Below are 55149 nucleotides of genomic sequence, written 5' to 3' on the forward strand. Positions count from 1 at the left end.
CTGGTGGGCGAGGAGCCAGCGGTGAATCGCGAGAGCGTCTTTCATCTCGTGTGCTCCTTGCGTCGTCCAGCGCCCCCGAACCGTCCGTGGCCTGGTGATCGCTAAGTGTGTCTCCCCTGGGTGACACCCGAACACCTGGGCCGTCGGGGGAGAGTTTCTGTTCCGTGACCGAAGGACCTACCCAGCCTTGTCCGTTTCAAATCTGAGCGACAGCCAGCAGCGCGCCGTGAACGAACTGTTCCGCCGGATCGCCCCGGTCGCCGACGAGCTCGGTGAGCTGTTCTCGGCCCGGGGGCACGAGCTGGCCCTGGTCGGCGGCTCCGTCCGCGACGTCCTCCTCGGCCGCGCGAGCAAGGACCTCGACCTGACCACGGACGCCCGTCCCGAGCGGGTGCTGGAGATCGTCAAGGACTGGGCGGACGCCGTCTGGACGATCGGGATCGACTTCGGCACCGTCGGCGTGCGCAAGGGCGGCTGGCTGCTGGAGATCACCACCTACCGCAGCGAGTCGTACGACCCCGCCTCGCGCAAGCCCGAGGTGATGTACGGCGACTCGCTCGACGGCGACCTCGCCCGGCGCGACTTCGCGGTCAACGCCATGGCCGTCCGCCTGCCCAGTCACGAGTTCGTCGACCCGTACGGCGGGCTGCCGGACCTCGCCGCCAGGACGCTGCGGACGCCGGGCAGGCCCGAGCAGTCGTTCGACGACGACCCGCTGCGAATGCTGCGGGCGGCCAGGTTCGCCGGCCAGCTCGGGTTCACCGTGGCCCCCGAGGTCGTCGAGGCCATGACCGCGATGTCCGGCCGCATCGAGATCGTCTCGGCCGAGCGCATCCGCGACGAGCTCGACAAGCTGATCCTCGGCGCGCACCCGAGAGCCGGGCTGGCGCTGCTGGTCGAGACCGGGCTCTCCGCCCACGTCCTGCCCGAGCTGCCCAAGCTGCGGCTGGAGATCGACGAGCACCACCGGCACAAGGACGTCTACGAGCACACGCTGATCGTGCTCGAGCAGGCGATCGGGCTGGAGACGGCCGGCCCCGACCGGGTGCTGCGGTGGGCGGCCCTGCTGCACGACATCGGCAAGCCGAAGACCCGGCGCAACGAGCCCGGCGGCCGGGTGTCGTTCCACCACCACGAGGTGGTCGGCGCGCAGATGACCAAGAAGCGGCTCACCGAGCTCAAGTTCCCCAAGGACGTGGTGTCCGACGTGTCCAAGCTCGTGGAGCTGCACCTGCGCTTCCACGGCTACGGGACGGGGGAGTGGACCGACAGCGCCGTGCGCCGCTACGTCCGCGACGGGGGACACCTCCTCGAACGCCTGCACAAGCTGACCAGGGCCGACTGCACCACCCGCAACAAGCGCAAGGCGCAGGCACTGTCGCGCACCTACGACCAGCTGGAGGAGCGCATCGCGCGGCTGGCCGAGGAGGAGGAGCTGGCCAAGATCCGGCCCGAGCTGGACGGCAACGAGATCCAGGAGATCCTCGGCGTGGCGCCCGGCCCGGTCGTCGGCAGGGCCTACAAGCACATGCTGGAGATCCGGATGGACCACGGCATGATCGGCAAGGAGGCCGCGCGGCAGGCCCTGCTCGCCTGGGCTCACGACAACGGGATCCTGTCCTAGGTGGACGCCGGGGAGGTCCTCCGGCTGGACCGGGAGCACGTCTGGCACCCGTACACGGCCGTGCCGTCGGGGGTGCCCGTGCACGTCGTCCGCCGGGCCGGCGGCGTGCGGATCACGCTCGGCGACGGCCGTGAGCTGATCGACGGCATGGCCTCCTGGTGGGCGGCCATCCACGGCCACAACCACCCGCGGCTCAACCAGGCCGCGCGCGACCAGATGGACGACATGGCGCACGTCATGTTCGGCGGTCTGACCCACGAGCCCGCCGTACGGCTCGCGCACCGGCTGGCCGGGATGACCGGGCTCGACCGCGTCTTCCTCGCCGACTCGGGCTCGGTGGCGGTCGAGGTCGCGATCAAGATGGCGGTCCAGTACAGCGGGCGCTCGGCCCTGCTGACCGTGCGGGGCGGCTACCACGGCGACACGTTCGCCGCGATGTCGGTCTGCGACCCGGTCAACGGCATGCACCACCTGTTCACCGGGATGCTCCCGCGGCACGTCTTCGCACCGGTGCCGCCGGACGACTACGGCCGCCGCCCGGTCCCGGTCTCAGTCCCGGTCCCGGAGGCCGGTCCCGACGAGGCGTATCTGGCGGAGCTGACCGCGGCCGTCGAGGCCCACGCGGACCGGCTCGCCGCGATCATCGTGGAACCGGTCGTGCAGGGCGCCGGGGGTATGCGGTTCTACCACCCGGCCTACCTGCGGCGGCTGCGCGACCTGGCCGACGAGCACGGCATCCTGCTGATCGCCGACGAGATCGCCACCGGCTTCGGCCGTACGGGGGAGATGTTCGGCTGCGACCACGCCGGGATCAGGCCGGACATCATGTGCGTGGGCAAGGCGCTCACCGGCGGATACATGACGCTCGCCGCCACGTTGTGCACCGCGCGGGTGGCCGACCGCATCGGCGTGCTGATGCACGGCCCGACCTACATGGGCAACCCGCTCGCCTGCGCCGTGGCCGGCGCCTCGCTCGACCTGCTCGCCGAGCGGCCCTGGCGTGAGGAGGTCGCGCGCATCGAGGCCGCCCTGCTCGACGGCCTCGCCCCCGCCGCGTACGCCCCCGGCGTACGGGACGTACGGGTGCTGGGCGCGATCGGAGTGATCGAGACCGACCAGCCCGTCGATGTCGCAAGAATTCAGGACATCGTGATGGAGCACGGCGTCTGGCTGCGCCCCTTCGGCCGCCTGATCTACACGATGCCGCCGTACGCCTGCACGCCGGAGGACGTCGCCCGCATCGCCGGCGCCATGGTCGCCGCGACGGCGGCGCTCTGACCCGGTCGCCGGGGCCGCCGGTCAGACAGGGCAGGGGTCGTCCGGCCGCCTGCCGTCCCTGGCCTCCCGCAGGGCCTCGGCGAAGCGGCCGACGTCGATGTCCCGCGGCTCGATCTCGCCGGTCATCGCTTTCCTCGCGCAGGACCTGAACGTGTCGCTGAAGGCGGCGTAGTGGGGCCAGACCGGGCGCGACCCGGCTCCGTCCAGCGCGTCGTGGATCGCCCGCGCGAAGGTCCTGAGCTCGGGGGCCGTCATCTCCGATCCGGGTTCCGGGGACGGATTCGACTCGCCCTGGAGTTCGCCGCACGTCCGGGGGCCCGACGTCTCCGACGTGTAGAAGGTGTAGACGTCCTTGAGGACCGGCGGGTAGCCGCCGCACGCGAACAGCTTCTTCTGCGCGTCGGACGACGTGAGGAAGCGGATGAGCCGCACCGCGTCCTGACGTTCCTCCTCGGGCATGGTCGCGCTGATCGCGAGGGCGTAGCCGCCCGTGATCCTCGCGCCGGGCAGGGGGGTCACCTCGAACAGCGGCGATCCGTCCCTGGCCCGCATCGACGGGTCGAGCGCCAGGCGGGGGAACGCGAACGGCCAGTTCCGCATGTAGCCCACGTCCCCGTCACGGAACGCCAGGAGGCTGCTCTCCTCCCGATAGCGGAACAGGCATCCGCGGCCCAGGCGGTCCTGGCACCGGACCTCGGCCCCGGCGGACGGAGGCCGGCTCCCGTCGCCCGCCAGCCCGGCGAGTAGCCTCCGCAGGTCGCCGAGCGCCTGCTTGGTCTTCCCGGCGTACCGGTCGAGCACGACCTCGTCACCATCGGTGATCTCGGCGCCGCCGGAGAGCACCGCCTCCATGAGGTTGACGGTCCCTCCCTCGTAGTCGTCGAACTGCCCGACGTAGCCGTACCGACCGGCGTCTCCGACGAGATCCGGCCAGGTGGCGGGGAGCGGGAGGCCGGGCTTGCGGAACAGCAGCGGCGCGTCGGTGGCCAACGGCTCGGCGTACTGTTCGCCGTCCACCCGAGCCGCCCGCAGCACCTCCTCGGTGAAGTGCGGCCAGTCCTCGCCGAAATCCTCCGGGGTGAGCTCGGCCAGGTAACCGTTCCTCGCGAACTCGGGGATGTAGACGACGTCGAGGAGGAAGACGTCATAGGTGCAGCGGTGCGACTGGGCCGCGGCGGCCATCTCGGCCCTGGCCTCGTCGGTGGAGTCGGAGATCTCGACGAGCTTGTCGTCGCGCTTCGACTTCTCGTTCCACTGCCGGACGAGGTCCCTGCGGAAGCCCCCGGCGCTGACGTCGCTGTTCGCCGCGATCGTGATTCGCCCGTCGGTGTGGCACGCCGTGTCCTGCCGGGCGTGGACGAGCTGGAGGCCCCCGAGGAGGACGCCCACCGCGAACCCCGCGGCGGCGAGCCGCCTCCGGAAGGCCGGCAGCCGCGACCACCAGAGCGCCGGCCGCCGGGCCATCAGGACCACCCCCGCAGCGTGAAGATCGCGTTGTTCAGCGCGCTCGCCACGGCTTGCGTGCCCGTCTTGGGCGACTGCCCTCCCTCGATCTCGGCGCAGACCACGTGCTGGGGCGACCCCGGCGGCCGCTCCGGCTGAGGGAACCTGCCGCCGCACCCGCCGTGCCCGAAGACGAGGATGTAGAGGTTCGTGATCGAGGAGCTGTGCTTCAGCGCCATCACGACGTCCTGCTCCGCCCGCCCGGGATCCTCCTCGGCCCTGAAGGGTCCTCCGTCCGTGACGACCACGACAGAACGACCCGGGAGGCCGAACCTCGTTCCCAGCTCGTCGATCGCCTTCGACAGCGGTGCGTCCCGTCCCCGGCTCCGCTCCAGCCGGAAGCGCCCGATGAACCTGCCGAGCTGGCGCAGCCCCTCCTTGTCCGTGGGATCGCTGACCCTGATGCCGCCGTCCTTCTCCTGCCAGAACGTGCTGAGCGACAGGCGGTCGGTCTCGATGAGCGTCTGCCTGATCTCCGGGAGCGCCTCACTAGTGGGAAGCAGCGACCGGGACATCGACCCGGAGACGTCGAGCAGGAACTGCAGGTCGACGCGGTGCAGCCGACGGGCGATCTCCTCCTTCGCGTCGCCCAGCTCGTCGGCGCCGCTCCGCGGGGGAGGCTGCACCGGGCGGCCGAAGAGAGGGTGCTTCTGGACCAGCCAGCCGGCGAAGCGGCCGAGGGCGAGACGGCGTTCGGCGGCCTCGTCCCGGGAGGCCGGGGCGTCCTCGTCCGGCCACGTGATGTCGACGAACGGGTAGTCCAGGACGGGCAGACCGGGCGGCCGCTCCTCCGCGAGCCTGGGCTCCTTCGGATCCATGCCCCGGCAGCCCTCGTCCGTGATCTCCCCCGCGTTGTACTCCTGCACGCTGTGGGCCGGGACGAGCAGGGCGTATCCCTGTTTCTCGGCCTTCGTCATCCGTTTGTAGCGGCACAGGAGCGCGTCGACGCTGTCGTCGGAGGCCACGCTCCGCACGGTGTCCTCGGGATGTTCCAGGCCGACCAGGCGCGCGGCCGCGATGAGGCCAGCCGAGGAGAGGCCGGGCTGGGGGTACACCAGGCGCATGCCCAGCCGGGCGCGGATCGCCCCCACGATGTCCGCCAGGGTCTTGTCCCCCCTCTGCTCCGGGGGCAGGTTGTCCAGATCGTCGGCGCGCTCGGCGAGCATCGCGACGACCAACTGCTCGCCGGTCACGCTCCGGCCAGGCGACAGCGTCGCCGTCCCGCCGGCCGTCCCGTCGCACGGCTGTCCCGAGGAGCTGAGGGTGCTCTGGATCTGGCGGACGTGCGCCACCTCGGCGGTGCTGGTCGCGATCCAGGCGTCGGGACGTCTCCCGAAGAGCCGCGGGAACGACTCGTCGTCGCGACACCAGCCGAGCGTGAAGCCGTCGGCCATCTCGGCCGCGGACGGCGCGGCGCCGACCGAGATCCGGTACGGCGTGCAGCCGTCCGCCTCGTCGGCATAGGCCGCGGCGGCATCACGCAGCGCGTCGACGTTCTCCGGCGCCGTGATCACCGACAGCTCCCGCGGATCGGCGCAGGAAGGCGACGCCACCCACCGCGCCAGCGCCGACGCACCCTGGGCGGCGCCCCAGGCGCCGAGGATGACGACCACACCGGACGCCACGGACAGATAGGCGATCGCGAGCGTGGGCAGGACGCGGCGAAGCGCTCCCAGCGCCTTCGCCATCCGCGGACGCTGGGAGAGGGGGGCCAGGAACCAGTCCCGCATCTTCGACGTGAGCGGGCCGAGCCATCCGGCCGGCCGCGCGAGCACGCCGGCCGGCCCCCGGCCCCGCAGGAGGAGGCCGCCGAGCACGCCGGTCGCCAGCACCCCGACGAATGTCGGAACCGGCAGGTGTTCGAGAAAGGTGTGGAAGTCCGTCCAGAAGCCGTTCGCGGCGGCCGCGGCGAGCGTGGTGACCACCGTCTGCCGTGCCGCCGCCACCTCCGGGGACCGGTCCGCCGGTGTCGCCTTCCCCGCAGGCTTGTCGGAGGCGTCTTCTGCCGTCGAGGGGGTCGGGGAGGACATCACAACGACCTGTTCGCTGAAGGAAGGACCCGGGGATACTAACTCTTCAGGGGCCGGTAAATCCGGCGGCGCGTTTTAGTCAAGTCCGGATTCGACGAACGTCCCGTCCCTATTTTCCTGCGGAAACGGTCAGTCGGCGGCGGGAACCGGCTGCCTGCGCACGGCGGCGGGCAGGATCAGCCGGTAAACCACCGCGCCGAGCAGGTAGCCGACGCCGATCACGGCGAGCGCGAGATAGGACCTGCCGTCGGGCGGCAGCAGCGCCGCCGCCAGCACCGCGCCGAGGACCGTCATGCCGTTGAAGAGCATGTCGTACACGGAGAAGGCGCGGCCGAGGTAGGCATCCTCGACGTCGCGCTGCACGACGGTGTCCGCGCAGATCTTCACGCTCTGTCCCGCGACGCCGATCACCAGCCCGGTGGCGAGGAACCCTCACTCCTCGAACGTCGCGCACAGCGCGAACTCCAGGACTCCGCAGGTCACGAGCATCATCGGGACCCAGGCCTCGATGCGGACCCGCTCGGTGGCCCACGGGGTGACCAGCACCGCGGCGAAGCTTCCCACGCCGACGGCGCCCAGCACGAGCGCGATGCCCTTCAGCGCGTCGTCGGCGTCGGTGGTGAAGTGGTAGCGGTAGAGCATCACCACCGCCGCCGTCGAGATGCCGAACATCAGGCGGTGCGTAGCGATGCCGCCGAGGGCCGCCGCGGCGGAACGCCGGTGCGCGATGTGCCGCGCACCGTCCACCAGGCCGGCGAGCACGTGCCGTACGGCCTCGCGGGCCTGCGGGCGGTCCGGGTCGTACGCGGGGCCGAGCAGGGAGCGCTCCATCGTCCGCGCGATCAGCGAGCTCAGGCCGAAGACGAGGCCCGAGCAGACCAGCAGCACCGCCACGCCCTTGTCGTCCGATCCGGCGACCATGCGGAGTGCGACCCCGGCGCCCGCCCCGACGAACGTCACCACCGTGCCCGAGGTGGGCGTGACCGCGTTGGCCATCATCAGGTGCTCGGACGGCACGACGTGCGGCAGCGCCGCGCTGAGGGCCGACAGGAAGAAGCGGTTGACCGCGAGGACGCCGAGCGCCGCCGCGTAGAAGACGGCGTCGGAGGCCCCCGCCGCGACGAGGCCGGCGGCCAGCAACAGCAGCGCCCCCCGCACGATCGGCGCGATGACGAGGATCTGCCGCCTCGACCAGCGGTCGATGAACACCCCGACGAAGGGCCCCAGGACGCTGTACGGCAGGAGCAGCACCGCGAGGCCCGCCGCGATGGCGGTCGCGCTCGCCTGCCGTTCCGGGCTGAAGAACGCGTAGCCGCCGACGGCGAGCTGGAAGATCCCGTCCGAGAACTGCGAGACGAGCCGCGTGGCGAAAAGCCGCCGGAAGTTTCGGCCCCGCAGGACCACTCGCAGATCAGAGACGTAGGACACGGCGACAGCCTACGCGGGAGATCACGCCCGGGCATCAGGATCAACCCTGATAAAGCCCCCTACGTCTCACTCGCATCAAGGTGATCACGTACTCTCGCAGAGTGACCTCACAGGAACATGTCGTGCTGGTTGATGGCGAGGGCAACCCGATCGGCACCGCTCCCAAGTCCACCGTCCACGGCGCCGACACGCCGCTGCATCTCGCGTTCTCCAGTTACGTCTTCGACCAACGTGGCCGCGTACTGCTGTCGCGGCGGGCGGGCTCGAAGCTGACCTGGCCCGATGCGTGGACCAACAGCTGCTGCGGGCACCCGCTGCCGGGCGAGCCGCTGTCGTCGGCGGTGATCCGCCGCCTCGGGTTCGAGCTGGGCCTGGCCGTCGAGTCCGTCGACCTGGTCCTGCCGGGCTTCTCCTACCGGGCCGTGATGGACAACGGCACGGTGGAGAACGAGCTGTGCCCGGTCTATCGGGCCGTGGTGACCGAGGAGGCCGCGCCCAACGCCGAGGAGGTGGGCGAGGTCCGGTGGGAGCCCTGGACGCGCTTCGCCGCCGAGGTGATGAGCGGGGAGCTGGACATCTCGCCCTGGGCCCGGGAGCAGGTGCCCCAGCTCGTCGCGCTCGGGCCCGACCCGCTGGCCTGGCCGGTGGCCGACGCCGCGGCCCTGCCGCCGGCCGCGCGCCCGCTCACCAGCCGCTGAGGCATGGAACCGCCCCGGTCCGATCGAGCGGAGCCGGGGCGGGACACGCGGTGGACGACGGACGTCAGCTCTCGACCTCGCCGCGGATGAACTTCTCGACGGCCTCGCGGGCGTCGTCGTCGGAGTACTGCTCCGGCGGCGACTTCATGAAGTAGGACGAGGGCGACAGCAGCGGGCCGCCGATGCCCCGGTCGAGGGCGATCTTGGCCGCGCGGACCGCGTCGATGATGATGCCGGCCGAGTTGGGCGAGTCCCAGACCTCGAGCTTGTACTCCAGGTTGAGCGGGGTGTCGCCGAACGACCTGCCCTCGAGGCGGACGTAGGCCCACTTGCGGTCGTCCAGCCACGGCACGTGGTCGGACGGGCCGATGTGGACGTCGGCCTTGGCCATCTCGTGCGGGATCTGCGACGTGACCGACTGGGTCTTGGAGATCTTCTTGGACTGGAGGCGGGTGCGCTCCAGCATGTTCATGAAGTCCATGTTGCCGCCGAAGTTGAGCTGGTAGGTGCGCAGCAGCTCGACCCCGCGGTCCTCGAACAGCTTGGCCAGCACGCGGTGTGTGATCGTGGCGCCGACCTGCGACTTGATGTCGTCGCCCACGATCGGGACGCCGGCCTCGGTGAACTTCGCGGCCCACTCGGGGTCGGAGGCGATGAAGACCGGCAGCGCGTTGACGAAGGCCACCTTGGCGTCGATCGCGCACTGCGCGTAGAAGCGGTCGGCCTCCTCGGAGCCCACCGGGAGGTAGGAGACCAGGACGTCGACCCGGGCGTCCTTCAGCGCCTGGACGACGTCGACCGGCTGCTCGTCCGACTCCTCGATGATCTCGCGGTAGTACGTGCCCAGCCCGTCGAAGGTCGGGCCGCGCTGCACGGTGACGCCGAGCGGCGGCACGTCGCAGATCTTGATCGTGTTGTTCTCGGAGGCCACGATGGCCTCCGACAGGTCGCGGCCGACCTTCTTGGCGTCCACGTCGAAGGCCGCGACGAACTCGACGTCGCCGACGTGGTAGTCACCGAACCGCACGTGCATGAGGCCCGGCACACGGCTGCCCGGATCCGCGTCCTTGTAGTAGTGGACGCCCTGCACCAGCGATGAGGCGCAGTTGCCCACACCGACGATGGCTACGCGCACCGAACCCATAGCACTCGCTCCTTTACCTATCTGCCTCGGGCGTGTCCGCCCTCTGGGTCTCTTCCTGTACGGCTTGCGCGGGATCCGGGGGGTGATCCCCCTCGCCGGGAGCCGAACGGCTCCGCCGTTCCGAGTCGATCAGCTCGTTCAGCCAGCGGACCTCGCGCTCGACCGACTCCAGCCCATGGCGCTGGAGCTCAAGCGTGTAGCTGTCCAGTCGCTCTCTCGTACGGGCGAGAGCCTCACGGACGCGGTCGAGGCGTTCTTCCAGGCGGCTACGGCGGCCCTCCAGGATACGGAGCCGCACCTCCGCCTCCGTATGGCGGAAGAAGGCGAAGTGGATGCCGAAGCTTTCGTCCTCCCAGGAGGACGGGCCCGACTGGCTGAGCAGCTCCTGCAACCGCTCCTTACCCTCCGCCGTGATCTTGTAGACGATCTTCGACCTGCGGCCGAGAACCGTGTCCTCAGGAGGCTCTTCCTCGGCGATGAGGCCCTCGTTGAGCAGACCCCTGAGGCAGGGATACAGCGAGCCGTAGGAGAACGCACGGAACATGCCGAGCAGCGTGTTGAGCCGTTTGCGCAGCTCGTATCCGTGCAAGGGCGTTTCGTGCAGCGATCCCAGGACGGCGAGCTCCAGCACACCTCCACGAGAGCCCGTCACTGGAACCACCTCCTGTGTCCGGCCGATGTATCGACTCGATACATCCGCAGGATACGTCGGGGTGTCATAGATGGCAACGGGTCAACGGTTGGGCAAGATTCAGCAAAGGGTCGTAATCTGGCCACATGTGGTCACAGCGGTCGGTCGTGGACTACGGCCTCGCGAAGCGGGCGGCCGTACAGTCCGTCCGCGCCGGCCGCATGCGGGCGCGGGACGTGTGCGACGCCCACCCATACCTGCTGCGCGCGGCTCAATACCACGGAGAGCCGACGAGTCGCATGTGCCCCATATGCGAACGAAGGAACGTGACCAACGTCACATACGTATATGGGGATGAACTAGGACGAGTGGCCGGCCAGGCAAAAGGTATGGCCGAGCTCACCGCGATGGCCCGGGAATACCGCGAATTCCGGGTCTACGTGGTGGAGGTCTGCCAAGGTTGTTCCTGGAACCACCTGGCGGTGTCGTTCGTCCTCGGAACAGCCGATCCCCCGGGCCCTTCCCTTTAGGGCGACCTCCACCTCCAGGAGGGCCGCCCGCCGGCCTGTCGGCCGACGTCGATCAATTCCCCGAACCATCTGACGAGGACGCGTGACTTACAGCAGCTATGGACCGGAGCCGACCGGCCGTCCCGAGGACGCCTCGGGCTCCGGTGGATCATCCCGCCCTGGGCGCCGTCGTCGCTCGCCCCGGGAATCCGACGAGTACGGCGAGTACGGCGAGCCCGCTCCGCCGAGACAGCCCGGCAGGGGGCCGGCCCCACAGCCGCCCCGGGCCGCCCGGCAGGGAGGACCGGAGCGCCGCCGGGAGGCGGCGGCCTTCGAGGACACGGCGGCCATGAACGCGGTGCCGCAAGGACCGGCGCAGGGCCCGCCGCAGGGCCCGCCGCAGAGACCGGCACAGAGACCCGCCCAAGGACCGCAGCAGGGACCTCGCGGCCCTGTCGGCGGCGGACGCCCGCCCGCGGGCCGTGACCCGCGCTACGCGGCCGGCCCCGGCGGCCCCGGGGGCCCAGCCGGTCAAGGCGGTCCGGGTGGTCCCGGTGGTCCCGGTGGTCCCGGTGGCCTCGGCCGGCCCGGCGCTCCCGGCGCGGACGAGCGCACCCAGGCGATGGGCATGCAGACCGGCGGCTTCCGCCGCGAGGGGGATGGGCAGAGCACCGAGGCGATCCAGACCGGCGGTCGCCGCCGCAGGCCCCCGGGCCGGGGGGGCCGCGGTCCCGGCGGTCCCGGCGGTCCCGGTGGCCCTGGTGGCCCTGGTGGTCCGGAAGGTCCCGGCGGGCGCGGTCCCCGGGACCCGCGCGACTTCGACGACTTCGACGAGGACGACGAGAAGCCGCGCCGCACGGGCTGGAAGCGCTTCCTCCCGAGCTGGAAGATCCTCGTGGCGGCCTTCACCGTGCTGGTCGCCGGCACCTTCGGCATGATCGCGGTGGCGTACGCCAACACCCCGACGCCGACCGCGACCCAGGCGGAAGCCGTCGCCCAGGGCAGCACCATCTACTACAGCGACGGCAAGACGCTGATCGGCAAGGTCGGAACCCCGCGCGTCATCCTGGACGACATCAACAAGGTGCCGCGGCACGTCCAGGACGCCGTCATCGCGATCGAGAACAACACCTTCCGCGAGGACAGCGGCATCTCGATCCCCGGCATGGTCCGGTCGGTCTGGATGACGGCGACCGGCCAGCAGATGCAGGGCGCCTCGACCATCACCCAGCAGATGGCCCGCAACTACTACGACGGCCTGAGCCAGGAAGTGTCGCTCAAGCGCAAGGTCAAGGAGATCTTCGTCGCGGTCAAGCTCGACAAGGAGATGTCCAAGGACAAGATCCTGCTGCAGTATCTGAACACGGTGCCCTTCGGCCGTGCCTACGGCATCGAGGCCGCCGCGCAGGCGTACTTCAAGAAGCACGTCGAACAGCTCACCCCGGACCAGGGCGCCTATCTCGCCGCGCGCATCCAGACGCCCGCCCTGGACGCCGACTCCCCGCGGTTGCAGTCCCGGTTCAAGGACGTCGTCAACGCCATGGCCAGACTCGACCCGGCTAAATACGGCAATCTGCCGAGCACGGCCAAGTTCCCCAAGACCGTTCCCGCGCGCAACAGCAACGAACTGGGCGGGCTGAAGGGCTACATGATCGTCCAGGTCATGGAGGAGCTGAAGACCCGGATGAACCTGTCGCCCGACCAGGTCAGGAGCGGCGGCTATAAGATCATCTCGACCTTCGACAAGAGGCTCATGCAGGCCGCCAGGAAGGCGGTCACCAGCACCACCTCCAGTCTGCCGAAGGAGATCCACGCCGGTCTGGCCGCGGTGGACCCCAAGACGGGACGGGTGCTCGCCTTCTATGGCGGTGACGACTACGTCAAGGACAACTGGAACGAACCGTTCGACTCCAAGAAGCAGGCCGCCTCGGCGTTCAAACCGTACGTGCTGGCCGCCTGGCTGGACGCGGGCCACAGCCTGAACAGCTACCTGCCCGGCACCCAGACAGTGCCGGACAAGCTGCCGGGCTTCGAGAAAGGCCTCGCCAACAGCCACTCCAACACCCCATCCGCCATCAACGCGATCTACGCCACCGCGCACTCGGTCAACACGGCCTTCGCCTCGATGGCGTACAAGCTGGACGAGGAGAACGGCACGGTCGGGGAGCTCAGCGCGGTGAAGCAGATCGCCGAGGAAGCCGGGCTCGACAAGACCCGGCTGGAGGACGACATCAAGAAGCACCAGTACCAGTTCTCCATCGGCAGCGCCCTGGTCACCCCGGTCGAGCAGGCCGCCGGATACTCGATCTTCGCGAACGAGGGCAAGCACATTGACTACCACGTGGTCAAGGAGGTCCGGAAGGACAAGGATGTCGTCTTCGCCGAGCGGCGGGACGTCAAGCAGGTGATCACGCCCGAGGCGGCGGCCGACTCCGTGGCGGCCATGGAGGAGGTCCTCAAGTCCGGTACGGCGGCGGGCCGGGGCATCGGCCGTCCCGCCGCAGGCAAGACCGGCACGAACAACGACAACAAGGAAGCGTGGTTCGTCGGCTTCACACCGCAGATCTCCACCGCCGTCGGTATGTATCGCGAGCAGTGCGTCACCAAAAAGGGCAAGATCGTCCAGCCCATCAACTCGAACTGTCCGGAGACGCCCAACGGGAAGCCGAGCAAGAAGTACGGCCCGAACAACCGGTACTCCGAACCCCGTGAGATATCGCTCGGCACCGGCATCGAGGGCGCGACCTACCCGACCACGATCTGGCGGAACTTCATGACGGAGGCGCTCGCGGGTAAGCCGGTCGAGCAGTTCCCGCAGAAGGCCGGGCTGGGCAGTCCGGAGAACATCGTGCCGAGCCCGACCCCGTCCCCGTCGCCGGAACCGGACGACGGCGGGTTCCCCACCGACTTCCCGACCGACTTCCCCGACGACGGCGGCTGCTACAACGGCGGCCCGGGGTGTGACAGCGGTGACGGCCTCGGCGACGACCAGGGCGGGGGCGGCCACGACGGCGGCCCGGGGGGCGACGACGTCCCGTTGAACATCAACCAGGGCCCGGCGGCCATGCCGACCGGGTCCGGCAACGGCAGGAGCGGCAGCGGCGCCTGATCCGCGATCCGGCGACCAGAAGGGGCCCGTGGCGACTCCCGCCGCGGGCCCCTTCTGCGCGCGGGGTCGCCAATCCGAGGCGTTGAATGGTGCAATACCGAGCATGACGACCCGGACCACGAACGACTCCGCCCCGCTGCCCGGGGTCGCCGCGCGGGCGGTGCCGTACCTGCCTCTCGGGCTTCTCGCGGGGCTCGGCGCCGTTCTCGCATACCTGTGGAAGTATCCCTGCCGATTCGGCGGAGCCTGGAACGGCGGTGTCGGGCAGTTCACGAACTTCTGCTACACCGACATCTATCCGCTGTTCTGGGCTGAAAAGCTCAACGAGGGCAAGGTCCCGTACGTCGACTACCCGGTCGAATACCCCGTGGGTATCGGCGGGATCATGGAGTTCGCCCGCAGGCTCGCGGGCGGCGACGGCGTCGTGTTCTACGACGTCACCGTGATCCTGATGGGAATCGCGCTGGTCGTGGGCGTGCTGCTGACGGCGGCGCTGGCCGGACCGGCCCGCCGCTGGGACGCCCTCTGGTACGCCGTCGGCCCGGCCGTCATCCTCTGCGCGTACATCAACTGGGACCTGGCCGCCGGGGCCCTCGCGCTCGGCGGCCTGCTGGCCTGGGCCAAGGAGCGGCCGTGGCTCGCGGGCGTGCTGTTGGCCCTCGCCGTGGCCACGAAGTTCTACCCGCTGATGTTCTTCGGCGCGTTGTTCCTGCTCACGGTGCGTACGGCGAAGTGGGTGCCGTTCCTCAAGACCGCCGCGGCGGCCGCGGCCGCGTGGCTGCTGGTGAACGTGCCGATCATGATGGTCAGCTTCGATGGCTGGAAGCGGTTCTACGCGTTCAGCAGCGAGCGCGGCGCCGACTGGGGCGGGCTGTGGTTCTTCTTCCAGAAGACCCAGTGGTTCGGCAGGGAAAGGCCCGGTTTCCTGGCCTTTCTCGGCGACGCCGAGAAGCTGAACACCATGGCCATGGTCGCGCTGGCGGTGCTGCTGCTGGGCGTCGCCGTCCTGGCGCTCGCCGCGCCGCGCCGGCCGCGCCTGATGCAGCTGTGCTTCCTCGCCCTGGCCGCCTTCATGATCACCAACAAGGTCTGGTCGCCGCAGTACGTCCTGTGGCTGGTGCCGTTCGCGGTGCTGGCCCGGCCGAGGTGGGGCGCGCTGGCCGCCTGGCAGGTCGCCGAGTGCTGGTACTTCTTCTCGATCTGGCTCTACCTGGTCAGCCAGACTCCCGACCAGGCCTCCCTCGGCATCGGCGACGACCCGTACTTCCTGTCGGTCTGGGCCAGGGCGCTGACGATCGTCATCCTCATGGCGCTCGTCGTCCGCGACATCCTGTGGCCCGAGTACGACGTCGTACGCCAGGGGGAGGCCGACGACCCGTCGGGCGGGGTGTTCGACCACGCCGAGGACCGGCTCGTGCTGCGCCGTTCGCTCCTCGCGCGGGGCGCGCGGCAGCAGCCGGAGACGGCGTGAGCCCGTGAAACTTACATCGGGTTTCGCGCCCCTCACGGCGCGGCCTGGAGCCGTCCGAGCGGAGGTATCGCGTAGCGTCGCGTGAGAGTGTGCGCGACGAACGGGGGACACGCGATGCGCCGGAGGCCACCATGGCTCCTGCTGCTGGTGTGGATCGCGACCAGGGGGATGCTCCTCCTCGTCGCGACCCAGACCATCCCGACCGGGCACGGCGAGTCGTTCAGGAACGACGTCACCCTCTACCGCGACTGGTCCGACGTCCTGCTGGAGGGGGAGTTCCCGGCGGGCGACGAGAAATGGCAGTATCCGCCGTTCGCGGCGCTGCCGCTGCTCGCCCCCCGCCTGCTGCCGCTCGACTACCACGTCGCCTTCTACCTGGTGGCGCTGCTGTGCGACCTCGCGATCCTGCTCCTGCTGTGGCGGTTCTCGAGCTCCCGCCGCGGCGGCGGCCGTACGGGCCTGTGGGCGTGGACCGTGGGCGCGGCCCTGCTCGGCCCGGTGCTCGTCTCCCGGTACGACCTCATGGTCACGCTCGTGGCGGTGCTCGCGCTGACGACGTCGGCCAACCCGGCGGTGCGCGGGTCGCTCATCGGCGTCGGGCTCCTCGTGAAGGCGTGGCCGGTCGCGCTGCTCGCCGGCCTGCGGCGGTGGCGCGAACTGCTGACCGCGTCGGGGCTCACGCTCGTTGTCGCGGTGGCGGGATGCGGCGTGGCCGCCCTGATCGTGCCGCACGCGCTGGACTTCCTGACCGCGCAGGAGGAGCGCGGGCTGCAGATCGAGTCGCTGGCCGCCACGCCGTTCGCGCTCGCCCGTGCCCTCGGCTGGTGGGACGGCTACACCACCTACCGGCACGGCGCGATGGAGGCCGTGGGCGGCGGTGTGGGCGTCGCGACGATGCTGAGCCTGGCCGCTACCCCCGTGGCGCTGGCGCTGGTCGGCCTGTGGTGGCTGCGCGCGGCCCCAAGCCCGCGGTCGTACTACGACGCCGCGCTCACCACCGTGCTCTTCCTGGTCGCGACCAGCCGGGTGCTGTCACCGCAGTACCTCGTGTGGGTGATCGGCATCGCCGCCGTCATCCTGTCGGTGCGGCGCGACCGGCCGGGCCCGACGCAGCGGCCGGCCGCCCTGCTCGTCATGGTCGCCGCCCTGTTGACGGGGGTCATGTATCCCTGGGTGGAGCAGGACTACAGCTGGACGGGCGCCCTGCCGGGGACGCTCGTGCTGGTCCTGCGCAACCTCGTCTTCCTGGCCGCGGCCGTCACGTCGTACGTGCAGTTGTGGCGCGCCAGGCGCAGGCCCGTACGGGTGAGGGACGAGTGGGACGTTCAGGCAGCCGTACCCGCTTCCTGAGGTTTTCAATCCGCAGAGTTATCCACAGGGTGTGGACGAGTGTCTACAGATGCTTGCGCAGGAACGCGATGTCGTCGGCCTGGCCCTCGAACGGCGTCTCGACCACGATCGGCGCCCCGGCGGTCCGGCAGACCTCCAGGATCGCCTCGGGGTCGATCTGCCCGCTGCCGAGGTTGGCGTGGCGGTCGGCCCCGGAGTCGAACGCGTCCCGCGAGTCGTTGCAGTGCACGAGGTCGATGCGGCCCGTGATCGCCTTCACCCGCTCCACGAGCCCGGCGAGCTCCTCGCCGCCCGCGTGGAAGTGACAGGTGTCCAGGCAGAAGCCGACGACCGAGGGGTCCGGCGCCCCCGCCGTGACCGCGTCCCACAGCCGGGCGATGCGCTCCAGCTTGCGCGCCATCGCGTTGCCGCCGCCGGCCGTGTTCTCGATCAGCACGGGGATCGGGCACTCGGTGCGCTCGAAGACCTTGCGCCAGTTGTCGAAACCGGTCTGCGGGTCGTCGCCCGCGTTGACGTGCCCGCCGTGGACGATCAGGCCCTTGGCGCCGATGGCCGCCGCCGCCTTGAGGTGCGCGTCGAGCAGCTTGCGGCTCGGGATGCGGATGCGGTTGTTCGCGGTGGCCACGTTGATGACGTACGGCGCGTGCACGTAGACGTCCACGTCCGAGCCGCGCAGGGCGTCGGCGGTGGCGGGTGTCACCGGGCCCTTCCACCCCTGGGGGTCGCCGAGGAAGAACTGCACCACGTCGGCGTCGCGGGCCGCGGCGTGCGCCAGCGGGTCGTCCTGGTCGACGTGGGCTCCGATCCGCGGGCGGGAGCCGCTGTGGCTGTCCATGCCGTTCCTCCACCATTGCTTGCCTGTTAAGGGGCTGCCGGACGCGGAGGGCGAACTTTAGGCGCTCTCCAAGAGCGTTTCAAGAGGACACGCTGTTTCAAAAGTGCGAACCAGGGCAGTCGCGTGTCACGCGCCCCCGAGATCCGCGCGCGATACTACTTCGTCGTCAAGGAGACGAGCATGAGATATCGCTTAGGCAGCTTCATCCTTCTCATCTACATCCTCGTCGGCCTCTATGTGGCCTGGCTCCACCACTACATCACCCCCACCCTCCTCAAGCAGGTCGCCCAGGCCCTGATCGCGGTCTTCCTGTGGTTCCTCGTACTGCTCGGCGTGGACCTGCACATCGGCGGCTGACCGGCCACGCCTCAGCCGCGCGAGCTTCAGTTGCGCGGGCTTCAGCTGCGCAGCGTGAATCCGCGGGGGAAGAAGCCTCCGTGCGCGATGCCCAGCGCGGCGCCCACGAACGACCCCACGATCCCCACGATGATCAGCGCTCGCTGCCTGGTGGTCGACGAGACGAACTGGGCGTACAGGCCGCCCCAGAACCCGATCGCGCCCACCCAGGACGCGATCATGTGGGCCGTCACGATGAAGCCCGTCACGAACGCCACCAGGCCGCACACCAGCGTCGCGATCGTCATCGCGTTCTCCCGCGGGTGCGGCCTGCCGTCGGTGTTCAGCGTGAGATGAACGGGGTGCCTCCTCTTGCGGCCGATGGCAAGTCGCATCGCGCCTACCCCCTCTCCGACCTCCAGTCTCACTCTCCGGAGCGGGTACGGCCAAGTGGCTGGTAGCCTTATTCGGCTGCGTCTGATAAGGGCCAGGGAGGCATCGCCGCCCGGCCGAAGCGCAGGGTCCTCCTGTCACGGCAAGGCGTCGTGACCGCAAGAGTCCAGAGGAGGTTGGATCACACATGCGTCGCTACGAGATGATGGTCATTCTCGACCCGTCCCTCGACGAGCGCACCGTGCAGCCGTCGCTCGACCAGTTCCTCGGCGTCGTCCGCAACGACGGTGGCACCGTGGAGAAGGTCGACGTCTGGGGCCGTCGCCGCCTGTCCTACGACATCGCCAAGAAGTCCGAGGGCATCTACGCCGTGGTCGACCTGACCGCCGAGCCCGCCACCGTGAAGGAGCTGGACCGTCAGCTCAACCTGAACGAGGGCATCCTCCGCACCAAGGTCATCCGCCCCGAGCTCCACTGAGCTCCACTGTGCAGAACCCGAAGCCCGGCGGTTTGTCGGGCCCGGGCCGTACTCTGAGCCCTTGACGGCTCAGCTGACGGGATAGGAAGGCTTAAGCGACCGATGGCAGCAGGCGACACACAGATCACGATCGTCGGCAATCTTGTCGACGACCCGGAGCTGCGCTTCACCCCCACGGGGCAGGCCGTGGCCCGGTTCCGCATCGCGTCCACTCCGCGGTTCCTCGACAAGCAGACCAACGAGTGGAAGGACGGCGAGGGCCTGTTCCTCACCTGCAACGTCTGGCGGCAGGCGGCGGAGAACGTCGCCGAGAGCCTCCAGCGCGGCATGCGGGTGATCGTGCAGGGACGGCTGCGCCAACGGTCGTATGAGACCAAGGAAGGCGAGAAGCGCACGGTCTACGAGGTCGAGGTCGACGAGGTCGGCCCCTCGCTGCGCAACGCCACGGCGAAGGTCAACAAGACCTCGCGCCAGGGCGGTGGCGGCGGCGGCTTCGGAGGCGGCCCGGCCAACGACCCGTGGGCGACCGCGGCGCCCGCCCCGCAGGGGGGCTACGGCTCCGGTGGTGGCGGTGGCGGCTTCGGCGGCCCGCAGGGCGGTGGCGGCGGCTTCGGCGGCGACTTCAGCGACGAGCCGCCCTTCTAGGTCACCGGGGCCTTCCGGTCCCACCACCGTAAACACAACCGAGCGACCATTCCCGCGACATGCGGGGCTCTGAGAGGAGCACCACGATGGCGAAGCCGGCAATCCGCAAGCCTAAGAAGAAGGTTTGCCTTTTCTGCCACGACAAGATCTCCTACGTCGACTACAAGGACACGGGGCTGCTGCGGAAGTTCATCTCCGACCGCGGCAAGATCCGTGCCCGCCGGGTGACGGGCAACTGCACCCAGCACCAGCGCGACGTGGCGACCGCTATCAAGAACGCCCGTGAGATGGCCCTGCTGCCGTACACGAGCACCGCGCGCTGAGAAAGGAGACTCAGGACAAATGAAGCTCATCCTCACCACTGAGGTCTCCGGCCTCGGCGCTCCCGGCGACATCGTCGAGGTCAAGGACGGCTACGGCCGCAACTACCTCATTCCTCGTGGCTTCGCCATCAGGTGGACCCGCGGCGCCGAGTCGCAGGTCGCCTCGCTGAAGAAGGCGCGTTCCGCCCGCGAGATCCGCGACCTGGGCTCCGCCAAGGAGGTCGCCGGCCAGCTCGGTGCCCTCAAGGTGCGGCTCAAGACCCGCGCGGGCGAGTCGGGCCGGCTGTTCGGCTCGATCACGACCGGCGACATCGCCGACGCCGTCAAGGCCGCCGGCGGTCCGCAGCTCGACCGCCGCCGCATCGAGATCGGCAACGCGATCAAGAGCGTCGGCACCCACAAGGTGAGCGTCCGGCTGCACCCGGAGGTCGCCGCCACCCTCGATGTCGAGGTGGTCGCGGGCTGACACCCGCCGCAGTTCGTCGAGGGCCCTTCTCCGTCCGTCGGGGAGGGGCCCTTCGCGGTTCTCCGGGCCCCTGCCCGGACACGGGTGACGAGGCGATTCCCCTCAGGTAAACGAGGGTTATACGAAACGCTAGTATCTTGCCGTCCGATTTAGCGGATTTCGTGGAAAGACCCCTCGATGGAGGCTGTGATGCGCCGTCCCTCACTCCTGCTGGCGTCTGGCGCCCTTGTGCTGGCGGCCGCCGCCTGCGCTCCGGCGGACGACACCTCCACCACCGCGGGCGCCGCCGCGAGCCCGGCCGGTTCCGCCGCCGCGAACGCGTGCGCCAAGGAGAGCCTGAAGCTCACCACCCCCGGCAAGCTCACGATCGGCACCGACAAGCCGGCGTACGAGCCGTGGTTCAAGGACGACGACCCCTCCAACGGGCAGGGCTTCGAGAGCGCGGTCGCCTACGCGGTGGCCGAGAAGATGGGCTTCACCAAGGACGAGGTCGCCTGGGCGGTCGTGCCGTTCGACTCGTCGTTCGCCCCCGGGCCCAAGCAGTTCGACTTCGACATCAACCAGATCTCCGCCACGCCCGCGCGGGCCAAGGCCGTCGACTTCAGCCAGGGCTACTACACGGTCAAGCAGGGTGTGGTGGCCATCGACGGCACGAAGTTCGCCTCCGCCACGAGCCTCGCCGAGCTCAAGGACGCCAAGATCGGTGTGCAGGCCGGCACGACCGCGCTGGAGGCGGTGCGCTCGGTCATCCAGCCCGCGAACGACCCGAGCGTGTTCAACCAGCAGGTCGACGCGGTCAACGCGCTGAAGAACAAGCAGATCGACGCCATCGTCGTCGACCTCCCGACGGCCTTCTACGTCACCGCCGCCCAGGTGAAGGGCTCGAAGATCGTCGGCCAGTTCGCCGCGAACGGCGGCGAGCCCGAGGAGTTCGGCCTGCTGTTCCAGAAGGGCAGCCCGCTGGTGAGCTGCGTCGACAAGGCGCTCGGCGACCTCAAGTCGTCCGGTGAGCTGGCGCAGATCGAGAGCCAGTGGCTGACCTCCGCCGCGGGCGCGCCGGAGCTGAAGTGACCGACGGGCAATCCGCCGCGTCGCCGGGGACGCCGGAGCACGCCGAGTCGCCCGTGTGGGTGAAGAGCGAGCGGCAGCTTCGCCGGGAGGCGGAGCTGCGCGGCCGGGCGCGGCGGTCGATCTCGGTCGCCACCGCGTCCACGATCGTCGTGGTGGTCGCCCTGGTCGCAGGGATCACCTCATCGCCGGGATGGCCCCGGGTCCAGGAGTTGTTCTTCAGCCCCGAGGCGTTCGCCGACGCGCTGCCCGACGTGCTGCGCGGTTTCCTGCTCAACATCAAGATCTTCCTCATCGCCGAGGTGTTCATCCTGGTGGTGGGCCTCCTCGTCGCGCTGGTCCGCGGCCTGCGCTCGCCGGTGTTCTTCCCGCTGCGCGCGCTCGCCGTGCTCTACACCGACGTCTTCCGCGGCATCCCGACCATCCTGCTCATCTATCTGGTCGGGTTCGGCATCCCGGCGCTCCAGTTGCAGGGCACGCCGAGCGACCCCGTCACGCTCGGCATCATCGCGCTCGTGCTGTCCTACGGCGCGTACGTCGCGGAGGTGTTCCGGGCGGGGATCGAGTCGGTGCATCCCAGCCAGCGGGCGGCGGCGCGGTCGCTGGCCCTGAGCCACGGCCAGACCATGCGCTACGTGGTGCTGCCGCAGGCCGTCCGCAGGGTGGTCCCGCCGCTGCTCAACGACTTCGTCTCGCTGCAGAAGGACAGCGCTCTGGTCTCCGTACTGGGCCCATTGGAGGCGCTTCGGCAGGCGCAGATTCATGTCGCCTCCTCCTTCAACTACACGCCCTACCTGGTTGCCGCGCTGCTGTTCATCGGGCTGACCGTGCCGATGGCCCGGTTCACCGACCATCTCGCCGCGCGGGTCGACCGGCGCCAAAGGGGAGGCGGCACGGCATGAGTCTGCTCACGATCGAAGGTGTCTGGAAGCACTACCACGGGCAGAGCGTGCTGCGCGGGGTCGACCTGGAGGTCGCCCCGCACGAGGTGGTGTGCCTGATCGGGGCCTCCGGCTCGGGCAAGTCGACGCTGCTGCGCTGCGTCAACCTGCTGGAGACGATCGACGACGGCGCGATCCACCTGGACGGCGTGGAGATCACCGACGTGCGTGCCGACGCGGACGACGTGCGCCGCCGCATCGGCATCGTGTTCCAGGCCTACAACCTGTTCCCGCACATGACCGTGCTCGACAACATCACGCTCGCGCCGCGCAAGGTGCACGGCGTGCGGCCGGGGGAGGCCGAGGCGCGGGCGCGGGAGCTGCTCGACCGGTTCGGGCTGGCCGACAAGGCGGGGGAGTACCCCGACCGCCTGTCCGGCGGCCAGCAGCAGCGGGTCGCCGTCATCCGCGCGGTCGCGACCAACCCCCGCCTGCTCCTGCTCGACGAGGTCACCTCGGCGCTCGACCCCACGCTGGTCACCGAGGTGCTCGGGGTGATCCGCGAGCTCAAGGAGACCGGGATGACGATGATCCTTGCCACCCACGAGATGGGCTTCGCCCGCGACATCGCCGACACCGTGTGTTTCCTGGAGGGCGGCGTGCTGCTGGAGAGCGGCCCGCCCGAGCAGATCTTCAGCGCGCCGGAGCATCCACGCACTCAGGCGTTCCTCCAGCGCGTGCTGGAGGCCCGCCGCATGTGAGTCAGGCGGCCGTCCCGCCCGTGACCATCCAGGCCGTGCCGTACGCCCGGATGGCGAGCGTGACGAGCCGGGCGGCCATCCAGACGCCGAGCGCGATCCACAGGGCGACCAGGCTGCCCGCGACGGCGGCGAACGGCAGGTAGGCCAGCGTCGTCCACAGCCCCGCCCAGGCCAGATAGCGCTGGTCGCCTGCCCCGATGAGGACCCCGTCGAGCACGAACACGACGCCCGCGATCGGCTGCAGGAGCGCGACCGGCCACAGCACGGCGAGCAGCTCGGTTGCCACCTCGCCCCGCGCGTCGAACAGGGCCGGCACCAGCGGGCGCGCCAGCAGGACCGCCGCGCAGAACACGACGCCGCATCCGATGCCCCAGATGACCATGCGCCTGGTCGCAGCGCGGGTGACCTCGGTGTCGCCTGCGCCCAGTGCGCGGCCCGTGATGGCCTGCCCCGCGATCGCGATGGCGTCGAGGGCGAAGGCGAGGAACGTCCAGATCCGGGCGGCGATCGTGTGCGCGCCGATCTGGTCGTCGCCCATGCGGGTGGCGATCGAGGTAGCGACGAGCAGCACGGCCTGCAGGCACGCCGTGCGGACGACCAGGGCGAACCCGGCGGCGCCTGCGGCCCGCACTCCGGCGAGGTCGGGCAGCAGCGAGGCGCCGTGCGCGCGGGCGGTCCGCACGACCAGCGCGAGGTAGGTCGCGCCGGCCAGGGTCTGCGCGATGACCGTGCCCCAGGCCGACCCCGCGATCCCCCAGCCCAGCCCGAGCACGAACCAGACGTTGAGCAGCCCGTTCAGCGCGAACGACGCGACGGACACGGCAAGCGGAGTACGGGTGTCCTGCAGCCCGCGCAGGACGCCGGTGCCGGCGAGGACCAGCAGCATCGCGGGGGTGCCGAGAAGGCTGATGCGCAGATAGGTGACGGCCTGCGCGGCGAGCTGGCCCGTGGCTCCGAACAGGTGTACGATAAACGGAGCAAGAGGCCAGCACGCCACGCTGACGGCCAGGCCGATGATCGCGGCCAGCCACAGGCCGTCCATCCCCTGGCGCATCGCCTGCCTGACGTCCCCCGCCCCCAGCCTCCGCGCGACCGCGGCGGTGGTGGCGTACGCGAGGAACACGCACAGCCCGACGAGAGCCGACAGGGCCGCGCTGGCCACGCCGAGAGCGCCGAGCGCAGGATCGGGGAGGTGGCCGACGATGACGGAGTCGGTGAGCAGGAAGAGCGGCTCGGCCACCAGTGCCCCGAACGCCGGGATCGCGAGCCTGAGGATCTCCCTGTCGTGGGCACGGCCATGTCCCGTTCCGGAGGTAAGTGGCATAAACCTATTTTGCGGCTTACGGAGCCATGCTCGATCGGTATCGCGAATCTCCCGTGACTTTCTTTCCTCCACAGGCCGTGGATATCGAAATCCCAGGTGGGAGCGGGCTTCCCCGATGCGGTCACATCGCTGTCCACAGGGTCGTCCCCAGGGTTTTCACATGTCCGGGGAGCGGACTGCACACGTTGTCCACAGGGTTGTCCACTGGTCAAGTTGCCGCCCGGCCCTGGTGTTGGGGAGACTTGCGCACTGGGCTGGGGATGCTGTGACCGCTGGGCAGGGGGTGTGAGGGTGAGCGTGCTCGACTTCCCGGGGGGACCGGGAGGCTCCGATTCGATGTTCGAGCGGACGCCGCCGCACAACATCGAGGCCGAGCAGTCGGTGCTGGGCGGCATGCTGCTGTCCAAGGATGCCATCGCCGACGTCATCGAGGTGCTGCGCGCAGACGACTTCTACCGGCCGGCCCACCAGATCGTCTTCGAGGTGATCACCGATTTGTACGGCCGGGGCGAGCCCGCCGACTCGGTGACCGTCTTCGACGAGTTGCAGAAGCGCGGCGAGGTCGCCCGGGTCGGCGGCGGCGCGTACCTGCACACGCTGACCGCGATCGTGCCCACCGCCGCCAACGCCGGCTACTACGCCAAGATCGTCCGGGAGCAGGCCGTCCTGCGCCGCCTCATCGAGGCCGGCACCCGCATCGTCTCCTACGGGTACGGCGGCCAGGGCGAGGAGGTCGACGACCTGGTCGACCGCGCGCAGGCCGAGATCTACAAGGTCACCGAGCGCCGCACGTCCGAGGACTACCTCCCGCTGTCGGAGATCATGCCGTCGGCGCTGGACGAGATCGAGGCCATCGGCAGCCGCGGCGGCCAGATGGTCGGCGTCCCGACCGGCTTCCAGGACCTCGACGCCCTGACCAACGGCCTCCACCCTGGCCAGATGATCGTCGTGGCCGCCCGCCCCGCAATCGGAAAAAGCACCCTAGGTCTGGATTTCGCCCGATCTGCGGCGATCAAGCATGGGATGACCACGGTCGTCTTCTCGCTGGAGATGTCGCGCAACGAGATCACCATGCGTCTGCTGTCCGCCGAGGCGCGGGTGGCGCTGCACACGATGCGCTCGGGCCTGATGAGCGACGACGACTGGACGCGGATGGCCCGCCGGATGGGCGAGGTCGCCGAGGCGCCGCTGTTCATCGACGACTCCCCGAACATGTCGATGATGGAGATCCGGGCCAAGTGCCGCCGCCTCAAGCAGCGTCACGACCTGCGCTTCGTGATCGTCGACTATCTCCAGCTCATGAGCTCGCCCAAGAAGACCGAGAGCCGCCAGCAGGAGGTCTCGGAGCTGTCCCGGGCGCTCAAGCTGCTGGCCAAGGAGCTGGAGGTGCCGGTCATCGCGATCTCCCAGCTCAACCGTGGTCCCGAGCAGCGTACGGACAAGCGCCCACAAGTGTCGGACCTGCGTGAGTCGGGCTCGATCGAGCAGGACGCGGACATGGTCATCCTGCTGCACCGGGAGGACGCGTACGAGCGGGAGTCGCCGCGCGCGGGCGAGGCGGACCTGATCGTGGCCAAGCACCGAAACGGCCCGACGGCCACGGTCACGGTGGCCTTCCAGGGCCACTACAGCCGCTTCGTGGACATGGCCACTCACTAGCTGCTCAGTCGACCTCGGGCCAGTCCCAGCCGAGCTGGAGGAACATGCCCAGGCGGTCGCTCACCGCGCGCATCTCGGAGATCTTCCCCTCCCGCAGGGTGAGGATGAAGATCGCCTCGACCGTGAACGAACGGTGGGTGGGCTCCGGCATCCGCGGGTGAGAACCGGAGTTCACCCCCGACATCGTCAGCCGCACGGCCACCCGGTCGCCCTCGCCGATCATCTCCTCGACCTTCAGGTGGAACGGACCGAACGCGTCGAGTTGCTGGGCGATGGCGTCGAACGCCGCGCCCGGCTCGTCCGGCTCCCCGTGGATCACCTTGTTGTGGTCGATCACGTCGTCGGTCATGTAGCGGCGCAGGTCGCCCAGCCTCCGGTCGTTGATGGCGTCGAACAGCCCCTGGACGACGGTCTTCGCGGCGGTGCTCATGCTCGTCTCCTTCGTTTCTTACGGCGTAAGAGGACGATAGTCTTACGCCGTAAGAAACGTCAACAGGAGGACCGATGCCGAGAGCGGGACTGTCCAGGGAGAAGGTGCTCGCCGCCGCGCTGGCCCTGGTCGACAGGGAGGGCATCACGGCATTGTCGATGCGCAAGCTCGGCGCCGAGCTGGGCGTGGAGGCGATGACGCTCTACTACTACGTGCCGAACAAGGACGCCGTCCTGGACGGGCTCATCGACATGGCGGTCTCGCGGGTCACGGTGGAGCCGGTGGGCCCGTGGCGGGAGTGGCTTCGCGCCTTCGCGGTCGCGATCCGGCGGGAGCTGCTCGCGCACCCCGCCCTGCTGCCGCTGGTCGCCACCCGGCCGGTGCTCGCGCCCGGCGGCCTGGCGACCGTGGAGCGGATGGCGGCCGCGCTGCGGGCCGAGGGGTTCGGCGCGCTGGAGGGGCTCCAGCTCATCAACGCGGTGGCCACGTTCGTCATGGGGCACACGCTGGCCGAGGCCGGGCGGACGCCGGGGCACGACGAGCCGGACGTCGCCGGCACGATGGAGAGCCTGGACCCGGGGGAGTACCCCGTCCTGGCCGAGGCGCTGCGGGCCGGACTGGGCACCCCCGAGGACCATCAGGCGCGTTTCGACCGCGCGCTCGACGCCCTGCTCCGGGGCCTGGCTCCCCGCGGGACGATCTAGATCGCGGTCAGGCGTCGGGGAACCCGGGGTTGATGCTCAGTTGCAGCGCCCCGTTGAGGCCGACGGCGGTGAGCACGAACTTCTTCTTCGCGTTGGGCCAGCGGAACGGGCGGGTGGCGCTCTCCACGAGCGGGTCGATGGACGGCAGCGCGTCCGGCACGTCACCGGCGATCCACTCCGGGATCTTCTCCAGTACCGCGGCGATGGTCCCGATGAGCCCCGCCGCGACGATCGCGATGACCACCCGGATCACGAGCCGCCGGCCGGCGGTCGCGACGTTGGAGGCGATGGCGCTCACGACGGCGAGGATCACGTCCGCGCTGATCTCCAGGCCCTCCACCCACGGCGCCACGGTGGACCAGCCGTTCTTCTTCGGCTCCCGCGTCTCCACGAACGTGAGGGACTGGGTGCCGTCCGCCTTCGTGCCCAGCTTCAGCGTCGCGTAGTGGGTGACCTCGGCGTAGGCGTCGATGCCCGGCGAGATGTTCGTGTGAACGTACGCGTAGATCTCGATCTCGGTTCCGGACACCGTGACCTGGAAGGTCGTCATCTCCGGGTGATAGTCGACGAGCCCGACCCGCACCGGATCCAGCTTGACGGTATCGGTGGCCACGATCTGGGTGTTGTTGTTGGTCACCTGGAACGTCTTCGGCGAGGCCTTGGGGAAGTGGGATTGGATCCCGGAAAGAACCATCTTCTCCAGGAAGCGCTCCGCCGAGATGCTGAAGCCGGCCCGCGCGCCCTCGGGAAGCGCACCGGACTCGAGACCTTCGACCTTCCCGGCGATGTCGCGGCCGTCCGTCATGCAGAGCACGCCCAGCAGCGCGTCGTCAGGGGTGGGGCCGTCGGCGTACGCGTACGCGGTGTAGGTGGGGGCCAGCCACGAGAAGTCGCCCTCGCCCTCGATCCTGCCGATGTCGACCGTGGCGAACACGTGCTTGAACTCCGCGATGTTGGCGTCGCACCAGACCGTGAGGACGTCCTTGAGCGCGCGGTCCAGGTTCTCGTCCCGCGCGGGCGAGGTGTAGGTCACCGAGGACACCTCGACGACGGGGTTGTCCGGGCCCCGGTCGGTCGTGCGGACCACGAGGTCCTTGGAGCCCGAGCCCTGCGTACCGGGATCGGGCAGGAAGATCAGATGCACGACCACGTAGGCGACACCGCCCTTGACCGGGTGGTCCTTTCCGTTCACGGTCACCGTCGCGTCGAACGGCAGGTGCATGCGCAGGTTCGTGCCTGATCCGCCGCCGACGGCCGCAGACCAGGTGCCGAAGGTGCCGGTCGCGTCGATCTGGGGGCCGAAGTCCGAGGCCTCGACCCGCGCCCGCCAGGTGGTGGGCGAGACCGCGTTCGCCGCGATGGCGTGGTTGACGTCGCTGATCCGGATGGCGAAGACCGTGTCCCAGCCGCCCGTGCTGAACGTGACCCCCGAAGTGACAGGGGCGGCCAGTGCGAGCCGGGCCTGTCCCTGCTCCTCGCGTGCCTTGCTGAGCTCGGCGTCGGTCAGCTGGAGGTGGATCAGGCTGCTCTTGTCGAGGTCGAGGGAGCCGAGGGGTATCTGCAGCGTCATGGCATCTCCCTGGGATGCTTGGTGATCGCGGGCCGGCCGTCAGGCCAGGCGGCCGCTGAGGAGGAAACAGCCGTCGAGCGTCGCGCGCTCGACGGCGACGGTGCGGGCTCCGTGCCACTGCACGGCCCTGCTGGTCCACCGGTCCAGCCCGGTCGGTCCCTCCTGGGAGCCGAGCCGTCCGGCCAGGTCCTTGCTGATGATCGTGACGATCAGCTGGGTGACGCCCTCGACTACCGGCCCGCCGAGGATGTACCAGAAGGGAACGTCTGCCTGGTAGCCGCTGCGCGGCTCGTGGTCGGAGACGAACGAGATACGGGCGGAGGCGGGGTCGAAGACCATGCGGGACTGGCTCGTCACCCAGTAGGTCATCGAGATGCCGGCCTTGAGATCGCAGTCGCCCTCGACCCGGATGGCCAGCTCACCCCCGACGACCCCGACCGTCAGCGACGTCACGCGCGGTGTGTACCAGATCGCCCCTTCACGCAGGGACCTGGTGGAGAAGGTGGACGTGTTGCGTATGGCCCGGAGGGCGGGATCGTAGGCGAGGTCCGCGACGGAGGCGTCGCCGCCGAACACCCCGGGCAGGCCGGGCCGGACCATCTCGGTCAGGAACAGCTCCGGGGACACGGCGAACGTCACCTCCCCGCCGTCGGTGGTCAGCTCCGGGTCGACGATCCTGGGCAGCCCGGAGACGTCACGGCCGTCGGTGACGCTGAGCACCGCGACGTGCCCGGGGTCGTCCGGCGCGAGGCTGCGCGAGTAGCAGAACGCCGAACGGACCGGGTCCAGCCGGCCGCCCCGCCCCGGTGCGACCAGATTGACCTGGGCGAGCGTGTACGTCAGCTCCGCGGCGTGCTCGACCAGGTGCTCGGCGATGGCGCTCACGACGATGTCCCGCCCGGTCTGTCCAAGCCGGTCGAGGACCTTCGCCGGGCCGGTGAGCGCCACAGGGGTGACCACGCCGGGCACGGGCACGTCGCCCGGGCGTCCGGCTCTGGTCAGGTCGAACGCGAGGTCTCTCGGCCGCCCCACGTCGCCCGGCAGGAGGTGGAGGGAGACCGTCACCACCGCGGTGGCGCCGGTCAGGTCGATCACGTCGCCGGTTCCCCCCGCGACGCCTCCCGATGTGATCGGCAGCGCCAGCCGCAGCAGGTCTCCCGGGTCGCCGGGCAGGACGCGCCATGCCCCCAGACGCGCAGAGCCCTTGTACGGCGTGCCGAAGTTCTCTCCCCCGAAGGAGAATTCGTCGGCCGGCGTCCGCGGCCGGACGGCGAGCATCCGGTTCACGGACTCCGCCGACAGCGTGGTCACGGTGTCCCAGCCGTGCAGATCCATGGGTCAGCCCCTGTCATCCCCGTGCCACCCCGGTGGCGTCCCGCATTGGACGCCACCGCCGGTCACGGGCTCCGCACCGGCCCCCGCCGGCGCCCCCCGGAGCCGTGATCCCCGCTTCCCCCCGCACCGCGCCCCGATCGCGGTATGGCAGGAGCATGACCCGGCCGGATCGCCATCCGATGTATGCCGGGTTGTCGCGCTTGTCAGGAGCGTGGGCACGGATCCCGGTACGCCACGTCGGGTAGGTAGGTCCGCCACTCGGCCTCGGTGAGCGTACGGCCGGCGCGGGCGCAGAGGTCCCTGATCACCCGTCCGGGATCGACGGGGACCTCGCGCAGAGAGCCCTGCCCGTCGAGGGTGCGCAGCACCGAGCCGTCGGCGGTGAAACCGGCGGCCAGGTATTCGCCCTCGCCGCCCGTGACGGCCTGCCCGAGCTTGCGGGGCGTCGCGACCTGCCAGAGCTGGAGCGTCCGGTCGAGGCCGATCGAGGCCGCGACGTCTCCCCGAGGGGAGAACACGATCTGGGCGAACGGGCCGGCCTGAGCCTGGAGGAGGGGCCCGTTCCTGCGGCCGGTGGCCACGTCCCAGAACGCCAGGCGTCCGCTGATGTCGCCGGTGGCGAGGGTCCGTCCGTCGGGGGAGAAGGCCAGTTCGGCGAGCGCCGCGTGAGCGCCGCCCGTACCGAGCGGTGGGCCCCCCGGTTCTCCCGTGAGCACGTCGATCAGGCGGTTGGCGGACGCCTCCACGGGGAGGAGCATGCGACCGCCCGGCCGGAAGACGACGTCGAAGGCGTCGTCCAGGGTGATCGTGCGGAACGCCCGGTTCCCCCTGAGGTCCCAGACCAGGACCCGGCCGTTCCCGCCGGTCTCGCGACGGCCGGTCTCGGCACTTATCGCGAGCAGCCGTCCGTCGCCGCTCAGGGCGACCGACATGGCGTACCACTTCCCGGGCAGCGTCACCTTCGCCATCTCGGCGTGGGTCGCGGTGTCCCAGACGCGGACCAGTTGGTTGACCGTCCCGTCGATGGCGGCGACGAGACGCCCGTCGCCGCTGAAGGCCGGTGCGAAGTCACCGCCCGTGGTCGGCAGTGGGTCGCCCGCCCGCGTCCGCCGCGCGGCGTCCCACAGTGTCACCGTCGGCCCGGTGCGGGTCGCCAGCAGCCGCCCGTCGGGGCTGAAGGCCGCCGCGCTCGGAGCGCTCCCGGGCAGCCGTACGGGGGAGTCGAGGTCGGAGACGTCCAGGCCGACCACGGTGTCGTCCACCAGGTAACGCAGCAGGGAGCCGTCGAAGGCGACCGCGTCGGCGGCGGCGCGGAAGGTCAGCAGCGGCGCACCGTCGCGCACCCGGATGAGCCCCAACGTGTCTGCGCCAGTGGCGAGGTAGCGGCCGTCAGGGCTGAACCAGAGCCGGGTGCCATCCCCGTCCGCATACCAGAGCTTGCGCCCGCTGGCCGCGTCGATCAGGGTGATCATGTTTTTCGTGCCGCAGGCGAGGCGCCGTCCGTCGGGACTGAAGGCGACCGCCATGGCCGTGCCGGTGCAGGCCCCGCGCTCGTGCCAGTCGCGGATCGGTGTGGCCTCGGGGAGCCGCAGGAGCTGGAAACGGTGCCGGCTGGTCGCGACGGCGACCCGGTCGCCGGCCGGGGAGAAGGAACGGTCGTTCATGAAGGTCGGAGGCTCGATCACCCGGCCGGTGCGGGTGTCCCAGATCGTGTTGCCCGGGCCCTCGTAGACCACGACGTACCGGTCGCCCGCGCCGAGGACGACCATGTTCTCCCGGCGCAGGTCCGGACGGATGCCGCGCGACGCCACGACCGCGCCAGTGGTCAGGTCCCACACCCGCAGGGCGCCGGTGCTCTCGACCACCAGCCGCCTTCCGCTCGGGCCGAGGCTCGCGCTCAGCACCCGTTCCTGTCCCAGGCGCAGGTCGGCCCAGCCGCCGACCCGCTTGCCGGTGCGCAGGTCGTGGATCCGTACACCGCCGGAGTCGACGCTCACCAGGCGGCGGCCGTCGGGCGACAGCAGCCGGATGGTCTCGCCGCTGCCCTCTGAATCGGCGAACGCGGTGCGCTCGCGCCCGGCCCACGAGCTCGTCAGCACCGAGCGCGTGCCCGTTGTGGGGGAGACCCGCCAGGCGGCGGCGCTGAGCAGCATCGCCCCGGCCGGGTCGGTGGTGCGCAGGGTGTCGGCCGTCGCCGCCGCCTGGGCCGCCACGGCCTGGTCGCGCTGGGCCGACACGACCATGCTCTGCCGTACGGCCAGGGCGCCCGCGACCAGCGTCAGCACGAGCAGCACGGCCAGCAGGACCGTCACCAGGCGGCGTCGCCGGACCCGGCGGCGTACGGCGGCGGTGCAGGCGTCGAGGAAGTCGCGCTCCAGCGGGTTCAAGACGATGTGCCGCCGTCCGGTCGCGGCCCAGCGCAGGGCGGTGTCGAGGCGGCTGCCCTGGAACACCTCGCCCTCGCGGCGGCCGTGCTCGTGCCAGTGCCGGGCCGCGGTGCGGATCGAGTCGTGCACCGGCAGCCCGGCGCGTTCGTCGTCCACCCATGCGCGCAGGCGGGGCCAGGCCTGCACGAGGGCCGGCCGGGTGAGCACGATGTCGTCGCCGCGCCCGATGAGGAGGTAGCCGAAGACCTCCAGCACCCGCCGCAGGCCGGCCTCCTCCTCGTGGGTCCGTCCGGCGAACACCTCCTCGCGTGGCAGCGGCCTCGCGGTGATCTCCCCGCCGTCGCCGGCGCTCACCATCCTGAGCAGCAGGTCGGGGACCAGCTCCCGTTCACCGGTGCCGAGCAGGCCGTACGCGTCCTCGGCCAGGGTGCCGAGCGCGGGGTCGGCGGCCCAGGAGGCGGCGACGTCGCGGCCGAGCGGCTCGGCCTCGGCGCTGCCCGCGCGCAGCAGGTCGGCGTCGCTGCCGTGGAAGCCGTTCACCAGGCCGAGGAGGAGCTCTTTGGCGGTGGGACGGGCCGAGGGCTCCTTGGCCAGCGCCGCCTCGACGAGCGGGCGCAGGGAGCCGGGCAGCACGCCGAGGTCGGGGTCGGTGGACAGCACCCGGTGCATGACCGCGCCCAGGGTCTCGGCCCTGAAGGGGTCGTCGCCGCTCGCGGCGAACAGGACGACGGCCCCCCAGCAGAAGACGTCGGCGGGGGCGCCGGCCCGCTGCCCGGTGAAGACCTCGGGCGCCATGTACGTGGGCGTGCCGGTGACCAGGCCCGTCGTGGTGAGCGACATCTCCAGCGTGCGGGCGATGCCGAAGTCGATCACGCGGGGGCCGTCCGGGCCGAGCAGCACGTTGTCGGGCTTGAGGTCGCGGTGGATGACCCCGGCGCCGTGGACGGCCGCCAGGGCGGTCGCCACGGCGGTGGCCAGGCGGTGCAGTTCGTCGCCCGCGAACCGGCGGCCCTCGGTCACCGCCCGGCGCAGGCTCGGCCCCTCGACGTACTCGCTGGCGATGTACGGCTTGGGGGCGTCGAGTTCGACGGCGAGCACCCGGGCCGTGCAGAACGAGGCGACCCGGCGGGCCGCGGCGGCCTCCTTGCCGAACCTCTCCCGCAGCTCGGGATCGCCGGCGGCGTCGCCGTGCAGCACCTTGACCGCGACCCGCGTGCCCTCCGCGTCGTACGCCTCGTAGACCACGCCCTGGCCGCCCGCGCCGAGGCGGCCGGCCAGCCAGAAGTCCCCCAGGCGCGGCGGGTCGCCGGGGAGGAGGGCGGAGGCCGTGGGCATGAGGTTCCTCCAGGGGTCGCGGGCGGCTCGGGTCGTTAGATGCCGCCGGGACCGCGGAAGTTGTCAGTCGGCCCCGGCCTGCCCGGCCTTCTCGGGCTCCAGTGCCTTCTCGTGTTCGAGCGCCTTCTCGTGTTCGAGCGCCCCGACCCGGCCGGCCGCCCACTCGGCCCAGTCGCGCTGCGCCGCGGTCAGGCGCAGGCCCCACTCCAGGGCGATGTCGCCGTACAGCCGCAGCGCGTCGTCGCCCTGAGCGATGATGAACTCGCGGATGCCGCGGAGCTGGTCGTGCTCGTGGACGGCCCGCTCGGCCAGCCGCTCCAGGTAGCCGCGTGCGGCCTCGGCGCCGACCTGGTCGAGGAAGAAGACCCGCAGCAGCATGTCGCTGCGCCGGGTCAGGGTGGGCGGCACCTCGACCAGCCAGTGGCGCAGCTCGGCGCGGCCCTCCTCGGTGATCTCGTATTCCTTGCGCCCGCGGGGGCCCTCCGCCGCGACCCGCACCAGCCCTTCCTTTGCCAGCCGGCCCAGCTCGGCGTAGAGCTGGCTCTGGGTGGCGGGCCACACGTTCTCCAGGGACAGCTCGAAGGTCTTCAGCAGGTCGTATCCGCTGGCGGGCCCGGCCGACAGGAGGCCGAGCATGGCATGACGAAGGCTCATGGGTCCGATCGTACATTCCTGTGTTGACATGTCGCGAGTGGAGGTTCTACTTTCGACATGTCACTCGTGGAATGTCGAACCTAAGGATCCCCCCGTGCTCCGCTACGTCCTCACCTTCCTCCCCTGGATCGCCTTCGCCGTTCTCAGCACGAACGGCGAGGCCAGATTCGGAGCCGCGGCCGCGCTCCTCGTGTCGCTCGTGCTGCTCGCCGTCGACCGCCGGGCGGGACGCGTCTGGGACGAGATGGTCATCGAGCTCAGCTCGGGGGTGTTCTTCGCCGGTCTCACACTCGCCGCGTTCACGGTCACGCCGGCGCCCTTCGGCGAGTACGGCCCGGCCGTCTCGGTGGCCTGGCTGGCCCTCACCGCCTGGGGGTCGCTGGCCATCCGCAAGCCGTTCACGCTGGGCATCGCCCGCCGGACGACCGCGCCCGAGGTGCAGGCGACCCCGCTGTTCTACCGCGTCAACGCCGTCATCACCGCCGTGTGGGCGGTGGGCTTCACCCTCAACGCCGTCGGCCTCGCCCTGCTGCTCGCCTTCGCCCCGCACGCCACCGCCGCGATCATCGCGGTCAAGGTCTGCGGCTTCGCGCTCCCCGCCCTGTTCACCATCCGCTACCCCCAGATCGTCCGCGCCCGCTACGCCGCCTGATCGGAGTCCCCGCAATGACCGCAGACATGACATCAGAAATGACCGCACAGATGAACGCCTCCTACCTGACCGGCCGCCTCGCCCCCGTGCCCGACGAGATCGACGCGATCGACCTGTCGATCGAGGGCACGCTGCCGCCCGAGCTCACCGGCCGCTACTTCCGCAACGGCCCCAACCCCCGCCCGGGGGAGGACCCGGGGCACTGGTTCGTCGGCCACGGCATGATCCACGGCATCCGGCTGCGCGACGGGCGGGCCGAGTGGTACCGCAACCGCTGGGTCCGCACCACCCGCTTCGCCGGCGCGCCGTACGTGCACGAGCGCGGGGTTGACCTCGCGGCCGTCCCCGCCAACACCCACGTGATCCGGCACGCCGACAAGATCCTCGCGCTCGTCGAGAACGGCCTGCCGTACGAGATGACGCCTGAGCTCGGCACCCTCGGCCCCTGCGACTTCGGCGGGCGGCTGGCCACGGCGATGACCGCGCACCCGAAGGAGGACCCGATCACCGGGGAACTGCACTTCTTCGGGTACGGCTGGGCCGAGCCCTACCTCACCTACCACCGTCTGTCGGCCGGCGGCGAGCTGGTGGAGAGCCGGCCGGTGGACGTGCCGGGGCCCACCATGGCCCACGACTTCGCGATCACCGAGCACCACCTGGTGTGGCTCGACCTGCCGGTCGTCTTCGACTTCGCCCTTGTGGGCCACGGCATGCCCTACCGGTGGGACGACGCGTACGGCGCACGGCTGGGCGTGATGAGCCGCAGGACCGGCGACGTGCGGTGGTTCGAGATCGACCCCTGCTACGTCTTCCATGTGGGCAACGCGAGCGAGGACGAGCACGGGCGCGTCGTCGTCGACGCGGTGCGCTACTCGCCGGGGGCGTTCTGCGGCTTCTGGCCGACCATCGGCGGCGCGGCCAACCCGGCCGCCCACACCGGGGGCGCTGCGCTGCACCGCTGGACGCTCGACCCCGCCACCGGCGTCGCCGAGGACGAGCCGCTCGACGACCTGGACGTCGAGTTCCCGACGATCAACGAGACGCGCACCGGCCTGAGCAGCCGTTACATCTACGCGGTCAGCAAGGGCGCGATCGTGAAGTACGACACCGCGAACGGCACGAGCCGGGCGCACCGGACGGGCGAGCGCTCGCCGGGCGAGGCCGTGTTCGTCCCCGCCTCGGGCGCCAGAGCCGAGGACGAGGGCTGGCTGCTGTCGATCGCGGGCACCGAGCACGGCGCCGAGCTGCTGGTGCTCGACGCGTCGGACCTGGCCCAGGTGGCGTCCGTACGGCTGCCGCGCCGGGTGCCGGCCGGGTTCCACGGCTCGTGGATCCCGGACGCGTGAGCCGTACGGACGCTCATCTCGATCAGACCCGGGTGACGCGGACGGCGTCGGCGACGACGTAGCCGGTGCCGGAGGTCCAGCGGCTGACGCCGACGGCGTTGTAGGTGCCGGCGTTGAGGGAGAACGTGCCCAGGCTGCGCCAGGTGCCGCCGCCGGAGCGCTGGTCGACGTAGACCGTCTGGTTGCCGCTCGACGTCGCCACGATGTACGGCGCCGAGGAGTTGTAGCCGGGGTCGGACGGATACCACACCTCGACCCGGTAGGTGCCGGCGCTGGGGACGGCGACCTGATACCAGGCCGGGTCGCTGGCGGACACGGGGTTCGCGAAGCGGTAGTCGGCGCCGTAGCGCTGGCCGGAGTAGGACGAGGTGCCCCAGTTGGCGCTCGCCGTGAACTGGCTGCTCGAATTGTCCACCGTGGCCGACCACGACGGGGTGCCGCCGCCGGTCACGTAGTTCATGTACGTCGTCCAGTTCCAGTAGGAGCCGGGGTCGGTGTGGGTGGCGCCCGGCACCTCGTTGTGGCCGATGATGTGCGCGCGGTCCTTCGGGATGCCGTACTTGTCGCAGATGGCGCGGGTCAGCGCCGCCGAGGCGCGATACATGGCGTCGGTGAACCACGAGGCGTCGCTGATGTAGCCCTCGTGCTCGATCCCGATGGAGCGGGTGTTGTAGGACCAGTTGCCCGCGTGCCAGGCGATGTCCTTCTCCCGCACCGTCTGCGTGATCTCGCCGTTCGACGACTTGACCACGTAGTGCGCCGAGACCTGGGCGGCGGAGTTCTGGAACCAGGAGATCGTGCCGGCGTACGAGCCCTGGGTCACGTGGATGACCACCCGGTCGATGGCGTAGCTCGACGGGCGGCTCGACGCGGTGTAGTTGGCGGAGCTGGCCGGGACCCAGGCGGCGGGGCCGTAGTCGGTGCTGAGCGTCTCCACCGGCGCGTTCAGGTCGCGGACCTGGGCGTAGGCGCCGCGGTCCGCGGTGACCTCCCGCGGCGCGACCGTGACGCCGCGGGCCTTCATCCCGAGGCCGAGCTGTTCGTAGACGGCGTCGGCGTAGAGCCGGGCGACCTCGGGCGAGGTGGCGTTGGAGTACCTGGCCACGGCCTGATACCAGCGGCCGGCGTCCTTCCTCGCCGCCTCGTCGAGGCCGAGCGCGTCGGCGTGGGCGCGCAGCAGGGCCGCGCCGCCCAAGACGTTGGCCTCGGTGTCGGAGCGCAGCTTCTCGACCGGCAGCCCGGTCAGCTCGGCGGCCTTCTCCAGAGCGTGGACCGTGGGGTTGGTGACCAGGTGCATGACCCCGTAGCCGCCGCTCGCGCTCGGCTTGCCGCCGTGGTCGTCGAGGTGGGTCTCGGCGTAGGCCACGGCGACCAGCAGGTCGCGCGGCACGTCGTGCGCGGCGGCGGCGCGGTCGAACGCCACGGGGAGCGGGGTGGGCCCGGCCGCCACGGCGGGCCGTACGGCGAGGCCGAAGAGGACGAGGAGGGCGGTGAGGGCGGAGGCGGTGAGGGCGGCTAATCGGGCGAGGGGGAGGGTCATACGGGGCTCCTGGAGAGGGGGGTGACGGCTGCACGGTATGCCAGTTCTGACACGATGTCGATAATTGACATCACGGCCGTGTAAGAAGAAACTTTCCGCCTTCCCCGTCATGCCGTGAACAGATTTGGGCCCCCTCCGATCGGGTGAAAACTATTGCGCGGCCAAGAGAAGGCATTGAAACTTCGCTTCGTGACCACGCTCCCGCGTACCCTCCTGGCCACGATCGCCCTCCTCGCCGTCACCCTCGTCGCGCCGGGCCCTGCGGCCGCGGCGGCCTGCGCCACGGATCCCGCGACGCCCAAGCGGCAGCTGCGCGCCATGTGGATCTCCACGGTCGCCAACATCGACTGGCCCAGCCGCACCGGCCTCGGGGTCTCCGCACAGCAGGCCGAGCTGCGCTCCTGGCTCGACCTGGCCGTCAGCAGGCGCATGAACGCGGTGATGGTGCAGGTGAGGCCCACCGCCGATGCCTTCTGGCCCTCGCCGTACGAGCCGTGGTCGCAGTGGCTGACCGGCACCCAGGGCCGCGATCCCGGCTACGACCCCCTGGCGTTCCTGGTCGCCGAGGCCCACGCCCGCGACCTGGAACTGCACGCCTGGTTCAACCCCTATCGCATCGCCAACAACGACGACCCGGCGGCGCTGGTCTCCACCCACCCGGCCCGCGTGCATCCCGACTGGCGCTTCGCGTACGGCGGCAAGCTCTACTACAACCCCGGCATCCCCGAGGTCAGGACCTTCATCGAAGACGCGATCACGGATGCCGTCACGCGGTACGACATCGACGGCGTCCACCTCGACGACTACTTCTACCCCTATCCGGTGAGCGGCGAGACCCTCCCCGACTCCGCCACCTTCGGCCGGTACGGCGGAGGCTTCTCCGACATCGGCGACTGGCGCCGCGACAACGTCAACCGGCTTGTGCGGGAGCTGGACCAGCGCGTCCACGCGGCCAAGCCGTGGGTGTCCTTCGGCGTCAGCCCGTTCGGCATCTGGCGCAACTCCGCCACCGACCCCCTCGGCTCCCGGACCTCCGGGCTGCAGTCGTATGACGCGATCTACGCCGACAGCAGGCTGTGGGTGAAGCAGGGCTGGGTGGACTACATCGCGCCGCAGATCTACTGGAACATCGGATACGGCCCCGCCGCGTACGAGGTGCTCACCGGGTGGTGGTCCGACGTCGTCAGGGGGACCGGCGTCGGCCTCGTCGTCGGCCAGGCCGCCTACCGGGTCGGCGTGAGCGGCCAGGACGCCGCCTGGCAGGACCCGGCCGAGCTGAGCGACCACCTCTACGACAACAGGAAGCACCCCGAGGTGACCGGCGACGTCTACTTCAGCGCCAAGGACGTCAGGGCGGACCGGATCGGCGGCTTCTCCGCCCTCGCGTCGGCTCACTACTCCAGGCCGGCGCTCCCGCCCGCGCGAGGCACCGGCGGCACACCCTCGGCCCCATCGATCACCTCCGCCGTCCGCACCTCGAACGGCGTCGCCCTCTCCTGGCAGGGCAGCGGCTCCTCGTACGCGGTCTACCGGGTCGACGGCGCGGTCTCGACGGCCGATCCGTGCTCTTTCGCCGACGCCCGCAACCTGCTCACCACGACCAGGCAGACGAGCTACACGGACACCACGGCGACCGGCACCGCCACCTACTACGTCACCGCGCTCGACCGGTGGCGGCAGGAGAGCGCGCCCAGCAGCGGTGCGACGTCCACCGGAGCGTCCGGCATCGTGGCCGACAACGCCGGGCCGTCCTTCACCGCGAGCTCGGCCTGGGGCGTCTCGGCCTACTCCGCCCAGCGGTACGGCGCCGACTACCGCTTCGCCACCCCGGTGGCGGCCAGCGACCCGGCCTGGTTCACCGCCACGATCCCCAGCGCCGGGAGCTACCGGGTCGAGGTCTGGTATCCGTCCGACCCCGGCTACAACAGCGCGACGCCCTACATCGTGGCGACGTCGAGCGGCAACCGTACGGTGTCGGTGGACCAGCGGACGGGCGGCGGCCAGTGGCGCTCGCTCGGCACGTTCGCGCTGCCCGCCGGGACCTCCAAGGTGGTCGGCGTGAGCCGGTGGACCTCCGCCACCGGCTACGTCGTCGCCGACGCCGTCCGCATCACCAAGGTCTAGGGGACGGGCCGGTAGTGCGTGGTGAGCCGGCCGTCGTCGAGCACGTGCAGGGCGATGGCCGGCGGCAGGTCGTAGTCGACCGGCGGGCGCGCCGAGGTCTCGGACGGCAGCAGCGCGGTGCTGACCACCCCCGGCGCGACCAGGAGCGGCAGCCCGGCGAACGTCGTCGCCGCCGCCGTGTGGGCGTGCCCGGCCAGCACCGCGATGGCGTGCGGGTGGCGGCCCAGGACCTCGGCCAGGCCCTCCGGCCGCCCGAGCCGGATGCCGTCCACGTACGGGATGCCGAGCGGAACGGCGGGGTGGTGCATGCCGACGAAGGCCGGGACGCCGGGCGTGGCGGCGAGCACGGAGTCGAGCCAGGCCAGGGTGTCGTCGTCCAGCGCGCCTTCCGGCCGGCCGGGGATGCTGGAGTCGCACAGCGCGATCGTCGCGTGGTCGAGGTTGAGCGCCTGGTTGACCGGGTGGTCGCCGTCCTGGTCCAGCAGCACCTTGCGGAGGTTGCCGCGCGCGTCGTGGTTGCCCGGGCACAGCACGAGCGGCACGTCGTCGCCGGAGATCAGCTCGCGGACGGTCTCGTACTCCTCCATCGCGCCGTGGTCCGCCAGGTCGCCGGTGAGCACGATCGCGTCGGGTCGCAGCGACCGCGCGTAGGTGAGCGCGCGGGCGGCGCGCGAGGTGTTCCGCTCGCTTCCGTCGATGTGGATGTCGCTGACGTGCGCCAGCACGAGCATGTGATACCTCCGGGCGGATGGTGGGAGCTCCAGCTTCTCACGCGAGAGAGCGGCGGTCAGGACGGTGAACACCGCGGTGTGACACGTATCTCTGCCGCTGACGGCCCGAGAGCTCGCTGCCCTCGACCTGGCGCTCGCGACGGCGACCTACGCCGAGTCGCTGGAGTCGTTCACGAACCGCTCGTAGAGCGCCCGGACAGCCGTTCGGCGAGGATCCGGGCCCGGGCGAGCTGCACCTTCCGCGCCTGGCCCGCCGCGAACCCCAGCAGGAACCGGGACGCGCTCACGTCCAGGCGGTCGTCCATTCGGGTGCCTCCGGCCTCCGGCGACAGGTCGAACCGGTACCCGAGCCGCACGCCGCCGGGGCTGCGCACCTGGCCCCGTACGGACAGTCCCCCGGCCAGGCGCTCGGTCAGCAGCGTGACGGCGATGGGGTTGTCGTACTTCAGGCCGAGGAAGCGGAACCGCTCGATGGAGGTGTAGCGCACCGCCCCCGGCTCGGACCGGTCGACGTCCCGCACGGCGACCACGAGCGGTGACAGGCCAATGTAACTCTCGGGCGTCGTGAGGTGCTCGAAGACCTCCTCCGGCGCGGCGTCCACGTGGAACGTGTTGGTCAGCACCCGTGCGGGCACCCCAGTCTCCTCCCCCACCCCGGCCTCCCCTGATTCTCGATGAGGGGATTGTGGCAGGCCAGGATCGCCGTGCGGACGCCGGATGATCTCTGGATGATCACGGAGACGTGCCGCGAAGGAAGGCGGCCGTCGCGGGGTCGGCCGGGTAGAACGACTCGATGGCCAGCTCGGAGACCGTGATGTCGAGCGGGGTGCCGAAGGTCGCCACGATGCTGAAGAACGACAGCTCCCGCCCGGCCCGCCGCACCCGGAGCGGCACGAGGATGTCCCCGGGCCCGGGCAGCTCCACCTCGGGTTCCGGCTGGTCACAGGGGTAGTCGCGCAGCTCGGCGTACAGCTCGGTGAGCCGCGGGTCGGCGGTGAGCGTGATCTGCCGGCGCAGCCGTCCGAGCAGGTGCGCCCGCCACTCGCCCAGGTTCAGGATGTGCGGGGCGAGCCCTTCCGGGTGCAGGCTCGCCCGCAGCACGTTGCCGAGCAGGTCGGGGTCCACGCCCTCGGTCAGCAGCCCGATGCCCTCGTTGGCGTCGACGAGTTCCCAGGTGCGGTCCACCACCACGGCCGGATAGGGATCGTGGGCCGACAGCAGCCGCCGGATCGCCTCGCACACCGCCGCCATCCCCGGCGAGTCGAGCGGCGACTCGGTGTAGACGGGGGCGTATCCGGCGGCCAGCAGCAGGTGGTTGCGCTCGCGGAGCGGAAGGTCGAGGTGCTCGGCGAGGTGGAGCACCATGTCGCGGCTCGGCGTGGCCCGGCCGGTCTCCAGGAAGCTGATGTGCCGGGTGGAGATCTCGGCTTGGTTCGACAGTTCGAGCTGGCTCAGCCGCCGGTGCTCGCGCCACTGGCGCAGGAGTTCGCCGAACGGCCGCTGGTGAAGCATGGCGACGGTCACGTCCCCGACGCTATCCGCTCGCCGATCGGCCCGGCGATTACCCCCGAGGTAGGCGCCGGGCCACCCGGCCCGCATCGGCTACTCCCAGCGGAACAGCCGGGCCGCGGTGAGGCCGGCGGCCAGCGTCCAGCCCGCCAGTACGGTGAGGTGGAGCGGCTGGGGGGCGTGCCCGCCGAGGGCGTCCATCAGCCCCTGCCCGAACGCGCCCGTGGGCGTGAAGTCGCTGATCCGGCGCAGGATCTCCGGCATGAGCGGCCGGGGCAGCCACATCCCGGCGAGGAACAGCAGGGGGAACATGAGAGCCGAGCCCACTCCCTGGACGACCCGGGCGTTCGGCGCCACGGCGGCCAGCAACAGGCCGACGGCGAGCATGGTGAGCGAACCGAGGACGAAGACCGCCGCGAACGCCCAGGGCGATCCCGGCAGCGGCACCCCGAGGACCAGGTGACCCAGCGCCAGTGTCAGCGCGGTCGCGACCACGGACACGACCACGTTGATCAGCAGTTGGGCCACCAGCAGCGCGCCCGGCCGCACCGGCGTGGTGGACAGCCGCCGCAGCACGCCGCGTTCCCGGTACATCACCAGGCCGGCCGGAAGCACGCTCAGCCCGAGCGTCACGACCGACAGCAGCACCATCATCGCCGTGAAGGGCGCGTCCACGAACCGCTGCCCGCCCAGCGACGGATCCGCGTCGCGGAAGCCGGGGATCGTCGTGCCGAGCCCCAGCAGCAATCCCACCGGCAGGACGATCGCGAAGAACACCGCCATCGGCTCGCGAAGGAAGAGCCGGGCCTCCACGGCCGTGAGTCTCGTCAAAGCTCTGGTCATGACTTCTCCTGAGTGCCGGTGAGAACGAGGAACGCGTCGTCGAGGGTGGTGCGCTCCATGCGCAGGCCCCGCATTCTGGACGGGGGCAGCACGGCGGCGACGGCGCTCAGCAGGTCGCCGCTGCCGGTGACGGTGACCTCCGCGCCGTCGCTGGTGACGGACGCCACCTCGGGCAGCGCCCGCAGGGCGTCGACGGGATCATCGGTGTGGAAGACCAGTCGCTGCTCGCCGCCGGCGCGGGCGACCAGCCCGGCGGGGGTGTCCACCGCCCGCACCCGCCCCCGGGAGATGACCGCGACCCGGTCGCACAGGCGCTCCACCTCCTCCATGAAGTGGGTCACGAGCAGGACGGTCACGCCGCGCTCCCTGATCCGGGAGACCAGGTCCCACGTCTCGCGGCGGGCCTGCGGGTCGAGGCCGGTGGTGAGCTCGTCGAGTATCGCGACGCGCGGGCTTCCGACCAGCGCGAGCGCGACCGACAGCCGCTGGCGCTGCCCGCCCGACAGCTTGCCGAAGGACGCGCGGAGGTCGAGCCCGGCCTCCTCGGCCAGGGCCCGCCAGTCGGCCGGACGGGAGTAGAACGAGGCGTAGAGCGCCAGCGCCTCCCCGACCCGGATCTTGTCGGGCAGCGAGCACTCCTGGAGCTGCACGCCGACCTGTTCCTTCAGGTCCGCGTCCACGGTGACCGTGCCCGCGGTGGGCGTGCGCAGCCCTGCCACGCACTCGACCGTCGTCGTCTTGCCCGCTCCGTTGCGGCCTACGATGCCGAAGACCTCGCCCTCCTCCACGGAGAACGACACGTCCTCGACCGCCACCCGCGTTCCGTACGTCTTGCGGAGGCGGTCCACGGTGATGATTGCCATGCCGACGACGCTAGGAACCGGGCGGGCGGCCCGGAATGCGGCTGCGGACCCGATGGGGGTGCACTTTCCTCCACCCCCATCGGGCGGCTGGGGCCACTATGCGCACCCGGCGGGAACTCGCAGACTGGACGCATGGATTCAGCTCGCCGGACTTCGATCAACCTGGGCCGGGGCGCCGTCCTCGCCGCCGTCGCGCTGCTGGGACAGGTCGTGGGCCTGCTGGCGCTGGTCGCCGTCCTGCTCGCCTTCGGAGTCGGACTGGTCTTCCTCTTCCCTCCCGCCGTACGGCTGGCACGCTCGACGACCCGGCTGAACCGCCGCCTCGCGCGGCGATGGTCGGGGGTGGAGATCGAGGAACCCTACCGGCCGGCGCCGCCGCCTCCGGTCCCGTGGTCCGACGGCTGGTATCGCGAGGGCCGGGCCCTGTACAAGAGGCCGACGATCCCGGCCTACAACCAGCGGCTCAACTGGTACGTCAAAGATCCCGCGACCTGGCGGGACCTGCTCTTCCTGGTCAGCGACCTGTGGACGGGCGGCTTGCTCGCCGCCGCGCCGCTGCTCGCGATCGCGTACGGCGCCGTCCGCCTGGCCACAGGCGACCCGGTGGGCGCGGTCTGGATCCTGCTCGCGGTGAGCGTCGCGTACTGGTACGCCCCGTGGGCCGTGCGCCTGTACGGCCGGGTCGCCGCCGCGCTGCTCGGGCCCACCGAGAAGGCCAGGCTGGCCCAGCGGGTCAGCCGTCTGGACGCCGCCCGCACCGAGGCCGTCGACTCGCAGGCGGCCGAGCTGCGCCGGATCGAGCGCGACCTGCACGACGGCGCCCAGGCCCGTCTGGTGGCGATCGGCATGACGATCGGCGCGGCCGAGCAACTGCTGGAGAGCGACCCTCAGGCCGCCCGTGCGCTGCTCGGCAAGGCGAGGGAGGCCTCGGCGACTGCGCTGCAGGAGATCCGGCGGCTGGTGCGCGGCATCCATCCCCCGGTGCTGGCCGAGCGCGGCCTCGGCGACGCCGTACGCGCCCTCGCCCTGGACAGCCCGCTGCGCACCCACGTCACGGTCGACCTGCCGGAGCGCGCCTCCGCCCCGCTGGAGTCCGCGGCGTACTTCGCGGTCAGCGAGCTGCTGGCCAACGCCGCCCGCCACGGCGACGCGACCGAGGCGTGGGTGGACGTGAGCGGGCAGGGCTCGGCGCTGCGCGTGACCGTGACCGACGACGGTCGCGGCGGCGCGGATCCCGAGCGCGGCACCGGCCTGCGCGGCATCGAGCGCAGGCTCGGGGCGTTCGAGGGCGTCCTCGCGGTGAACAGCCCGGTGGGCGGCCCGACCACGGCCGCCATCGAGCTGCCCCGGGCGTTCCGGGTGCGGCCGGTGCCGCTGTCCCCGTGGCGCTACCTCGGCGGGATCTGCTGGGCGCTGTGGCCGGTCGCCCTGTTCCCGCAGGGGCTGGTCGCGATGGTGATGAAGCTCGTGGGAGCGACGGAGAAGTCCTGGTTCCTCGCCCTGCACATGCCCGAGCCCTTCCAGTGGCCGGTCATCGTCGGCATGATTCTGCTCGGCGGCGGCCTGCTGGCCGTCGCGATCGCGACGACGGCGCGGATCAGGCGAACGGTGGAGGGCGCGTGCGTGTAGTGCTGGCGGAGGACCTGCACCTGCTGCGGGAGGGTCTGGTCGCCCTGTTGCGCGCGCACGGCTTCGAGGTGGTCGCGGCGGTCGAGTCCGGCCCGGAGTTGCTCGCCGCCCTGGTCGGCGAGCAGCCGGACGTGGCCGTCGTGGACGTGCGGCTCCCGCCGACCTTCACCGACGAGGGGCTGCAGGCCGCCCTGGCCGCGCGGCGGCAGGTGCCAGGCATGCCGGTCCTCGTGCTCTCCCAGCACGTCGAGCAGCTGTACGCCAGGGAGTTGCTGGCCGACGGGTCCGGCGGCGTCGGTTACCTGCTGAAGGACCGGGTGTTCAACGGCGAGCAGTTCGTCGACGCCGTATGGAGGGTCGCGGCCGGCGGGACGGCCATGGACCCCGAGGTGATCGCCCGGCTCCTCGAGAGCAACGCGCGCAACGAACCGCTCGGCCGCCTCACCCCCCGGGAGCGCGAGGTGCTGGAACTGATGGCCGAGGGCAGGTCGAACGCCGCGATCGGGCAGCGGCTGTTCCTCAGCGACAGCGCGGTGGGCAAGCACACGGCGAGCATCTTCGGCAAGCTCGGCCTGGTGCCCTCCGACGACGACAACCGCCGCGTCCTCGCCGTGCTCGCCTTCCTCAACAGCAAATAGCGCGGCACGGGAATGTCGGTGCCGGCCGCTACTTTTGAGGTCGAGTCATGCGCTGGCAGGAGGTCGGGATGAAATTCCAGGTTAACCGCGACGTTCTGGCCGACGCGGTGGCGTGGGCGGCCCGGGTGCTGCCCGCCCGGCCCGCCGTGCCCGTCCTCGCGGGCTTGCTGTTGGAGGCGGGAGACGACCTGCGGGTGTCCGCCTTCGACTACGACGTGTCGGCCCGTGCCGACGTCGAGGCCGACGTCGCGGAGCCGGGGCGGGTGCTGATCCCCGGGAAGGTCCTGGCCGAGATCACCCGGAGCCTGCCCGCCCGGCCCGTCGAGATCGTCAGAAGCGGGTCGGAGGCGGTGCTCACCTGCGGAAGCGCGGAGTTCGGGCTGATCACGATGCCCGACGAGGACTTCCCCGCCATGCCGCCGATGCCGCCGAAGGTCGGCGCCGTGGGCGGCGGCGCCTTCGCCACCGCGGTCGGGCAGGTGGCCGCCGCCGCGAGCCGCGACGACACGCTGCCCATGCTGACGGGCATCCGCGTGGACATCGAGGGCGTGCGGGTGTCGATGGCCGCCACCGACCGCTACCGCATCGCCGCCGGCGAGTTCCTGTGGCATCCGGAGCGGCAGGACGCGCGGCACGGCGTGGTCGTGCCCGCCCGGGTGCTGGTCGAGGTGGCCCGATCGCTGCGGGGCGGCGAGGTGGCCATCGGCCTGGGCGACAACGTGGCGGGTTTCGAGAGCCAGGGGCGCACGACGACCGTGCGCCTGCTGGACGACCAGTTCATCGACTATCGGTCCCGGCTGACCGCGGAGTGGACGATCCACGCCGACGTGGCGGTGGGACCGTTCGTGGAGGCCGTCAAGCGCGTCGTGCTGGTCGCCGAGCGCAACGCCGCGGTCCGGCTGTCGTTCTCGCAGGGACAGGTGCTGATCCAGGCCGGGGGCGGTGACATCGGCAGGGGCGCTGAGGTCGTCGACGCCGAGCTGGAGGGTCCGGACATCCAGATCGCCTTCCAGCCCCACTTCCTGCTCGACGGGCTGGCGGGCGTCGAGACCGAGCGGGCGCGCATCCACATGGACTCGCCGACCCGTCCCGCGCTGATCACCGACGAGGGCGAGGACCCCGGCTTCCGCTACCTCGTCATGTCCCTGCGGCTCGGCTGAGCCTCTGATCGGGCCCCGCGGGTGCCGTTCTGACGGACCCGCCGGGCCGGGGGCTCAGGAGGTGAGGGTGGCGGAGTCGGTGAGGGCGATGAGGATGTGCTCCATGCACGCGTGACCGGCCCGCTCGGCCGCGGTGGCGTCGCCGGCGGCGATCGCGCGCACGATCGCGTCATGGGGGATGTAGTTCTGCTCCAGGGAGCCGCCGGCCGCCGCGATGCTCGCCCGCAGCGCCGCGGAGAAGTCGACGTAGAGGTCGATCAGCACCCGGTTGTGCGTGGCCTCGACGACCGCCACGTGGAAGGCGAGGTCGGCCTCGACGAACGCCTCGGGGTCGCCGTCCGACCATGCCTTCTCGCGCTCGGCCAGCGCGGCCTCGATCGACGCGACGTCCTCGTCGGTCCGTCGCGTCGCCGCGAGCCGGGCAGCCTCGACCTCCAGGGCGCGCCGGACCTCCAGGATCTCCAGCTGCTCGGCCGCGCGCAGTCGCCTGGCCATCGCACCCGACAGCTCACTGGTGGCCCGCACGTACGTGCCGTCGCCCTGGCGGCACTCCAGCAGCCCGGCGTGGGTCAGCGCGCGGACCGCCTCACGGACCGTGTTCCTGCCGACTCCGAGGTGCTCGGCGAGTACCGTCTCGGTCGGAATCTTGGCATTCATCTGCCAGGAGCCGGAGGTGATCTGCTCCTTGAGCTGGTCGATCACCTGGTCCACGAGAGACGCCCGCTGCGCCGTCCGCAGGCTCACGTCAGCCTCCTTTGGGTTGCCAATCATCCGATGATGGAATGAGTGGTAGACCCTCATTATTCCAGAGCCTCCAGAACAAGTCCGGAGCCCCAGGAGGCTATCGAGCGAGCACCGTCGTGGTCATGGAGCCCGGTATGTTCACGCGGATTCCGACCGCTTCCAGGGCTCTACGATATGCCCCTGATTGCCGGTCGAGGGCACCGGCCTGGCCCCACAGGTCGCCGAGCATGCGCCAGGCCCGGGCGGTCTCCCGGTCGTGCGCCTCGCAGTCCAGCAGGTCGTGGGCCCGGTCCAGCGCGGCGGCCGGATCCTCGGACCGTGCCAAGGCGATCTCGGCCAGGACCATGTTCGCGGTGGCCGCGGTGGTCCCCTTGGCGCCGTCCAATAGATCCAGTGCCTGATCGGCGAGTTCGGCTGCGGATTCCGCGTCTCCGGTCCGGAACCGTACGAAACTCAGCACCACGAGGCTCCGCGCGTGCTCCCGCCGTTCGGCCGGGAACTCCGCGAAGACGTCCGCCGCGGACTTCGCGAGATCGTTGGCTCGATCCAAATCGGCGCCTTCGGGGTCCGCCGCGGTGATGCGAGCCCAGTGCATCGCGATGCGGGCTCGGCGTACGGCGATCCGGGCCGGACGGCCCGCCGCGAGGGCGTCCTCGGCGAGCTGCACGGCCAGCGCCGAGTCCTCGCCTTCGGCCGCCGTGACGCTGGCCTGCCACAGCGCGAGGATCTCCGCGCTGCGGTCGCTCGCGTGCGCCGGGCCCGCGCTCGACAGCACCCGCTCGACGTACGGCAGGCCGGTCTCGGCCTCCACCAGCGCCAGCGCCAGCTCGATGGCCAGTTCGCCCTCGATCACGCCGAGCCGGTCGATCTGGCCGAGCGCGTGGGCACCGAGGTCCCGCGCCCGCAGCCGGTCGCCGGCCCGCTGGTAGCAGCGGCACAGCGCGACGGTCAGCGGCAGGTCGGCGAGGCGCTCGGGGTGCGCCGTGGCCTCACGGCGCAGCCGCTCGTAGGCCTCGACGGCCCGGCCGACGCGGCCCTGGGCCTCCAGCGCCCGCGCCACGCCGAGCCGCGCGTGGGCGGCCAGCATCGCGTTGTCCTCACCCGCCGCCTTGACGATCTCGCCGAAGCGGTCGGCCGCCACGGCGGGATCGCCGTGATACAGCTCGAGCTCGGCATGTCGGAGGCCGAGCTCGGTGTCGATGCGCTGCCGGGGTTCTATCCCGTGGAGCAGGAACTCGGTGGTGCAACCGAGCCGCTCGGCGAGCAGCCGAGCGACGACGGGAGTGGGCGTCCGCTTTCCGGACTCAATGAGGGAGACGTAACTGTCGGACAGGTCGGGTCCGGCCAACTGGGCCTGAGACATACGCCTGCTCAACCGCAATCCGCGGACGCGGTCACCGATGGTTCCCTGACTCGGCATCTGATCTCTCAGGGCGGGGGAAGGGTCAATAGTGTCGCCATAATGGCACGAAGCGACCGAATCGTGTAACCCTCCGTCAAGAATCACGACGATGAAGGTTCGATCACGGTGTCGAGATATCGGACGGGCGACCGCCGGTCAGTCGTCGTCCCCGTCCTTGCTGGGGAAGATCATCTGGCAGACCTCGAGGTACAAGGTCTCCGGATAGGGGATGTGGGGGACGGTGCGCAGGGCCTGATCCTGGCCGGCCGACTCCATCACGAACTCGCCATAGCCGAGCATGCGGCCGAGGAGCGAGCGCTGGAAGCTCATGTCGGTGACCTTGCTCAGGGGCATCATCGCGACCTTGCGCGTGATGAGGCCCGTCGTGAGAAGCATGCGCTGGGAGGTGACGACGAAGTAGTCGACCGACCACTCCGCGACCTTCCAGACGAATCGAACCAGCAGGAGGAGCCAGGCCCACCAGACGAGGGCGAGGGCCTGGCTCGCACCGTTGTCGCTCAGGAACTTGCTGAGGACTCCGGCGAGGATGAGCCCACCGAAGATCTCGGCGACCGGGCGCAGGAGCACGGCGGGATGGCGCCGGACCATGATGACTTGGTGTTCGTGGGGGAGGAGGTAACGGTTGACCGACGACGGGGCTGAGTCCCCGTGGGTCACAAGTCTCATGTCAGGGTGGCGAAGAACTGCGCCATCGAGTCGGCCGCGCTGACGATTCCTGTGAAGGCCCCGTGGACCGTGTGGGCCGCGTCAGTCGGCCTCGTGAGCAGGTAGAAGCCCGCCGACACGATGAGCGTCCACTTGATGACTTTCTTCGCTTGCACCGCCGTCACCACTCCCATGACCAATACATTACCCAGACACCCCGTTTGGTAAAGCGGCTAACCGCCAACGGGTTTCTTGATCGTGACGGCGTCAGCCCCGCTCCGTCGCGGCGGTCGCCAGGACCCGCAGGTGCTTGCGGGCGATGCGCTCGACCAGTGCGGGGTGCGCGTGTCCGGTGACCTCGATGGCGCCGTGGTGGGCGGCCTGAACACACCGGGTCACCGTCGCGGGAGGATGCACCTCCGCGAACTCGTCCCTGAGCAGGGCCTCGAGCTGTTCGTAGTGCTCGCCGGCCGGATGCTGGATCATCGCTCTCCCTGGTGGCGCGCCGCTCGCGAGAGCGCGAGGTGACGTCGTCATCACACTGAGTACCCTACTGGGCGCGCAGTGTAACCAGAGGTGAGATGCGGACGGACCGCGCGGAAAGGAAGGGAAATCAGGCCCCGGAGAAATCAGACTCCTGGGAAATCAGCGGGAAATCAGACGACGCCGTACAGGCGGTCGCCGGCGTCGCCGAGGCCGGGCACGATGTAGCCGTTCTCGTTCAGCCGTTCGTCGAGGGCGGCCGTCACCACCCGGATCGGCAGGTCGCCGCCGCGGAACGCCTCGTCCAGGTACGAGATGCCCTCGGGGGCGGCCAGCAGGCAGATCGCGGTGACGTCCCGGGCGCCGCGGTCGAACAGGAACTGGATCGCCGCGGCGAGGGTCCCGCCCGTCGCGAGCATCGGGTCGAGCACGTAGCACTGCCGGCCGGACAGGTCCTCGGGCAGCCGCGTGGCGTACGTCTGGGCCTTGAGGGTCGACTCGTCGCGGATCATCCCGAGGAAGCCCACCTCGGCGGTCGGCAGGAGCCGGGTCATCCCGTCGAGCATCCCCAGCCCCGCGCGCAGGATCGGCACCACGAGCGGCACGGGGCGCTCCAGCCGTACGCCGTGGGTGGGGGTGAGCGGTGTGTCGACCGTCACGTCGGTGACCCGAACGTCCCTGGTGGCCTCGTAGGCGAGCAGCGTGACCAGCTCGTCGGCGAGTCGGCGGAACGTCGGCGAGTCGGTCCGCACGTCGCGGAGAGTGGTGAGCTTGTGGGCGACGAGCGGGTGGTCGACGACGAGGGTCTCCATGGGAAGAGAAGTTACCGTCTCCTGGGTAAACCCTCGACGTTGGCTGAGTCTTTGATCACGATTTGGAGTGAGCACCGTACGGTACGACTCCGATTCTGCGACCATTGCCTGCGTGAAGACCGTGCGGTGGGGAAGACGATGACAGACGTGGACACTCTTGACTTCGCCATCGTCGTCTATCGCGAGGAGGACCGCTGGGAGGCGGAAATGCTCCCGGTGGCGCTGACCTCCGACCTCGACGGACTCATTCACGCCCTCCGCCAGACCCCCAGCATGGGAACCACGATTGGCATGGTCGCCGTAGGGGATGACTTCTTCGTGGCGTTACGGGTCTTCGGCGAGCAGGTGGACGTCTTCCTCTCGGACATCACGGCCGCCTGGGAGTGGCCGCTGGCGCAGCAGGTCCTCGAATACCTCGACGTGCCCGTGCCCGAGGAGGAGGAGCTCGACAGCGTGCTTCCCGCCGGGGACCTGTCCATCTTCGCCGACCTCGGGCTCGACGAGATGGAGCTGGGCGCGCTGTCCGGCGACCTCGATCTGCTGCCCGACGAGGTCCTGTCCAGCATCGCCGCGCGGCTGGGCTTCTCCCAGCCATTCGAACGCGCCGTCGACGCCGCCATCGGCTGACCTGGGGAGACGGCAATGCCCTCCAGATCCAACCTTTTCTCCGCCGGTTTCGCCCGCATCGACGGTCGCTGGGCCGGCGCGGAGGTCGAGCTCGGCGAGGCCGAGATCGCCGACGACCTGAGCGACGCCCTGCAGGAGGCCCTCGGGCTCAGCGGCGACGAGCTCGCCCTGCTGTGCGTCGAGGTCGAGGACGAGTGGTTCGCGATCATTCGCTATGAGGGCGACCTCGACCCCCGCGTGTTCATCTCCGACGCGCACGCCGTGCAGAACGACTCCCTGGGCGAGATCTTCGCCGAGCTGGCCGGCGTCGTGGTGGACAAGGACGCGCCCGACCTCGGCATCCGTCCGGTAGGTGACCTGGAGCTGCTCGGCGACTTCTCCCTGAGCGCGGAGGAGCTCGTGGAGCTCAGCATGGAGGAGGGCGTGCTGCCCGCCGACATCCTCTCCCTCATCGCCGAACGGCTCGGCTTCGCCGACGAGCTCGACCGCCTGCGGTGACCGGCTCGCCGCCGGACGCGTACCAGGCCGCCATGCGGCTGGCGCTGGCGGAGGCCGTACGGGCGGGCGGGCGCGGCGAGGTGCCGGTCGGCGCCGTCGTGCTCGGCCCACCCCAGTCCGCAGTGTCGCAGCCCGGAGTGTCGCAGTCCGGAGTGTCGCAGCCCGGCGCGCCCGGTCCGGTGCTGGCGGCGGCGGGCAACGACCGTGAGGCGAGCGCCGACCCCACGGCCCACGCCGAGGTGCTCGCCCTGCGCGCGGCGGCGGCGCGGATCGGCGACTGGCGGCTGACGGGCTGCACGCTCGTCGTCACGCTGGAACCCTGCACGATGTGCGCAGGCGCCGCGGTCCTCGCCCGGGTGGACCGCGTCGTGTACGGCGCGGTGGACGAGAAGGCCGGGGCCGCCGGATCGCTGTGGGACGTCCTGCGGGACCGCAGGCTCAACCACCGGCCGGAGGTGGTCATGGGGGTGCTGGCTGGCGAGTGCGCGGCCGTGCTGACCGAGTTCTTCTCGGGCCGCCGCGCCTGACTCGGCGGGCGGACGGAAACGGATGCGCGCGTAGTGGTGTTCGTCCGGTAAGCTGCTGCGCGGTGGAGTCGCCTAGTGGCCGAGGGCGCACGCCTCGAAAGCGTGTGTAGGGCAACCTACCGTGGGTTCAAATCCCACCTCCACCGCCACCAAAAAGAGCCGCTGACCTGCGTGTACAGGTCAGCGGCTCTTTTGCTTTCAGCCCATGGGGGCACCCACGGGGGCACGGTGGCGCGTCACCCCTCCTACCGAAGGAGAGACATGGCATCGATCGAGGAGCGCGTCAGCAGCAAGGGCGTCAAGAGCTGGCGGATCGTCTGGCGCGAAGGCGGCGCCCGCACCGGCGCCCGCGACAGTGAAACCTGCTACGACCGGCGCACGGCTCGCCGCTTCAAGGGCCTGGTGGAGGCGGCGGGCGACCGCCGACCCGAGGGCTACCCGAAGGGCTGCCACGGCATGGGCATCGGCGAGCGTGCCCCCCAGGAGGACGCCGCCGCCCCGCCGGCTCCCAGCATCCCCACGCTCACCGCGGTGGTCGAGGCCTGCTTCGCGCAGAACAAGAAGGCCGACGCCCGCCAAGTCGCCGACTATCGGCGGCTGTACGTCAATCACGTCCAGGCCGCGATCGTCACCCTGCCCGACGGGCGGAAGGTCGGCCCGCTCGGCGGCCTGACCATCGACCAGATCGACGAGGACGTGCTCCAGGCGTGGGTCACCTGGATGGGCAGCCGAACCTACGCCTGGCGGGGCCAGAAGCGCCGCTACAGCCCGAAGACGATTCACAACATCCACGGCTCTGTGATCGCGCCCGCGCTCGCCTACGCCGTGCGCAAGCACAAGGAGCACATGCCGTCCAACCCGTGCCTGGACGTTCGGCTGCCGAAGCTGGTCGGCCGGAGCGTGTCCCTGGACCAGGTACCCACCGGCGAGGAGATCCAGGTGTGGATCGCACTCGCCTACCAGGTGTCCGCCCTCGCCGGGGACATCGTCACCCTGGCCATGGGCACCGGCCTGCGGTGGGCGGAGATGACCGCGCTGCGCCCCTGTGACGTCGACCTGGAGCGGCGGCTCCTCACCGTCGCCGGGGCGATCAAAGAGGACGCGGCCACGCGGCGGCCGTACCGCGCCACCTACGGCAAGAGCGACAAGGCCCTGCGGACGATCCGCATCCCTGCCAGCGTCGTGATGATGCTCACCCGGCGGCTGCGCGGCGTCGACCCTAAGTCGAAGGAGCTGATCTTCCGTGGTGCGCGCGGCGGCATCCTGAACTCCTCCGGTTGGAGCCAGACCCACTGGCGGAAGGTCGTGGCGCTGGCCGAGGAGCACGCGCTGGAGACGGCGGCGACTCCGCACAAGTTCCGCCACGCGCACGCCACCGAGCTCCTGGCCGCCAACGTGAGCCTGGACACGGTGTCTAAGCGGCTCGGCCACGCGAGCATCGCCGTGACGAGCGACATCTACGGGCACCTGACCCCGGAGGCCGACCAGCGGGCCGTCGACGTCGTCGACCAGGTGATGAGCGGCCGGTCGGCCTAGTCCACGTCGAGGACGTAGACGAACTCGACACGATCCCCCGGCGCGACGATGTCCGTGGTCTCCACTGGCCGATCCTCGGCGAAGTAGGTCCTGCGGAGGACGGTGACGATCGCGCCGGGAGCGATCCCGAGGTCCCGGGCCTCCTCCACCGTCGCGCCGCGAGAGTGCAGCCCCTCGCGGCGGCGCGTGATCTCGATGCCGATCAGCCGCATGCGGTTCTTCACTCCGCGGCCGGCGTGCGGGCCGTCTTCGGGCAGCGCGATCGGCGTGCCCCGGGTCAGCTCGTACGGCTCGTAGGACACGGCGCGCTGCACCGGTAGCCCGTCGGCGGTGTACACGTAGACGGTCCGCATGACCGGGTCGCCCTCGGCGATCGCCAGGCGCTGCGCGAGGTCGGCCGAGGCGACGTCGGTACGGGAGTGCACCCGCCAGCTCGGCGTCTTGCCCTGCGCTTCCATGT

Annotated in this window: 55 protein-coding genes and 1 tRNA gene (2 of these 56 running past the window's edge); 28 read left to right on the forward strand and 28 right to left on the reverse strand. The window is 70.8% G+C overall.

Going from position 1 to position 55149, the window contains the following annotated elements; genetic code table 11:
* A protein-coding gene (locus tag ACQEVJ_RS45630) for an aminoacyl-tRNA deacylase (RefSeq protein WP_433112275.1) crosses the window boundary here: on the reverse strand, positions 1–45 show its 5' portion. Its footprint begins 492 nt before the window's first position; only the first 45 of its 537 coding nucleotides appear in the window; its start codon is at positions 43–45; the stop codon falls past the left edge of the window.
* Positions 46–187: 142 nt separating this feature from the next.
* Between ACQEVJ_RS45630 and ACQEVJ_RS45635 the strand changes: the two genes are divergently transcribed.
* Both ACQEVJ_RS45635 and ACQEVJ_RS45640 read left to right on the forward strand, forming a co-directional pair.
* Positions 188–1624 carry a CCA tRNA nucleotidyltransferase gene (locus ACQEVJ_RS45635; protein ID WP_433112278.1) on the forward strand — a complete coding sequence of 479 codons (1437 nt, stop codon included), beginning with the start codon at positions 188–190 and terminating at the stop codon, positions 1622–1624.
* The gene (locus tag ACQEVJ_RS45640; RefSeq protein ID WP_433112281.1) at positions 1625–2902 is read left to right on the forward strand and encodes an adenosylmethionine--8-amino-7-oxononanoate transaminase; all 1278 of its coding nucleotides are present in this window, start codon (positions 1625–1627) and stop codon (positions 2900–2902) included.
* Between the two features lie 21 nt (positions 2903–2923).
* On the opposite strand, the gene ACQEVJ_RS45645 is transcribed toward ACQEVJ_RS45640, so the two are convergent.
* The 4 genes from ACQEVJ_RS45645 to ACQEVJ_RS45660 form a co-directional block, all read right to left on the reverse strand.
* Positions 2924–4366, reverse strand: a complete 1443-nt coding sequence (locus ACQEVJ_RS45645) for an extracellular solute-binding protein (protein WP_433112284.1) — start codon at positions 4364–4366, stop codon at positions 2924–2926.
* Positions 4366–6435, reverse strand: a complete 2070-nt coding sequence (locus ACQEVJ_RS45650) for a vWA domain-containing protein (RefSeq protein WP_433112287.1) — start codon at positions 6433–6435, stop codon at positions 4366–4368. Before ACQEVJ_RS45650 ends, ACQEVJ_RS45645 begins: the two co-directional genes overlap by 1 nt.
* Before the next feature lie 129 nt (positions 6436–6564).
* A complete protein-coding gene (locus ACQEVJ_RS45655; RefSeq protein WP_433112289.1) occupies positions 6565–6822 on the reverse strand; it encodes a hypothetical protein in 258 nt (85 codons plus the stop codon).
* Between the two features lie 45 nt (positions 6823–6867).
* Positions 6868–7863, reverse strand: a complete 996-nt coding sequence (locus ACQEVJ_RS45660; protein WP_433112292.1) for an MFS transporter — start codon at positions 7861–7863, stop codon at positions 6868–6870.
* Between the two features lie 101 nt (positions 7864–7964).
* Between ACQEVJ_RS45660 and idi the strand changes: the two genes are divergently transcribed.
* Positions 7965–8561, forward strand: coding sequence for an isopentenyl-diphosphate Delta-isomerase (gene idi / locus ACQEVJ_RS45665; protein WP_433112295.1), 597 nt, complete (start codon positions 7965–7967; stop codon positions 8559–8561).
* A gap of 64 nt (positions 8562–8625) precedes the next feature.
* Here the strand turns inward: idi and ACQEVJ_RS45670 are convergent, their stop codons facing one another.
* Together ACQEVJ_RS45670 and ACQEVJ_RS45675 are read right to left on the reverse strand one after the other, a co-directional pair.
* Complete coding sequence (locus ACQEVJ_RS45670; RefSeq protein WP_142564161.1) at positions 8626–9705, reverse strand: inositol-3-phosphate synthase; 1080 nt, start codon at positions 9703–9705, stop codon at positions 8626–8628.
* A gap of 13 nt (positions 9706–9718) precedes the next feature.
* Positions 9719–10357 (reverse strand): PadR family transcriptional regulator, encoded by a 639-nt coding sequence (locus ACQEVJ_RS45675; RefSeq protein WP_030508612.1) that lies wholly within the window; start codon positions 10355–10357, stop codon positions 9719–9721.
* Positions 10358–10482: 125 nt separating this feature from the next.
* On the opposite strand from ACQEVJ_RS45675, the gene ACQEVJ_RS45680 reads away from it, so the two are divergent.
* The 4 genes from ACQEVJ_RS45680 to ACQEVJ_RS45695 all read left to right on the forward strand — a co-directional run bounded on the left by ACQEVJ_RS45680 (position 10483) and on the right by ACQEVJ_RS45695 (position 16775).
* Positions 10483–10866 (forward strand): DUF5318 family protein, encoded by a 384-nt coding sequence (locus ACQEVJ_RS45680; protein WP_433112300.1) that lies wholly within the window; start codon positions 10483–10485, stop codon positions 10864–10866.
* A gap of 601 nt (positions 10867–11467) precedes the next feature.
* Positions 11468–13954, forward strand: coding sequence for a transglycosylase domain-containing protein (locus tag ACQEVJ_RS45685; RefSeq protein ID WP_433112303.1), 2487 nt, complete (start codon positions 11468–11470; stop codon positions 13952–13954).
* A gap of 103 nt (positions 13955–14057) precedes the next feature.
* On the forward strand, positions 14058–15425 hold the full coding sequence (locus ACQEVJ_RS45690; protein WP_433112306.1) for a glycosyltransferase family 87 protein: 1368 nt from the start codon (positions 14058–14060) through the stop codon (positions 15423–15425).
* Between the two features lie 114 nt (positions 15426–15539).
* Complete coding sequence (locus ACQEVJ_RS45695; RefSeq protein ID WP_433112309.1) at positions 15540–16775, forward strand: glycosyltransferase 87 family protein; 1236 nt, start codon at positions 15540–15542, stop codon at positions 16773–16775.
* 43 nt (positions 16776–16818) lie between these two features.
* Here ACQEVJ_RS45695 and ACQEVJ_RS45700 read toward each other — a convergent pair whose 3' ends face one another.
* Positions 16819–17610, reverse strand: coding sequence for a deoxyribonuclease IV (locus tag ACQEVJ_RS45700; protein ID WP_433112312.1), 792 nt, complete (start codon positions 17608–17610; stop codon positions 16819–16821).
* Between the two features lie 180 nt (positions 17611–17790).
* Here ACQEVJ_RS45700 and ACQEVJ_RS45705 point away from each other — a divergent pair, with 180 nt between their 5' ends.
* Positions 17791–17967 carry a hypothetical protein gene (locus ACQEVJ_RS45705; RefSeq protein ID WP_167530482.1) on the forward strand — a complete coding sequence of 59 codons (177 nt, stop codon included), beginning with the start codon at positions 17791–17793 and terminating at the stop codon, positions 17965–17967.
* 41 nt (positions 17968–18008) lie between these two features.
* Here the strand turns inward: ACQEVJ_RS45705 and ACQEVJ_RS45710 are convergent, their stop codons facing one another.
* Positions 18009–18341 (reverse strand): hypothetical protein, encoded by a 333-nt coding sequence (locus ACQEVJ_RS45710; protein WP_433112316.1) that lies wholly within the window; start codon positions 18339–18341, stop codon positions 18009–18011.
* Between the two features lie 185 nt (positions 18342–18526).
* Between ACQEVJ_RS45710 and rpsF the strand changes: the two genes are divergently transcribed.
* The 7 genes from rpsF (at position 18527) to ACQEVJ_RS45745 (ending at position 22961) form a co-directional block, all read left to right on the forward strand.
* A complete protein-coding gene (rpsF, locus tag ACQEVJ_RS45715; RefSeq protein ID WP_433112319.1) occupies positions 18527–18817 on the forward strand; it encodes a 30S ribosomal protein S6 in 291 nt (96 codons plus the stop codon).
* 102 nt (positions 18818–18919) lie between these two features.
* Positions 18920–19462: a single-stranded DNA-binding protein gene (locus ACQEVJ_RS45720; RefSeq protein ID WP_433112322.1), complete on the forward strand. Its 543-nt coding sequence runs from the start codon at positions 18920–18922 to the stop codon at positions 19460–19462.
* Between the two features lie 86 nt (positions 19463–19548).
* Entirely contained in the window at positions 19549–19785 is a 237-nt protein-coding gene (gene rpsR / locus ACQEVJ_RS45725) for a 30S ribosomal protein S18 (protein ID WP_030508621.1), read from the forward strand.
* A gap of 19 nt (positions 19786–19804) precedes the next feature.
* The gene (gene rplI, locus ACQEVJ_RS45730; protein WP_433112325.1) at positions 19805–20251 is read left to right on the forward strand and encodes a 50S ribosomal protein L9; all 447 of its coding nucleotides are present in this window, start codon (positions 19805–19807) and stop codon (positions 20249–20251) included.
* 189 nt (positions 20252–20440) lie between these two features.
* Positions 20441–21322, forward strand: coding sequence for an ABC transporter substrate-binding protein (locus ACQEVJ_RS45735; RefSeq protein ID WP_433112328.1), 882 nt, complete (start codon positions 20441–20443; stop codon positions 21320–21322).
* Positions 21319–22221: an amino acid ABC transporter permease gene (locus tag ACQEVJ_RS45740; RefSeq protein WP_433112331.1), complete on the forward strand. Its 903-nt coding sequence runs from the start codon at positions 21319–21321 to the stop codon at positions 22219–22221. The genes ACQEVJ_RS45735 and ACQEVJ_RS45740 overlap by 4 nt, the downstream gene beginning before the upstream one ends.
* Complete coding sequence (locus ACQEVJ_RS45745; protein ID WP_433112334.1) at positions 22218–22961, forward strand: amino acid ABC transporter ATP-binding protein; 744 nt, start codon at positions 22218–22220, stop codon at positions 22959–22961. Before ACQEVJ_RS45740 ends, ACQEVJ_RS45745 begins: the two co-directional genes overlap by 4 nt.
* A gap of 1 nt (position 22962) precedes the next feature.
* Here ACQEVJ_RS45745 and ACQEVJ_RS45750 read toward each other — a convergent pair whose 3' ends face one another.
* Positions 22963–24285 carry an MATE family efflux transporter gene (locus tag ACQEVJ_RS45750; protein WP_433112337.1) on the reverse strand — a complete coding sequence of 441 codons (1323 nt, stop codon included), beginning with the start codon at positions 24283–24285 and terminating at the stop codon, positions 22963–22965.
* 336 nt (positions 24286–24621) lie between these two features.
* Between ACQEVJ_RS45750 and dnaB the strand changes: the two genes are divergently transcribed.
* Entirely contained in the window at positions 24622–25944 is a 1323-nt protein-coding gene (gene dnaB, locus ACQEVJ_RS45755; protein WP_433113322.1) for a replicative DNA helicase, read from the forward strand.
* 4 nt (positions 25945–25948) lie between these two features.
* On the opposite strand, the gene ACQEVJ_RS45760 is transcribed toward dnaB, so the two are convergent.
* Positions 25949–26374 carry an ester cyclase gene (locus ACQEVJ_RS45760; RefSeq protein ID WP_433112340.1) on the reverse strand — a complete coding sequence of 142 codons (426 nt, stop codon included), beginning with the start codon at positions 26372–26374 and terminating at the stop codon, positions 25949–25951.
* Between the two features lie 74 nt (positions 26375–26448).
* Here ACQEVJ_RS45760 and ACQEVJ_RS45765 point away from each other — a divergent pair, with 74 nt between their 5' ends.
* Positions 26449–27078, forward strand: coding sequence for a TetR/AcrR family transcriptional regulator C-terminal domain-containing protein (locus ACQEVJ_RS45765; protein ID WP_433112344.1), 630 nt, complete (start codon positions 26449–26451; stop codon positions 27076–27078).
* Positions 27079–27085: 7 nt separating this feature from the next.
* Here ACQEVJ_RS45765 and ACQEVJ_RS45770 read toward each other — a convergent pair whose 3' ends face one another.
* From ACQEVJ_RS45770 to ACQEVJ_RS45785, 4 genes are all read right to left on the reverse strand, one after another.
* On the reverse strand, positions 27086–28648 hold the full coding sequence (locus tag ACQEVJ_RS45770) for a TULIP family P47-like protein (RefSeq protein WP_433112347.1): 1563 nt from the start codon (positions 28646–28648) through the stop codon (positions 27086–27088).
* A gap of 39 nt (positions 28649–28687) precedes the next feature.
* Entirely contained in the window at positions 28688–29983 is a 1296-nt protein-coding gene (locus ACQEVJ_RS45775; RefSeq protein ID WP_433112350.1) for a TULIP family P47-like protein, read from the reverse strand.
* A 203-nt stretch (positions 29984–30186) separates the two neighbouring features.
* Positions 30187–33705, reverse strand: a complete 3519-nt coding sequence (locus tag ACQEVJ_RS45780) for a protein kinase domain-containing protein (protein WP_433112353.1) — start codon at positions 33703–33705, stop codon at positions 30187–30189.
* A gap of 63 nt (positions 33706–33768) precedes the next feature.
* On the reverse strand, positions 33769–34359 hold the full coding sequence (locus ACQEVJ_RS45785) for a PadR family transcriptional regulator (RefSeq protein WP_433112355.1): 591 nt from the start codon (positions 34357–34359) through the stop codon (positions 33769–33771).
* Positions 34360–34453: 94 nt separating this feature from the next.
* On the opposite strand from ACQEVJ_RS45785, the gene ACQEVJ_RS45790 reads away from it, so the two are divergent.
* Both ACQEVJ_RS45790 and ACQEVJ_RS45795 read left to right on the forward strand, forming a co-directional pair.
* Entirely contained in the window at positions 34454–35011 is a 558-nt protein-coding gene (locus tag ACQEVJ_RS45790) for a hypothetical protein (protein WP_433112358.1), read from the forward strand.
* 38 nt (positions 35012–35049) lie between these two features.
* Positions 35050–36357: a carotenoid oxygenase family protein gene (locus tag ACQEVJ_RS45795; RefSeq protein WP_433112361.1), complete on the forward strand. Its 1308-nt coding sequence runs from the start codon at positions 35050–35052 to the stop codon at positions 36355–36357.
* A 22-nt stretch (positions 36358–36379) separates the two neighbouring features.
* Here the strand turns inward: ACQEVJ_RS45795 and ACQEVJ_RS45800 are convergent, their stop codons facing one another.
* Positions 36380–37897: an N-acetylmuramoyl-L-alanine amidase gene (locus ACQEVJ_RS45800; RefSeq protein ID WP_433112363.1), complete on the reverse strand. Its 1518-nt coding sequence runs from the start codon at positions 37895–37897 to the stop codon at positions 36380–36382.
* Between the two features lie 189 nt (positions 37898–38086).
* On the opposite strand from ACQEVJ_RS45800, the gene ACQEVJ_RS45805 reads away from it, so the two are divergent.
* Positions 38087–40021: a family 10 glycosylhydrolase gene (locus tag ACQEVJ_RS45805; protein ID WP_433112366.1), complete on the forward strand. Its 1935-nt coding sequence runs from the start codon at positions 38087–38089 to the stop codon at positions 40019–40021.
* Here ACQEVJ_RS45805 and ACQEVJ_RS45810 read toward each other — a convergent pair.
* The 5 genes from ACQEVJ_RS45810 to ACQEVJ_RS45830 form a co-directional block, all read right to left on the reverse strand.
* Positions 40018–40752 carry a metallophosphoesterase gene (locus ACQEVJ_RS45810; RefSeq protein ID WP_433112369.1) on the reverse strand — a complete coding sequence of 245 codons (735 nt, stop codon included), beginning with the start codon at positions 40750–40752 and terminating at the stop codon, positions 40018–40020. The two genes, ACQEVJ_RS45805 and ACQEVJ_RS45810, sit on opposite strands and share 4 nt — an antisense overlap.
* Positions 40753–40922: 170 nt before the next feature.
* Positions 40923–41405 (reverse strand): SRPBCC family protein, encoded by a 483-nt coding sequence (locus ACQEVJ_RS45815; protein WP_433112372.1) that lies wholly within the window; start codon positions 41403–41405, stop codon positions 40923–40925.
* A gap of 79 nt (positions 41406–41484) precedes the next feature.
* The gene (locus ACQEVJ_RS45820) at positions 41485–42276 is read right to left on the reverse strand and encodes a helix-turn-helix domain-containing protein (protein ID WP_433112375.1); all 792 of its coding nucleotides are present in this window, start codon (positions 42274–42276) and stop codon (positions 41485–41487) included.
* 78 nt (positions 42277–42354) lie between these two features.
* Positions 42355–43104 (reverse strand): ABC transporter permease, encoded by a 750-nt coding sequence (locus tag ACQEVJ_RS45825; RefSeq protein WP_433112378.1) that lies wholly within the window; start codon positions 43102–43104, stop codon positions 42355–42357.
* The gene (locus tag ACQEVJ_RS45830) at positions 43101–43967 is read right to left on the reverse strand and encodes an ABC transporter ATP-binding protein (protein ID WP_433112381.1); all 867 of its coding nucleotides are present in this window, start codon (positions 43965–43967) and stop codon (positions 43101–43103) included. Before ACQEVJ_RS45830 ends, ACQEVJ_RS45825 begins: the two co-directional genes overlap by 4 nt.
* Positions 43968–44099: 132 nt before the next feature.
* Between ACQEVJ_RS45830 and ACQEVJ_RS45835 the strand changes: the two genes are divergently transcribed.
* The 3 genes from ACQEVJ_RS45835 to dnaN all read left to right on the forward strand — a co-directional run bounded on the left by ACQEVJ_RS45835 (position 44100) and on the right by dnaN (position 47394).
* Positions 44100–45596: a sensor histidine kinase gene (locus tag ACQEVJ_RS45835; protein WP_433112384.1), complete on the forward strand. Its 1497-nt coding sequence runs from the start codon at positions 44100–44102 to the stop codon at positions 45594–45596.
* On the forward strand, positions 45587–46234 hold the full coding sequence (locus ACQEVJ_RS45840; protein WP_433112386.1) for a response regulator transcription factor: 648 nt from the start codon (positions 45587–45589) through the stop codon (positions 46232–46234). The genes ACQEVJ_RS45835 and ACQEVJ_RS45840 overlap by 10 nt, the downstream gene beginning before the upstream one ends.
* Positions 46235–46302: 68 nt before the next feature.
* Positions 46303–47394, forward strand: coding sequence for a DNA polymerase III subunit beta (gene dnaN, locus ACQEVJ_RS45845; RefSeq protein WP_433112389.1), 1092 nt, complete (start codon positions 46303–46305; stop codon positions 47392–47394).
* Positions 47395–47448: 54 nt separating this feature from the next.
* On the opposite strand, the gene ACQEVJ_RS45850 is transcribed toward dnaN, so the two are convergent.
* The 6 genes from ACQEVJ_RS45850 to upp all read right to left on the reverse strand — a co-directional run bounded on the left by ACQEVJ_RS45850 (position 47449) and on the right by upp (position 51501).
* A complete protein-coding gene (locus ACQEVJ_RS45850; RefSeq protein ID WP_433112391.1) occupies positions 47449–48138 on the reverse strand; it encodes a FadR/GntR family transcriptional regulator in 690 nt (229 codons plus the stop codon).
* A gap of 97 nt (positions 48139–48235) precedes the next feature.
* Entirely contained in the window at positions 48236–49558 is a 1323-nt protein-coding gene (locus ACQEVJ_RS45855; protein ID WP_433112394.1) for a helix-turn-helix domain-containing protein, read from the reverse strand.
* 138 nt (positions 49559–49696) lie between these two features.
* Positions 49697–50227 (reverse strand): PH domain-containing protein, encoded by a 531-nt coding sequence (locus tag ACQEVJ_RS45860; RefSeq protein WP_079314254.1) that lies wholly within the window; start codon positions 50225–50227, stop codon positions 49697–49699.
* Complete coding sequence (locus ACQEVJ_RS45865; protein WP_167748364.1) at positions 50224–50400, reverse strand: hypothetical protein; 177 nt, start codon at positions 50398–50400, stop codon at positions 50224–50226. The genes ACQEVJ_RS45860 and ACQEVJ_RS45865 overlap by 4 nt, the downstream gene beginning before the upstream one ends.
* A gap of 73 nt (positions 50401–50473) precedes the next feature.
* Entirely contained in the window at positions 50474–50692 is a 219-nt protein-coding gene (locus ACQEVJ_RS45870) for a hypothetical protein (RefSeq protein ID WP_433112399.1), read from the reverse strand.
* A 170-nt stretch (positions 50693–50862) separates the two neighbouring features.
* Complete coding sequence (upp, locus tag ACQEVJ_RS45875) at positions 50863–51501, reverse strand: uracil phosphoribosyltransferase (RefSeq protein ID WP_433112401.1); 639 nt, start codon at positions 51499–51501, stop codon at positions 50863–50865.
* A gap of 138 nt (positions 51502–51639) precedes the next feature.
* On the opposite strand from upp, the gene ACQEVJ_RS45880 reads away from it, so the two are divergent.
* The 5 genes from ACQEVJ_RS45880 (at position 51640) to ACQEVJ_RS45900 (ending at position 54689) form a co-directional block, all read left to right on the forward strand.
* Positions 51640–52128 carry a tRNA adenosine deaminase-associated protein gene (locus tag ACQEVJ_RS45880; protein ID WP_030508646.1) on the forward strand — a complete coding sequence of 163 codons (489 nt, stop codon included), beginning with the start codon at positions 51640–51642 and terminating at the stop codon, positions 52126–52128.
* 15 nt (positions 52129–52143) lie between these two features.
* On the forward strand, positions 52144–52626 hold the full coding sequence (locus ACQEVJ_RS45885) for a tRNA adenosine deaminase-associated protein (RefSeq protein WP_433112404.1): 483 nt from the start codon (positions 52144–52146) through the stop codon (positions 52624–52626).
* 32 nt (positions 52627–52658) lie between these two features.
* Positions 52659–53153, forward strand: a complete 495-nt coding sequence (locus ACQEVJ_RS45890) for a nucleoside deaminase (RefSeq protein WP_433113325.1) — start codon at positions 52659–52661, stop codon at positions 53151–53153.
* 61 nt (positions 53154–53214) lie between these two features.
* Positions 53215–53302: transfer RNA gene (locus ACQEVJ_RS45895), tRNA-Ser, on the forward strand.
* Between the two features lie 112 nt (positions 53303–53414).
* Positions 53415–54689: a tyrosine-type recombinase/integrase gene (locus ACQEVJ_RS45900; RefSeq protein ID WP_433112407.1), complete on the forward strand. Its 1275-nt coding sequence runs from the start codon at positions 53415–53417 to the stop codon at positions 54687–54689.
* On the opposite strand, the gene ACQEVJ_RS45905 is transcribed toward ACQEVJ_RS45900, so the two are convergent.
* Positions 54686–55149 carry the 3' portion of a GntR family transcriptional regulator gene (locus tag ACQEVJ_RS45905; RefSeq protein ID WP_433112410.1) on the reverse strand. Its footprint extends 283 nt past the window's final position, so only the last 464 of its 747 coding nucleotides appear in the window; its start codon lies beyond the right edge, outside the window; the stop codon is at positions 54686–54688. The genes ACQEVJ_RS45900 and ACQEVJ_RS45905 overlap by 4 nt on opposite strands.

This window comes from Microbispora sp. CA-102843 (assembly GCF_050936215.1).
Classification (GTDB): Bacteria; Actinomycetota; Actinomycetes; order Streptosporangiales; family Streptosporangiaceae; genus Microbispora.

Coding starts and splice junctions, on each gene's coding strand:
- ACQEVJ_RS45645 (WP_433112284.1), bottom strand. CDS start 4,366: ATGGCCCGGCGGCCGGCGCTCTGGTGGTCGCGGCTGCCGGCCTTCCGG.
- ACQEVJ_RS45650 (WP_433112287.1), bottom strand. CDS start 6,435: ATGTCCTCCCCGACCCCCTCGACGGCAGAAGACGCCTCCGACAAGCCT.
- ACQEVJ_RS45670 (WP_142564161.1), bottom strand. CDS start 9,705: ATGGGTTCGGTGCGCGTAGCCATCGTCGGTGTGGGCAACTGCGCCTCA.
- ACQEVJ_RS45680 (WP_433112300.1), top strand. CDS start 10,483: ATGTGGTCACAGCGGTCGGTCGTGGACTACGGCCTCGCGAAGCGGGCG.
- ACQEVJ_RS45685 (WP_433112303.1), top strand. CDS start 11,468: ATGGGCATGCAGACCGGCGGCTTCCGCCGCGAGGGGGATGGGCAGAGC.
- ACQEVJ_RS45690 (WP_433112306.1), top strand. CDS start 14,058: ATGACGACCCGGACCACGAACGACTCCGCCCCGCTGCCCGGGGTCGCC.
- ACQEVJ_RS45695 (WP_433112309.1), top strand. CDS start 15,540: ATGCGCCGGAGGCCACCATGGCTCCTGCTGCTGGTGTGGATCGCGACC.
- ACQEVJ_RS45700 (WP_433112312.1), bottom strand. CDS start 17,610: ATGGACAGCCACAGCGGCTCCCGCCCGCGGATCGGAGCCCACGTCGAC.
- ACQEVJ_RS45705 (WP_167530482.1), top strand. CDS start 17,791: ATGAGATATCGCTTAGGCAGCTTCATCCTTCTCATCTACATCCTCGTC.
- ACQEVJ_RS45710 (WP_433112316.1), bottom strand. CDS start 18,341: ATGCGACTTGCCATCGGCCGCAAGAGGAGGCACCCCGTTCATCTCACG.
- rpsF (WP_433112319.1), top strand. CDS start 18,527: ATGCGTCGCTACGAGATGATGGTCATTCTCGACCCGTCCCTCGACGAG.
- ACQEVJ_RS45720 (WP_433112322.1), top strand. CDS start 18,920: ATGGCAGCAGGCGACACACAGATCACGATCGTCGGCAATCTTGTCGAC.
- rpsR (WP_030508621.1), top strand. CDS start 19,549: ATGGCGAAGCCGGCAATCCGCAAGCCTAAGAAGAAGGTTTGCCTTTTC.
- rplI (WP_433112325.1), top strand. CDS start 19,805: ATGAAGCTCATCCTCACCACTGAGGTCTCCGGCCTCGGCGCTCCCGGC.
- ACQEVJ_RS45735 (WP_433112328.1), top strand. CDS start 20,441: ATGCGCCGTCCCTCACTCCTGCTGGCGTCTGGCGCCCTTGTGCTGGCG.
- ACQEVJ_RS45745 (WP_433112334.1), top strand. CDS start 22,218: ATGAGTCTGCTCACGATCGAAGGTGTCTGGAAGCACTACCACGGGCAG.
- ACQEVJ_RS45750 (WP_433112337.1), bottom strand. CDS start 24,285: ATGCCACTTACCTCCGGAACGGGACATGGCCGTGCCCACGACAGGGAG.
- dnaB (WP_433113322.1), top strand. CDS start 24,622: ATGTTCGAGCGGACGCCGCCGCACAACATCGAGGCCGAGCAGTCGGTG.
- ACQEVJ_RS45760 (WP_433112340.1), bottom strand. CDS start 26,374: ATGAGCACCGCCGCGAAGACCGTCGTCCAGGGGCTGTTCGACGCCATC.
- ACQEVJ_RS45765 (WP_433112344.1), top strand. CDS start 26,449: ATGCCGAGAGCGGGACTGTCCAGGGAGAAGGTGCTCGCCGCCGCGCTG.
- ACQEVJ_RS45770 (WP_433112347.1), bottom strand. CDS start 28,648: ATGACGCTGCAGATACCCCTCGGCTCCCTCGACCTCGACAAGAGCAGC.
- ACQEVJ_RS45775 (WP_433112350.1), bottom strand. CDS start 29,983: ATGGATCTGCACGGCTGGGACACCGTGACCACGCTGTCGGCGGAGTCC.
- ACQEVJ_RS45780 (WP_433112353.1), bottom strand. CDS start 33,705: ATGCCCACGGCCTCCGCCCTCCTCCCCGGCGACCCGCCGCGCCTGGGG.
- ACQEVJ_RS45785 (WP_433112355.1), bottom strand. CDS start 34,359: ATGAGCCTTCGTCATGCCATGCTCGGCCTCCTGTCGGCCGGGCCCGCC.
- ACQEVJ_RS45795 (WP_433112361.1), top strand. CDS start 35,050: ATGACCGCACAGATGAACGCCTCCTACCTGACCGGCCGCCTCGCCCCC.
- ACQEVJ_RS45800 (WP_433112363.1), bottom strand. CDS start 37,897: ATGACCCTCCCCCTCGCCCGATTAGCCGCCCTCACCGCCTCCGCCCTC.
- ACQEVJ_RS45810 (WP_433112369.1), bottom strand. CDS start 40,752: ATGCTCGTGCTGGCGCACGTCAGCGACATCCACATCGACGGAAGCGAG.
- ACQEVJ_RS45825 (WP_433112378.1), bottom strand. CDS start 43,104: ATGACCAGAGCTTTGACGAGACTCACGGCCGTGGAGGCCCGGCTCTTC.
- ACQEVJ_RS45830 (WP_433112381.1), bottom strand. CDS start 43,967: ATGGCAATCATCACCGTGGACCGCCTCCGCAAGACGTACGGAACGCGG.
- ACQEVJ_RS45835 (WP_433112384.1), top strand. CDS start 44,100: ATGGATTCAGCTCGCCGGACTTCGATCAACCTGGGCCGGGGCGCCGTC.
- dnaN (WP_433112389.1), top strand. CDS start 46,303: ATGAAATTCCAGGTTAACCGCGACGTTCTGGCCGACGCGGTGGCGTGG.
- ACQEVJ_RS45855 (WP_433112394.1), bottom strand. CDS start 49,558: ATGCCGAGTCAGGGAACCATCGGTGACCGCGTCCGCGGATTGCGGTTG.
- ACQEVJ_RS45860 (WP_079314254.1), bottom strand. CDS start 50,227: ATGAGACTTGTGACCCACGGGGACTCAGCCCCGTCGTCGGTCAACCGT.
- ACQEVJ_RS45865 (WP_167748364.1), bottom strand. CDS start 50,400: ATGGGAGTGGTGACGGCGGTGCAAGCGAAGAAAGTCATCAAGTGGACG.
- ACQEVJ_RS45870 (WP_433112399.1), bottom strand. CDS start 50,692: ATGATCCAGCATCCGGCCGGCGAGCACTACGAACAGCTCGAGGCCCTG.
- upp (WP_433112401.1), bottom strand. CDS start 51,501: ATGGAGACCCTCGTCGTCGACCACCCGCTCGTCGCCCACAAGCTCACC.
- ACQEVJ_RS45880 (WP_030508646.1), top strand. CDS start 51,640: ATGACAGACGTGGACACTCTTGACTTCGCCATCGTCGTCTATCGCGAG.
- ACQEVJ_RS45885 (WP_433112404.1), top strand. CDS start 52,144: ATGCCCTCCAGATCCAACCTTTTCTCCGCCGGTTTCGCCCGCATCGAC.
- ACQEVJ_RS45890 (WP_433113325.1), top strand. CDS start 52,659: ATGCGGCTGGCGCTGGCGGAGGCCGTACGGGCGGGCGGGCGCGGCGAG.
- ACQEVJ_RS45900 (WP_433112407.1), top strand. CDS start 53,415: ATGGCATCGATCGAGGAGCGCGTCAGCAGCAAGGGCGTCAAGAGCTGG.